A 57671-nucleotide genomic window follows, 5' to 3' on the forward strand; every position below is an offset into this window, starting at 1 on the left:
TAGGAGTGATTATATGGGATTTATATTAATGATTATAGTAGGTGGCCTAATAGGATGGCTAGCTGGAGCAATTTTAGGTAAAGACATTCCTGGCGGGATCATCGGTAACATTATTGCTGGTTTAATTGGTTCTGCAATTGGAAGTAAACTATTAGGCACATGGGGACCAGTTTTAGGCGGTGTACCAATTCTGCCTGCGTTGATCGGGGCAATTGTTTTAATCTTAATTGTTTCAATTGTAATGAAAGCTATTCGAAAATAAAACGTTTGTGGGGCAGGCACTTTATGTGTCTTTCTTTCTATTTATATGATATACTTTTTTTAGTTTCTGATTATAGAAACTTCCTTTAAGAAGGCAGTCGTCAATTCGGCTGTCTTTTTTGCTTATTAACATTTTAATTGGGTATTTATTAAATAGAATCTCCTTAATAGTATTCATATTGTTGTATGATTATTTTGCTAATAGTTGATGCCATCCAGCTACCTACTGGATGGCTGTTTTATGTATTTAAAAATTTCCTCTTTATTTTTATTGTTCAAGACTGTAATATTAAGAGTAATAAGTTAATTAAAATTAGTAAATTAAAAAATGATGAAATTCATTAAAAATTTTGCAGAGGAGTAACTAATCCACAAAAAGGATTGATTAATACATATAAATATCTAAGGATAAAAAGAGGGAATATGGAAGAAAAAGAAGAATATTACAATATATTGAAAAAGTTTTTTGAAGCTGTAAGCTCTTTAGATAAAAATGGAAAAGAGTCATTAACTTCTAGGGATTTATTTATGCTAATGAAGGATAAAGATACTATAAAATCAGATGAAGATATAGTAGAATTTATAATTGATTATTTGAGGTGTGAAGATGGTAATGAAGACTATAATGAAGGTCAAAGAAAAAGATTATCGGAAATCAAAGAAATAATTGAAAAAAATAGCAAAATGAATTATATATATAAAAATATAATATCAGACGGAAAGAAATATAAAACAAAAGACCCATATGTGAAATTTCTAATACATAACTGTAACAATAGAAATGAAAAAATAATGCAACAAATTAAGTTATTAAAGAATAATCAAATAAAAAATTTAGTTAGCCTTTTCGAAAGCTTGATTTCTAGTATCTTATCTTATTTTTATAGATTTACACAAAATTCAAACGATTTAGCTAACCAAAAAATAAAATTTTCGGATTTAGAACATATTGAAAAAATTGAAGAGATTAAAGATTTAGTTGTTGATCAAAAAGTTACAAGCATTATGCATTGTGGTTTTTCAGATTGGATTAAAAAATTTGTAGATGAATGTACAAAAAAAGGATATAAGTCTATAGCTAGTAAATATCAAGAAAGATTAAATGAATTAATAGAACTTTTTGAAAGGAGACATTTACTTACACATAATAATGGAATAATGAACCATCTTTATTTATCGAAAATAAAAGGAATCTCTACTAATTCATTTAAAGTGGGCGATGAAATAAAATTCAGTGATGAATATTTACATGCTTCTATAAGAAATGTTTTATATATGGGAACAGTGTTGTTTATAAATACATTAGATAAAAGAGGGCTAAGTAGAGACGGCGTTTTTCTCGGAGATTTAAATAATTTGGGGTTAGATTATTTGCATAACGGGTATTATAAAGAAGCAAAAATTATTTTCAATTATATTTATGAAAACACTAATAAAAAAGAACTTTATAAATATAATTTTTGGCTTTCAAATTTACTTGAAGATAAAAATACAGATACTACTGAAATAGAAGAACACTTTGAAAATAAAGACTCTTTAAATGAACATGATTTATTGGCTAAAAGTATATTATTACGTGAAGATAATTATATTGAGATATTAGAATCTTTTCTACAAGATGTAACTTATGAAAGAGTTATAACAATTCTAAATTGGCCTATCTTTGAGTTGATAAAAAAAGAAGAACAATTTATTGAGTTTAAAGATAAGTATCTGTATAATAATTTTAAAGGAGTATGATATTTATGATGGACAAAGAATTAATGGAAGTAGAAGAAGTGAAAGATACAATTAAATTAAAATAATATATAAAATTAACACTCACTTAACTAGTGGGTGTTTTTATTTTGTATAAAATATATTCACATGTACAAGAGCATTTAAGTTAATGAGCAACCTGTTTTATTTTTTCATATATTTTAGTTAACTACCCAAACATGTCACTGGGTGGTTTTTTATAATTTTATACGTAAGATAGGACGAAACGTTAAAAAATGACAAAAAAGTGCCTTACATGCTATAATGAAATCCCTACTACTGTCTTCTAAAAATTAAAAAAGGAGACTTAATATGATAAATATTATTTCAGCAATTGGATCACTAGGAACTTTTATTATGGCGTTATTTTATTTTGTATCGGTATCAGTTCAACTTTATCAAATGAAAATTAGTTTTATACCAGCTCTAGGGTTTAATCAAATACTTTTAGAAAAAGATGAAAATAAAAATTTAAATTTAAGAAATACGACTTCAAATTCTGAAGAAAACGAAGATTATTTAAAGTTATATAACCTTGGTGGAGGAGCTGCTAAAAATATAACTGTCGAAGTTATATTAGGTAAAGATAACGTAATTCAAAAGAAATATATAAATATGTTACCTAGCAAAGAAAGCTATATGTTACCTATTAATAAAACTGTATTTGATGAATTGGATGATACTATTCAAAATAATGGTTACGAATCAGATATGAATATTAGGCTAACATATTATCACAATGTGAGTAGAAAGAAACAAGAAGTAGTATTAAAAGGTCATATTGATAGTTTTAATACTTATGAAAATAAAGAGATATATGAACTACAATTTATATAACTTTTTCACCTATAATTTGTTTCCAATAAGAAAATTGGGGTATTTAATTATTAAGCGACGTGGAACGCTTAACAAAATGTTATAAATTAGCCTATCTGATTAGATAGGCTGTTTTTTATTTATTTAAAAACTCATTGAGTATTGGATTATTATTTTCTTTTTCAACAACCACTGATAGATCCTCGGTTACATCTTCTTTTACATCTATTACTTTTTCTTCGATTAAACTTTCGACTCGATTAGCTACTTCTTTTGTATTCCAACCTATTTTTTCAATTTCTTTTTTGTAATCCATATGTATTCTCCTTGATTGTCTGAATTTATCTAACGATTAATTATAATTGATTATAAGAAAAAAAGATATTAAATTGATTTATGTGAACGTTTATTCTATATTATTCATGAGGTGATTAAAATTGGAACTAAATTTAGACTGGAGTAAAGATTTTCAAGAATTTCAGGATATTTTGAATTCTGGAATACATCCCGAATGGCTATATAACGCTAAAGCGAATATGGTTTTAAACCCAGCTTATACTGGTGAGGGGAAGCAATTTTTCTTTACTAAGGACATTATAAAAGCTAGTAAAAATATTCCATTTTTTTGAGATGATAATATGAAAGTAATAAATCCAGATGCACCAGATGAATATAAATACGGGAATGACATTGATTATTTTTATAACATTATTATATATTTTATGTTTGGAAACTAATATAAGTAGAATGTTACAAAAACACTATCTAATGTTTTTCTTATTCAAATTCACCTGTCCTTCTATTACTTTAGGTTTGTCTTTTGATAAGAGGGGGGTCCTTTATCAAGGAGGTGTTAAATTATCATTTATGTGATTATGGGTTTAATTATTGGCTTCCTTTGTTATTTGGTTAGTTATATAAAGCGTAATAATGATACACTTAGAAAGGCTTTTATAACCTTTGGTACTATTATTACTTTTCCCAGCTTATTTATTGGTCTTTGTTATTTACTGATAATTTTATTTTAATATTTTCGTTATATTTAAAGGTTTAAAAATGTAATAATGGGCTATACTATAACTATACTCTTGAATCTTATTCTCATTCAAACTTCTACACCCTCTTTGTTACTTTAGGTTCCTCAACTTTAATAATAATAGTGGGTGTTTTTGGTGTGTGTGAATAAACAGTTTATACGAAGAAATTTGAAAGATATCGTGGAGATAAAATAAACCCACCTAAATGAATAGATGGGTCGGTTTATCGGTGACATTTGATTACGTAGTGACAAGCAATCCGTCAGTTAAAGAGTCTAACCATGACATTTTTGTTCTACGCCAACACTACGCCTACTAATTGGCTTAAACGCTAGTGTTATGAGGTTTGTAAAATCCCTCACTCTCCGTTAATTACATAACTTGAGCTTTCTTGAGACACCGTAATCCTTGATATAATAGGGTTTCGGTGTTTTTTGCTTTTATGAACTAATGAATAATATAAGAATACACAATACTACACAGAAAAAATAGATTTTTGGACTGAAAATCAATAAGATGATCAGTTTTTTACTTAATTCAACAGGTTAGTTATTAAGCGTTTACAACTTTAATATGAAGAGCAGATTTTAAAATATGGCTAACCCAAAGAAAATACTAATAACAGGTGCTACTAGAGGAATGGGAAAAGAAATTTCAAAAGTATTAGCGGAGAAAGGCTATCATGTTATCTTAGGTGCAAGAAGTTTACAAGATGGTCAATCTATTGTGAAAGAATTAGAGTCAAAAGGTTTGTCTGTATCTGCAGTTCAACTAGATGTTACTGATATAAATTCTGTGCAGAATGCAGTGCAAGAAATAAACGCTTTAGATATTTTAATTAATAATGCAGGTATAGATTTAGAAGCTTCTAGCCCCTCTAAACTTGATGTTACTAAAGTGAAAAATGAGTTTGATGTTAATGTTTTTGGTGTTATTAATGTAACTTCAGCAATATTACCACTACTCCAAAAAGAAAAAGAAGCAAAAATCATTAATATATCTAGTATGATGGGATTTCTTAATTCAGCTTTAGATAAAGATTCAATTGTATATGGTGCAAGTGTTGCCGGTTATCAATCTTCAAAAGCTGCTTTAAATATGTATTCTATACAATTATCAAAAGAATTAGAAAAAGAAGGTTATAATATCAGTATAGATTTAGTTGATCCTGGAATGGTAGCCACTGAATTTGGAGGTTTAGATCCAGAAACAGCTAAAAAAATGGGAGCACGTTCAGTTGATGAAGGTATAAAAAGAGTTATTGAGTTAGTGGAACAAGATAAAATAAATAAAAATATAACTTTTACAAACAATGATGGAGTTGTACCTTGGTAATTTAAAACGCTTAAAAATTTAGCACTTACCTCAATTATTTAGGGATAGAAAAACATTACATTAAATCTACCTATACGAATAGTTGGGTTTTTTAATAATTGTATAATCTAAAATATCTATCCAATATTATCTATTGCCTAGTTAACTACATTTTATATTGATAAAATTTTTCTGATTGAATATATAATAATTTACGATAGTTTCGAGCGTTTACTTAAAGATGAAGTTGAACTTACGAAAGACGGATTGGCATTTAAAAATCAAGTTGCGATTTATTATAAAGATAAAGATTGTAATTTTGTTAAGTAGATTTTATTTGCTTTTCAAGACAAGTTAACTCATTAAAATATATTTTAAAACAGAAGTAATCTAATTAAAAAAATAAACAATGAAATAAATATACACTCTATAAGGTTACGGGGATAAACTTAATTTAGATAAGCGATTTTACTTATAAAAACTTAAAAATAAAGGACCTTTAGCTAAATAAATAGGTAAGGGATGTTATATTCCAACAAAATTTCATTCAAAAAAACTTAATTTATGGAATTATAAACTAAGTGAAAGGAGATAAAATATGAAATTATCAAAAATAGAACTTCAAGAAAAAGATTACCCAAAAGCACTAGAAATATGGGAAAAATCTGTAATTGCAACTCATGAGTTTTTGAAAGAAAAGGATCGATTAGAATTAAAGGCTGAAATTCCTACATATTTTAAATTTGTCGAAGCTGATTTGTGGTTTAATGCCTACGAAGCAATTGGTTTCTCAGGTACAAACGAACTAAATTTAGAAATGCTTTTTATAGATCCAAAATATTTTAATAAAGGATATGGTACTAAAATACTACAGTATCTAATTCAAGAAAATAAAGTTCAATATGTTGATGTAAATAAAGATAACTATAATGCTGTAAATTTTTATATCAAAAATGGATTTAAAAAGTATAAAGAATCTCAAAAGGATCAACAAGGAAGACATTATCCGATATTACATCTTAAACTGTAATGATTACTTAATGAAATGCTTTTGAGTAAATCATTTATATAGTTAGTTGAGCCTATTTTTGTGAAGAAACATATAGAAATTTCTTTTTTAAAGCTGATTCATTTGAAGACATTTTTTAATAATACCAATGTCGAAAAATAGACAAAATATAAATAATAATTATATTGTTTCCTCTATTTAAATTTGATAAAATTTTTAAAATTATGTCATTTTGACGTGTAGAGGAGAATTTAAAATGAAAGAAAAATTATCATTTACTCAAATTATTTATGCTACTATCATTGGTGGGCTATTATCGGGAATAGTGAAATTAGGATGGGAAGTTATGCTACCGCCTAGAACCCCAGAGCGTAATGCAACTAATCCACCACAAGAATTATTACAAAAGTTTGGTTTTAGTTCAGATTTTACACATATGAGTTATCAATTTTCAGAACAATCAATGCCTTGGGTAAGTTTTATTGTTCATTTTAGTTTTTCAATAGCATTTGCGTTCATTTATATTATGCTAGTCAAACATTTTTCAAAAGTAGCAATTGGCTATGGTTCTATTTTTGGTCTAGTTGTTTGGATAGTCTTTCATTTAATTATAATGCCAATAATGAGTGTCGTTCCAAATGCTTTAGAGCAACCATTCCACGAACATGTATCTGAATTGTTTGGTCATGTTGTGTGGATGATGGTTATAGAATTTGTTCGTAGATATTTTGTATATAAAAATGGGTTGAAGGTAAATAAATATTAATTCAAACATATTTTCAAATGAAAGGGATGTACTTTTATATAAGTGCATCCTTTTTTAGGTTCTGATACATAAATAAGTGTTAGTTCTGTAAGTTCTATATTAAATAAATTTGAATTAAAAAATCACGAAGAAAACAATTCGCTTCATTAAAAAAGTAAGTTTTTTTAATTTTTTTAGTCAGACATTTTACGCTTTGGTACATAATTCACCCGTTATTTTGTTTGTCAAAAAGGGTAACAAACAAATAATAAATTTATTCAATTTTTTATTATATAAAAAATAAAGATGTGATTTCAAATGAAAAATTACAAAAAAGTTATAGTAGTTTCTTTGATAGCTAGCAGTGTGGCTTTTACGTCTGTAATTAATTCTCAAGTAAATGCATCAGCTATGAATCATAATTTATTTAAAGTAGGGGCAGACAGAGGAGATTATCAAGAGATTGCGGGACCACATTTAATCGTGGCAATATCTGCATATGATAAACAAAAGAAACATAGTTTTGAACCTCGTTATGTAGAGTTTCCATTAAAACCCGGAAATGTACTCACAAAGAAAGATGTTATAAATTATATTGAGTGGACGCTAGATGCACACGATTATAAAAAATATCGTGTTGTAGAATTAGATCCAGAGTCTAAAGTCCAAGTTTCATATTTTAGTAAAATAGAAAAACAAGTAGTAACAGAATATTTTCCCGTAACAGAAAAAGGATTTATTATTCCTGATTTGTTTGAACATGTACACAATCCAGGATTTATTATAGTAACAAACGTAGTTGTTGAAGTAAGAAATCCTAAGTAATTTCAAATAGACTGTTTTAAAATTTTTATGATATTTATACATGAAGAATTAAGGTCAATGGTTTGATTTGTGTCTTTAATTATTATCTTAATAGATCAGTCATACATAGATGACAATATTAAAAATGTTATTCAACTTCATAAAAATTTTGCTATAAAAAACCACTATTCAATTTAATGAGTTAGTGGCTTTTATGCAAAGCGTTTAATTATAGTTATGTATATCCTGTTTAGAACAGAACAAACTTTGTTGATATATTCATGTTTATTGAAACATAATTTTAATAAACATGAATAGAAATTTTCAGATTATAAGAGAAGCATTACTAGCCTCGAGACATTTAACTAGTTTATTTATATTAGGTAAAATAGCATATTCAATACAGAATATACATTATTTAAAAGTTGCTCGTTAGAGTTAGTATTATGAATTTTATTTCTAGATTGTGCTTCATTTATAGTATTACAGCTAATATGTTTATTTAGATACATTACTGTGTGGCTTTTTTATTTATGTAGCCTACCCACTTATTTTTGGAATCATATAAAGAATAAAATTCTTCATTATTACCAAGTACGTAACTATATTTGACATTTAAAGTTTTACCATAGAAGTTTTTGCTTAGACCTTTTTTGTTATCGAAATAAAAAGAATCCCAGATTACATAATTGTTTTTATTTATTTTGACTTTTTTATTCAGTAGCGTTCCTTTTAAATCAGAAACATCTCTTTTATTAAAATAACCTATCCATTTATTTTTATTATCATATAGAGATAAATAAGTTTGTCCATTATTATGTTTGTATATATATTTCGCTTTATAAACATTTCTGAGTTTAATATGAGTCAGTGGTTTCTTAATATGAAATTGAAAATCGTTCCAAACCGAAATATTACTTTTGGATACAGTGACATCTTTGTTGTAGACATGGCCAACTGGGATGTTCGTCCATTTTTTTATTAATTTCAAATTTGTATCATTTATTTTGGTGGCAAAGTTTAGCGGGCTAGAACCATAAGTATGTACTCCAATAATTTTCTTGTCTCTATTCCATACTGGACTGCCACTTTGTCCACCATAAGTATCTATATCGTAATAAACATTAAAATTAGTGATTTTTTTTAATAGACTGTTTCCTTTATATAATGTCCAACCGCCTTTATCAGCAGGGTATCCAGCTGTTTCTATAGGTTCGCTTAATTTCATTTTGTTAGTTATTCCTAAAGTACCTGTTTGTTCTCCAAGAGAGGTTTTTAACTTAATAACTGCTAAATCATGTTGAGAAGATTGAGAATTGATCCATTCTGGTAATAGATATTTTTTATCTACTTTTGCTTTACCTATAGTAGCTTTGTTAGCTCTTGCTCCAGCATAAGCTGTTATTTCAGTAGCCCAACCACCAAGTCTTGAATCGTAAACGTTATGCGCTGCTGTAAGTATTGTATCAGGAGCAATCACAGTACCTGTACCAATATAAGTTATATTGTTAAATGTCATGTTTAAAAGTACTATAGTTTTATAGGGATAAGAGGTATAATTTTTTACTAATATACGGTCATCTTTGCCTAAAATTCTTTCTATATCACTTCCAGTTGCTTCTTCTATAGGTCTAAGGTTTTCTTGCGGTATCTCATACTCAACAGGTGTAGCATCTTTTATAGGTTTTGTGGGTTCAGTAATATATGTATCATCATTGTTTAGTGATGATGCATCAACACTTTTTTCTTTTAAAACATAAGAGATGAGCAATAGAATCGATATTATTAAAAGAAATCTCCTAATTAAATTTCTCATTATTTAAAATTCTCCTAAAAACAAAATTGTAAAAGTAATTTTCCTAAATTAATTAATCGTTGTATGTCACATAGATTAGTTTGTCATTGGTAAAATCGAATTCTACTTTCAAGTTATTAAAGTCTGCTTTCGTATCTAAGTTTTCTATTCTTGCAATTTTATAATCGTTCATAATTAACCAAGGTATATCATATTTTTGGATTTTTAAGGTTATATTTTCATAATTTGCATATATCCATTCAATTTTGTTCTTATTATTTTTTATATCTATGACATTTAATTCAAGCTTTTTTGTATCATTATAGTTGTAATCATACACTTTAGTTATTCTCCTTTAATGAATTTATCTGCTGCCATAACAGCTAACAAATTATTTTGTCTTATGGCTTCTAATTTCATATTGAAAATTTGTGTAACGTACTGATCGGCGCTTCTAGGAACGCTATTAAGTGTTTTTGAAAAATACTTCAACCATTCAATTTTATCTTCATATTTCATTTTACTAATTGCAAAATTTTTCTTTTGCCCGTGTCTAAATAACCGCGTAGTAAATTTTCCAGCAAATTGGTCCCGTGTTTTTGGATCTTTGTAAATAGGGCTTTTGTAAATGGTGTTATAAATTTCGTTGATTGTTGCAAAGTATTGTTTCCCAGAACTTTTCTGATGTGATAAATGTGTACCATTATCAAAATTATTGACTACGACGTAGTATTCGTAATCTGTTTTTATAGCATAATTCCTAGAGTTCATTAGAAATTCTATAGTGAATAGTTGATCTTCACCAGTTTGTGAAAATGTTTTAAATCTTAACTTATTTTTATCTATAATTGCTTTTTTAAACATTTTGAGTACAGATAAAGCATAGAACATACTATTTTCAATAATATTAGCTTTCGGAACATTTCCATTTTCAAATATAGCTTTAGGTACGCTTCTACCTTTACCTTTAACGCCGTATTTTCCAATAATCAAATCACTTTTATGTTTAATTCCATAATTATATAAGTCTTCTAAAGCACGCGGGTGTAAAAAATCGTCAGAATCTAAAAAGAAAATATACTGACCACTACTCATTTCAATACCTTTATTTCTTGGTTTGCTAGCACTACCACTGTTGAATTTTAGTCGTTTGAATTTAATTAACTTACTGTATTTTTTTGTATAGGATTTAATAATATTTAATGTATTCGAGTTAGTTGAATGATCGTCTACAATTATTAGCTCATAATTGGTTTTCTCCATTGTTTGATTAATAACAGAATCGATTGTACGAGAAAGAGAACAATCGTTATTGTATGTTGGCATAACTATGCTGACTTTTTTAATTTTAAACGCCTCCTTTTTTACAAAGTTAGCAAAGAAGGCATTATTAGTATATGTAGTTAGTCGGTTTTTAAAATAAGTACAAGCAAAAATAATAAAAAAATAAGTTAGATTAACGAAAGTTATATGCAGTAATGAAATATTAGATAGTAATAAGATTTATTTTAATTATTCAATAATGTTAGTGGGTTAATAATATAAGAGGGATGTAAATTAAAGGAGGTATTATACGATTAGTATAATATACATTAAAATAGAAATTGACTATTTGGTAACATATTTAGGCATTAATAATTGATATAAAGTCGGTGACTAAAGTGGGTATTATGTAGAGCGCTAATCAACTTAAGTAATTAGTAAGCCGATTTTTAAAAGAACCACTTCTCTAAAGAAGTGGTTCTTGATTTATGAAGTTAATGGAAATGATAACTTTCGATCTAGTCATCTTAGTCAAAGAAGGGCGATAAATTCCTTTTAGATGAAATAGGGAATGTGTTTTAAGAGAAATTGACTTTGACGTATTGACAATAATTAAATGTTTACCTAGATATATGCTTAATTATCTTGTTCGTTATTTAACACTTTACCATTCTTAGCATCAATCGTTATTTCATGTTTTTCTTTGTCGTTTTTAAGGTCTAAATCGTAAACAAGTTTCCCATCGTCTTTTGATAGTGACCATTCTTTGATTTTTCCATCAAATTCTTTTTGCCCTTTTTTAATAGCGTCTTTATAATCGATGGCTTCATTATATTTAAAAGCCTCGTCATTGTTAATTGAGTTTTCGTTTTCTTGTTCTTTATTTAAAATTTTTTTATTTTTATCAGAGATAATAACTTCGGATTCTTTGTTATCACCTTGTTGTTCAATTTTATATGCCCACTCACCATTGCTTTTTTCATATGATATGCCTTTTAAATCTTGGTTATTATAAGTTTCTTGGGCTTTTTTAATGGCGTCATCAGGACTTGTTTTGATTTTATTGATAGAGATAACTTGGTTATCGGATGTTGTATCTTTTTTATTTTCAGATTTTGAATCACTGTCAGATGAACCATTGCCACAACTAGCTAATAATAGACTAGATAACAAAATTGCTGATAAACTTTTAAACTTCATCTGTTTCACTCCTTTATCTTTTTTAAAATAGATAATTACCCAATATTTGCTATGAGCAAAACATTAAAGGTGAAAAATTGATTTTTAACCAGTTGAATAATTTATTTAAACTAAATCAAAAATAAAAGTAACCTCTATATTATAAGGTGACCAAAAATGATTATAAATAGTTGAAATATTAAAAAATATTACGTCTTGTGCATGAACCCTGTTAAATAAATATAAACACGTTATAATAAATATAATTGAGATGGAGGAATGACAGATTGGATTTTTGGTTAAAAGCGCAAGCTGAACAAAATAGTAAAGGGATATTTATCGATGATGGCGTGAATCAAATTACATTTGGGAAGATGTATGATAGCGCTAAAAGGCTGGCCTATAGTCTGAAACAGTTAGAATTAAATAGAATAGGTTTATATATTAATAATACAATTGAATCCATAGTACTTATAAATGCTGCATGGGTAGCAGGCATAGAAATAGCTATGGTAAATACGAGATTAACTAAAAAAGAAATGATTGCTCAAATGAAATCTATAGATGTAAGTACAATTATATCGATGGAACAGCTTCATTTAAGAGATATTGAAGTGATAGATTTTCAAACATTACAGACTCAGGAAGGATATGAATTTGAAGCGCCGTTCTCAAATGATCGTATCGCATCGATTATGTTTACTTCTGGTACTACAGGACCTCAGAAAGCAGTGCCACAAACCTTTTACAACCATTATGCAAGTGCATTAGGTTGTAAAGAGAGTCTTGGATTTAGTCAATCTACAAAATGGTTATCGGTATTGCCGATTTATCACATTTCTGGTTTAAGCGTAGTGTTACGAGCCTTAATTGAAGGTTTTACATTACGACTTGAAGCGAAATTTGATGCTGATAAAATGATGAAGATAATAAGAGAGGAAACACCTACACATATATCATTAGTACCACAGACTTTGAAATGGTTAATGGACAAGGGGTGGCATCAACCATTCTCGATTGAAAAAATATTGCTTGGTGGAGCTAAACTAACTACATCTTTAATAAATAGAGCGTTAGAATATAATTTACCGATATATAATTCTTTTGGGATGACTGAGACGTGTTCGCAATTCTTAACAGCAACACCAGAAATGTTAAAACTAAGACCAGACACGGTTGGAAAACCGAGTGACAATGTTGAAGTGAAAATTTCTCAACCAAATGTTAATGGTCATGGAGAATTATTAATTAAAGGTGACAATGTTATGAATGGGTATCTTTTTCCAATGAATAAAAAAGATACCTTTGTAGATGGTTATTTTAAAACGGGTGATATAGCAGAAATAGATGAAGAAGGTTATGTTATGGTATATGACCGTAGAAAAGATTTAATTATAAGTGGTGGAGAAAATATATATCCTTATCAAATAGAAACAGTTGCTAAAAAACATGAATCTATCGAAGATGCAATGTGTGTAGGTATTGAAGATGATACATGGGGGGAAGTACCTTATTTATATTATATTGCTTCAGAAGCTATAACTAATAAACATTTAGTAGCATTCTTTGAAAATCATTTAGCAAAGTATAAAGTGCCAAAACAATTTAAGCGTGTTACTTCGTTACCTTATACATCAACAGGTAAATTGCAAAGGAATCATTTATAAAAAGTAATAAGGAGTCTATATGAAAATAGTTGATATGCATCTATACGTTTACGACGAACGTTTTAATACCCCAATTATTACACCTAAAATAAAACTTGAAACACGTAAAGCGTTGTTTGTAGCTTTAGTTACGGATAATAATTCATATTACTATGGAGAGTGTAATGCGTTTGAAACTGATTGGTATGCAAATGAAACGATTGATGATGCACAAAACCAAGTGAAAGAGTGGTTCGAAAGTATTAAAAATATAGCGTTTTATACTTTCGATGAAATGTTGTGTAGTTTAAATCATTTAACTAAATATCCAGCAACTAGAAGTATGATTGTAATGGCTTGTTATCAAATGTTTTTCAAATTAACAGATTTTAGCGTAGCCTATGGTGCAACAATTAGTGGTTTAGCCGAAGAAAATATTTTGCAATTATCCCAAACACAACCTCAACGTGTTAAAGTAAAATGGTCTTATTCAATTTTAAATGATATAAAAAAAATTAAACAATTACCATTTAAACCAGATGTTGTTATAGATGCTAATGAATCTATAACCAATTCAGAGATAGCTAAGTTAACAACAATTGGGTATGATCAATTATTGTATATAGAGGAGCCGTTTAAATCTTTAAATATGCTAAATCAGTTTGATGCATACGAATTACCACCAGTTGCTATAGATGAAAAGGCAGACACAGTAGGTAACATTCTAGAGATTCTAGATAATTACGCTATAGATGTTGTTGTATTGAAACCTTTTAGGTTGGGTGGGATTGATAAAGTGATGGATATCATTAAAATGCTTAATGATAAAAATGTAAAAATAGTTATAGGTGGCATGTATGAGTATGGATTAAGTAGATATTTTACTGCGATGCTAGCGCAATTTTCTAATTATCCAAGTGATATTACACCAGAAGGTTATTATTTTGAGAATGATATGGTTGACCGCGCAGGTATATTAAAAAGAGGCTCAATTTATTTTGAGCCTCCAAAGGTTAAAAGTACAAGATTAACAAGAATTTATTAATCTTTGTTGTCATCTTTTTTCTTTAAGGGTACTGGGTCAAAACCGCCTTTATGAAGCGGATGGCATTTTGAAATCCGTTTAATACCTAACCACGTACCTTTGAATGCACCATATACTTGAATTGCTTCTCTTGTATATTCAGAACAAGTAGGGTAAAAACGGCAAGTTGCGGGCGTTAATGGTGATATAAATCGTTGATATATATGAATGAGTCCAAGAAATATAGTTTTCATAAATTTTGCCTCCAACAAATAACTTAGCTTTAGCATAGTTAGTTTAACATAATAAGGGGAAGAGTGATGTATATGAAGTTTAAAGATAAAGATAATGACAACGTATATTTATCATATAAAGATAAAGAAGATATTGCTGACGGAAATCATGTTCTCATTATTCCGAAATATAAAGATCAGTTGCTATTTACAAACCACAAATTACGTGGCATTGAATTCCCCGGCGGTAAAAAAGAAGACGGAGAAACAAGTGAAGCAGCTGCTGCGCGAGAGTTGTTTGAAGAAACAGGAGCAACGATAGCGCAATGTGAGTATATTGCACAATATGAAGTACAACGTACGAATGGTTTATGTTTTACAAAAGATGTATTTATGGTAAATGTATCAGAGATAAGTCATCAAGTGGATTATTTAGAAACAAATGGCCCGTTATTTTATAAGGATATAGCTGACATTCCAGAGAGTAACAAAAGTTATTTGCTGAAGGACGATGCGATTTTACACTGTTTAGAGAGAGTGATATCACTTGGATTTTATAAATAGAAAATGTATGCCAATTGAATCAATGCATCATAAATTTGATGAAGTCACATATCGTGTCGATAATTTAAAAGTTCGAGGCTTAATAATGACGCCGAAAAAAAATGTAAAAAGAATTGTGATTTATCTACGTGGTGGCAAAGGTCAGGTAGGTAAAGTGAGGGCAGCTAGAATGATGCAGTTTGCAGATACAAGCACTTTAGTCTTTGGTCCGTATTATAGAGGGAATAATGGCAGTGAGGGTAAAGATGAATTTTATGGGGCGGATCTAAATGATGTCACGGTCGCTATACGTATATTGCATCAAAAATACCCTAATGCGGACATTCATATGATTGGATTTTCAAGAGGTGGACTTCAAGGTTTACTCACATTTCAAGAATTACCAATCTCAAGTTATATTATCTGGGGTGGAGTATCTGATATATACTTAATGTATGAAGAACGCGTCGACTTAAGAGGCATGCTGAAACGCATGATTGGTCATCCTAAAAAGCAAGCTGCTGCCTATCAGCAACGAGATGCATTAGCTCAAATTACTAAGTCAAGCCCGCCCATATTTATTGTTCATGGTGGAAAAGATAAACAAGTAGGTATTCATCATGCCTATTATTTAGCACAGCAATTAGAGGAAAAGGGAACAACTTATCGTACGTTTTATCAAATGTCGGAAGGTCATGTACCTAGACCGTTCGCTCTAAAACAAACGCTTTATGAAATTAAACAGTGGATGAAAGATGTCGAAGAGAATAAAATATAATAAATAAAGAGGATTGGGCGTTAACGCCCAATCCTCTTTACTATATAATATAATTTAACAAATATTATTTAAACCCACCACGTGTTGCTAAATCATCAACTTCTACTCCAAATTTTTCAAAGTTGTGATTGAAACGGTTAATTAAATCTTGAGCTTGTTCTCTATACGCTTCTGGCTTACTCCAAGCATTAATAGGATTCAATAGTGTTTGAGGGACATCCTCAACTTCGACTGGAATATCTAAACCGAACATATCATCTTTAATATATTCAGCATCTCTTAATTGCCCTGTAATTGCTTGATTTACCATTTGTCTTGTGTAACTTAGGCTTATACGACGTCCTACGCCATATTTACCACCAGTCCAACCAGTGTTTACAAGATAAACATCTACATCATGTTGATCGATTAGGTTACCTAATAAATCAGCATAAACTTTAGCGTTTAGAGGTAAGAAAGGTGAACCGAAACATGTAGAGAATGAAGGTTCTGGCTCAGTTACGCCACGTTCTGTACCGGCTAATTTAGCAGTGAATCCACTCAAGAAATGATACATTGCTTGATCTTTGGACAGTTTTGAAATAGGTGGTAAAACACCGAAAGCATCTGCAGTTAAGAAAATAATTGTATTAGGATGAGCCGCTTTAGATGGGGTTACAATATTTTCAATATGGTCTATTGGATATGCTGCTCTAGTGTTTTCAGTGTATTGATTATCATCGAAGTCAATGTCACCATCTTCATCTACAACAACATTTTCTAAAATAGTACCATATTTAATAGCGTCATAAATTTGAGGTTCTTTTTTATAAGAAAGGTTAATTGCTTTTGCATAACAACCACCTTCTATGTTAAAAATACCATTTTCATTCCAACCATGTTCATCATCGCCAATTAGCTTACGTGTTGGATCCGCTGATAGTGTTGTTTTACCAGTGCCAGAAAGACCAAAGAATAAAGCAACGTCACCTTTGTCTCCAACGTTAGCTGAACAGTGCATGCTCATAATGTTATCTTTAGGTAGTAAATAGTTCATTACGGAGAAAATACCTTTTTTCATTTCACCAGCGTATTCAGTCCCGCCAATGAGGATGACTTTATGTTTGAAAGATGTGATGATAAATGTTTCTGAGTTTGTGCCGTCAATCTCTGGATCGGCTTTAAAATGAGGTGCTGAAATAATTGTGAAGTTTGGTTTGATTTCTTGCGCTTCTTCTTTTGAGCTAGGGCGTATAAACATATTTTGAGCAAATAGATTATGCCAAGCTAATTCATTTACAACAGTTAATTTTAATTGTGAGTCGTGATCACTACCGGCATAACCGTTGAATACATATAGTTCATCTTTTTTGTCTAAATAGTTTAGTACCTTATCATATAAATTTAAAAATGTTTCTTCTTCAATCGGTTGGTTAACGTTGCCCCAGTCAATATCATCTCTATAAGATGGCTCATTTACAATAAACTTATCCTTTGGTGAACGACCTGTATATTTACCTGTTCTAGCGTTAATTGCACCTAATTCGGTGAGTTCTCCTTCATCATTATCTAAAATCTTGTTATACAACTGTGTTGTAGATAATTGAAATAATGAAGATTTTTTGTCTAAAATGCTTTCAATTTTGTTTGTATAAGTGTATGTATCTACAGCCATACTAATCCCTCCAACGCTATTTAGTTATTGTAAGCCTTTACAATTACAGAGTATAACACATATATATTAATAGTCCATACCAATTTAAAAGGAATTTTAAATAACCATTAATAAATGTAAAATTGACATTATATCGTTGATTCTGTACTATAGGACTTAACGGATTCTCTTATCCTGAGTGGCGGAGGGACATGGACCCAATGAAGCCCAGCAACCTCTTCTTAATAGGAAGAAAGGTGCCAAACCGTTTGCAGACAAATATCGTCTGAACGATAAGAGCGAATGGACGTATAAGGCCTTCTCTCTATTTATTGATAGTGTAGAAGGCTTTTTTAATGAGCTCAACAGAGAGAGAATTTTCGTAATTTAAAAACTAAAGGAGCAAATTATGACTTACAATAGAAGATTATTCACTTCAGAATCGGTAACAGAAGGACATCCAGATAAAATAGCGGATCAAGTATCTGATGCTATATTGGATGAAATATTGAAAGATGACCCAAATGCACGTGTTGCTTGTGAGACGACAGTAACTACTGGCATGGCGCTTATTTCAGGAGAAATATCAACAACAACATATGTTGATATTCCAAAAGTGGTTAGAGAAACAATTAAAGAGATAGGTTACACACGTGCTAAATACGGTTACGATAGCCAGACAATGGCAGTGTTGACGGCAATTGACGAACAGTCACCAGATATCGCTCAAGGTGTCGATACAGCTTTAGAGTATCGTGAAGATGCATCAGAAGAGGAAATTGAAGCTACTGGAGCGGGTGACCAAGGTTTGATGTTCGGTTATGCTACAAACGAAACGGATACTTACATGCCGTTACCAATTTTCTTATCACATCAACTTGCTAAACGCTTATCAGATGTACGTAAAGATGAAATATTAAATTACTTACGTCCTGATGGTAAAGTACAAGTAACTGTTGAGTATGATGAACAAGATCAACCACATCGTATTGATACAATTGTCGTGTCAACACAACATGCCGAAGATATCGAATTAGCACAAATTCAAGACGATATTAAAAAACATGTCATTTATCCAACGGTACCCGAAACACTTTTAGATGAGAATACCAAATTTTATATCAATCCTACTGGTCGTTTCGTTATAGGTGGGCCACAAGGTGATGCTGGGCTTACTGGACGTAAAATAATTGTTGATACATATGGTGGTTATGCACGCCATGGTGGGGGATGCTTTAGTGGTAAAGATCCGACTAAAGTAGACCGTTCTGCTGCATATGCTGCACGTTATGTAGCGAAAAATATCGTTGCTGCTGAATTAGCAGACAAATGTGAGGTGCAACTTGCATATGCTATTGGTGTAGCTGAACCTGTTTCTATTTCTATAGATACATTTGGTACAGGAAAAGTTAAAGAAAATGAATTGGTTGAGGCAGTTAGACAACATTTTGATTTAAGACCAGCTGGAATTATTAAAATGTTAGACTTGAAACATCCTATTTATAAACAAACTGCTGCATACGGTCATTTTGGTCGTACAGACGTATTATTACCATGGGAAAAGTTAGATAAAATTAATTTATTAAAAGATACAGTTAAAGCTTAACTAGAGTAAAAATATTTTTAGCTTTACTATCGAATACTATATGTTTATCTATTATAATTAAGTTACTGAACACATAAAGGAGCGTTTTTTGTTATGAATTCATTTGGACCATTAGAGATTGGTTTAATTGTGGCAATTGTTGTAGCAGTAATTTGTTTCATTTTATTTATCATTGCTTTGAAAAGTAAAAAGAAAGCACAACAAAAGGTAGAGGAACAATACAAAACCAGAGAACAAAAACTAAGCGACGAGCATGAGGAAGAATTAGAAAAAGAAAGAATTGAAAATAAAAAAACAGTAACAAAGCAAAAAGAAGAATATAATGCTACAGTTAGTTCGAAAAATAGAGAAATTGATGCATTAAAATTGTTCTCTAAAAATCAAAGTGAATATGTAACTGATATGAGACTTATTGGTATTCGAGAAAGATTAGTAAATGAGAAAAGAATTCGCCCAGAAGATATGCACATTATGGCGAACATATTTTTACCTAAGAATGAATTTAATGATGTACAGCGCATTAGCCACTTAGTACTTACGCGTACTGGTTTATATATCATTGATTCTCAATTATTAAAGGGTCATGTATATAATGGTGTGAGTGCTGCACAATTTAAAGAGCAACCAACAATGGAACAAGTGTTTAACACGTTGGACCTTGATAGACAAGAACCACAAACACTTGTATTAGATCAAAATGAAGATGAAAATTCATTATCTTTTGTTAATTACACGACTCATTTAAATGATATTGAGAAACTAGCTGGTGATATTCAAATAGAATTGAATTTAAAATTCACACCAACAACAATTTTATATTTCAACCCTAAAAATGAAGGCGATGTAACAATTTCAAACTATGCGCAAAGTTCAAACACCAAAGTGTTAGTTGGTCCAGAACAATTGGATGAATTCTTTAATAAATTCGTATTCCATGGTCGCATTCAATATAACGTTGAAGATTTACAACGTGTTATGGATGAAATTGAATCATTTAACTAAAGATACAAATTTTATATTTTGATAATAAATAATGCTATTTAGTATAAACTGTCAACAAAAGCAATTAGACTTTTGTTGACAGTTTTTTTGTAGATTATAGAAATTTATAAATAATTTAACCACAAATTAATTATAAACATATAGGCATTTTTATTTATATATTTGGGAATATTGATTAGTATAATAATTAACAAAATAAAAAGGGGATTTTAACTTGGAAAATATTACATTTTATAATGGTAATGAGATGCCGATTGTTGGATTGGGCACATTTCGCGTGGAGAATAATGATGAATGTGCAGCATCAGTAAAACATGCAATTGAAAATGGCTATACACATATTGATACAGCAATGATTTATGAAAACGAAGATAAAGTAGGTCAAGGTATTGCTGAAGGATTAGCTTCAACAGGATTAAAAAGAAGTGACTTATTCATTACTTCTAAATTATGGCTTGATGACTATGGTCGACAAAATGTTGCTGATGCTTATGAGACAAGTTTAAACAAATTAGGTTTAGACTATTTAGATTTATATCTTATGCATTGGCCTGGAACTGATGAAGCATTGATGATTGATACTTGGCAGGGTATGGAAGACCTTTATAAAAATGATAAAGTGAAAAATATTGGTGTAAGTAACTTTAATATTGAACATTTGGAAGCTTTATTAGCACAAGTTTCAATTAAACCAGTAATAAATCAAGTAGAATTCCATCCATATTTATTACAATCATCTTTAAATAGATATCTTGAAGTTCAAAATATTCATATGGAGTCATGGTCGCCGTTAATGAACGCACAAATTTTGGAAGATGAAACGGTAAATGCAGTAGCTAATGAAGTGGGTAAATCACCGGCTCAAGTAATTATTAGATGGAATATTGAACATGGTGTAGTAGTAATTCCGAAGTCAGTTACTCCTTCTAGAATAGAAGAGAACATTAATGTATTTGATTTTGCTTTAACAGCTGAACAAATAGAAAAATTAGATAACCTCAATGAAGAACGTAGAATTGGACCAGATCCTGCAAAATACAGTGGTCATTAACGAACGATATACAACAATATTAATACAGACTTGATGAGACTGTCATTAACAGACATAGGTAATGTGAAGCACATAAAAAGCCACAAATACAATTTAATGATTTTGTGGCTTTATTATAATGCACTTTTTTAGGTTATTCGTTAAAGCATGTAACCTAATAAACAAGCTAAAAAGGAAACACCATATTGGAGTACTGAATAAATGATGAAATAAGTAAATTTCTTTTTAGTCATTAATAGTTGGACGAGTTCAGATGACAAAGTAGAGAAGGTAGTAAGACCGCCTAAAATACCAACGATTACAAAGGGTTCAATCCAATCTAATTTAAGTGCCGAACCTAATAGGAACCCAATGATAAAACTACCTACTATGTTAACAAAAGGCGTTGCAACTGGTAATACACTATTAAATTTGCGATTAAAAAAATTAGTGATAAAACCACGGATAACTGCACCTATGCCACCGCCTAACATGATTAATAAACAGTTAATCATGAGTAACGTACCCCCAATCTAACCCCAATATAGCATAAGAGTATTCCTAAAACATAACTACTGATTGCATAAATAGAAACAGCTAAATAAGCTTGTTGCTCAAATAAATGTATAAGCTCAAATTGAAATGTTGAAAAGGTAGTCATTGCACCTAACAGGCCTGTAGTAATACCTTTTTTAAAAAGTGGATTATTCTTGTAATATTGTAAAGTCAGTGTCCCAAGAAACCCCATTAGAAATGCGCCTAAAATATTAGCGATAAATGTGCCAATAGGAAAAGTAGAATTAACACTTATAAATGAAAACAAGTATCTGAGTAAAGCACCGACAGCGCCTCCTACAAAAATATATAAATATTGCATTGTTGGCATGCTTCCTTTCTTAAAAAAAGTGCAAGTTTTAGCAACATGACATTGCTATTAAATCTTATTTATTGTTTTTATAATATCAAATTTAATTAGAAATTTAGAATGTATTTATAATTGAATTTGTCCGATATTGCCTATACTTAAGGCTTATTTAATTAGATCAAAGAATCTTTTAACCAAAATTATAGAGGCTAAGACATCTACCGTTGTCCTAGCCTCTTAATTAGAATATTATGCCAAATGTCGATAGAGAAGCAAGAATATGAATAACAATTACGACTAAAATAACGTATGGTAATACTTTACTTGCTCTTCGTATCCAATCTGACTCTTCATGTAGATGTTTGATTGATTTATCAGCAAAAATTATGGAAATTATTAAAATAATAGCATTTATAATACTACAAACAAATATTAATTTTATCATCGAATTAAAATGCATGTTTAATAGAGGATTTCTTGTATTAAAATAAAAACTAATAATAACCAATAAAGTAGATAAATAAAAATAAAGTTTTGAACGTGCCATTTGTACCTCCTAATGCAATTCATTTAACCATAATACCATAAATTCACTAAAAACTAATGAATTTTATATTTATATAGTATATTAACATATTGAATATATGCTTATGTAGGATGAGTACTCTAATATAATAAAAGTTTAATATTACTTTAAAAATATTCTGAATTTAAGCAAAAAATTAGAATTAATACTTTATAGATGGTATAACTAAGTTGTATGGTTAATAATGGTTAATAACCGTTATCAAATAATTCTTAATTGAATTATTTAATTAAGTCAGGAGGAATAAGTAATGGCAAAATTAAATGTTGAAGTATTTGCAGATGGTGCAGATATTGAAGAAATGAAAGCAGCTTATAAAAATAAACAGGTTGATGGTTTTACTACTAACCCAAGTTTAATGGCAAAAGCAGGTGTTACAGACTATAAAGCTTTCGCTGAAGAAGCTGTTCGTGAGATTCCTGATGCTTCTATCTCATTTGAAGTATTTGCAGATGATTTAGAAACTATGGCAAAAGAAGCGGAAATTTTAAAACAATATGGTAGTAATGTATTTGTTAAAATTCCAGTTGTAAACACAAAAGGTGAATCAACTATTTCTCTAATTAAAAAATTATCAGCAGAAAATGTTCGTTTAAACGTAACTGCTGTTTATACATTAGATCAAGTTAAAGAAATTACAGATGCTGTCACTGAAGGCGTTCCAACTTATGTATCAGTATTTGCTGGTCGTATTGCTGACACAGGGGTCGACCCAATTCCTATGATGAAAGAAGCTGCTGAAATTACACATAGTAAAGACGGCGTGAAATTATTATGGGCTAGTTGTCGCGAAGTAATTAACGTTATACAAGCTGATGAAGTTGGTGCTGATATCATCACATGTCCAGCAGATGTTGTTAAAAAAGTAAACAATAATCTTGGCCGTGATATTAATGAACTATCAGTAGATACAGTTGAAGGATTTGCAAAAGATATCCAAAGTTCTGGCTTATCTATTCTTTAATTCTAAAAAGTAATTTGAGTTTATTGTAAATTTAAATATAAGTAAAAAGACCGAGACAATTAGTTATGTCTCGGTCTTTTTTTATACTTTAAAAATATAAAAATTTTGAAATATATCTGATATACTATATATTATAAATTTTCTGGCTAATTCTTTTCTTGTTCAATATTATGACGCATGTAATGATTAGTTGGGGAGGAGTGAAGTGATGAAAATACATCCACCTAAAATTAACGCCCACTTAGAAAAGAAAGAGCTGACAGATGTATTTGATGAAGTTGATGATCTCATAGAATTAGCAGAAATCTCAAATTCATCATTGGAAGAAAAAGCATTAGATAGATTATTAATCTATGGATCGACTATCAAAGATTGCAGCTTTGCTAATTCGGATTTAGGACGTGCTGATTTTACAGATGTCGTATTTGAAAACTGTGATTTTTCTAATTCTCTGATGGCTTATGGTACGATTCATAGGGTTACTTTTAAAAATTGTAGAATGACAGGAACATTACTCAAAAATATGAGATTAAGTCATATTACATTTGAAGAAGTAAAAGCAAATTTTATAAATTTGATAGAATCGAAAATCGATGTATTTAGAATCAATACAAGTGATCTAGAAAATGCTGAATTTCATAATACTACGCTTAAAAACGTGGAATTTTTTAAATCTGAACTGAATCATATGTCAATCTATCAAACGTCGTTAAAAAGTTGTGATATAAGTCAATCATTTTTTGAACATATCATTGTTGGAAAAGATGATTTAATAGGATGCAAAGTATCGAGTGAACAAGCTATCCAAATTGCCAAATTAATTGGTATCGTTGTCGTTGACTAAATATAAAGAAATAAGGCAGTCGTAATACATATTTATTTTGAAAACCCTCAATTTTAATTGAATCACTGTGATAATTGATTTATTATTTAAGTGAGTAACTGAAGTGATGTGAACGTAATAAAGGAGAACATTTCAAATGAAAGCAAATATCTTTAAGCAAAAAGTAAAAAAGCAGTTGTGGTTTTTAAACAAAAAAGAGAAAAACAAATTAGATGAAGTGTTGTCTAAAGCAGTTGATTCAAATGAAAGTGAACAATTAAAGCGTCCAGTTGCTTTCTCAAATCAATTTTTAAAGGAATATATTTTTAAAGAAAAAGTCGTTTCAAGTACCCAATTATTCTTACTATTATTAGGTATTTTAGGTACGTATATCGTACTTATTGGTTTGTTCTTGTTTGGTTTTCTGACAAGTTTGACTTCAGTACAATATTTCATTAAGCCGGAAGTAGAGCTATCGACAGTTACTGTTCTGCTAACCTTGGTTGGAGCATTGTTATTACTTATAGTCAGTCTATATATGATAAAAGTAGTAACTGGGTATTTTACGAAAAAACTATTGGAATATAAACACAATAAAACTTTATAGTAATGAAACTAGCTTAAAAGGTGAGAAAGTGTTAAACTTTCTTGCCATTTTTTATATATAAAAATATACGGGGCATCTACAGTGATAAATGTACCATTATCAAAATAAATTATTGTGGATGAACCTTTGGATTTTAATCCGTTAATAGTACAAGCGTTTATATAATATTGTATGGGGGAACGTTGGGGTTTTACAGGGAATATTGTTGTTTGATAATCGATATAAATAGGTACTAACTTCTTAATTTTTAATATTCGTTTAGACTGTCCAAGTTGTACTTTATGTGAACGTTGATGCTTTTCTAAAATGTAGTTAATAGTTTGATTGATTGGAGATGGATATATAAATTGATGTGTAGTGTATTGGCATATTGTAAGTATCTCTGATCCTATTGCTGTTTTGAAATATAATATTTTAGTTAGATTAGACATGAATGTTTCACCTCATTTATTAAGATAATAGTTTTTATACTTGATTTTGACTCTGTTTTGATAATTTTTTAATGTGGAAATTGAACAATTTAACTCTTTAGCTAACTCTTTTTGTTTATAGCCTGCTAATTTTAATCGGAGCCAAAGTTGTTCTTTTTCCGATAAATAGGAAAGAAAATTATTATACAAGATTCGAGCATCATCGAAGGGGTAATTAATATTAGGAAGGTTATCTAATTCAAATATGTTATATGTCTGAATAGTGTGTTGCGAACGAAAAAGGTCGATAATAAAGTAATTGAGACGAGTATATAAAAATGAATTCAAAGAAGATTTTTGAGGGGTATATACTTTTGATAATTCCCACATTTTTATCATGAGTAATTGTACATATTCATCATTATTGTACTTAATATTATATTTTTTGAGAAGAAAATATATTATGTGCTTGAAATTTTTATACAATTCATTATAGTTCATTGTTAGACTCCATTGTTGTATATACAACATAAATTTCCGGATAGATTTAGTTTATTGTAAAAAATAATAAATTTCATTTGCTAAATAGTTACATAAGGTGTTAAATAGAAGTCATAAGGTAGATAAATTTAAGTTTTATAACATTAACGCGTATTCAACTTAAAGATATAGCATTTAGAGATAAATATTATCTTCGGACAATTATCAGGAGGTTTGTATGGATTACGCACATTTAAATTTAGAACATTTTTTTGCGAAACATAATGATTTAGATATAATTAAAGATAAATCAGACTTTGTTATGATTAATAACATGACAAATGAAATGATGTATCGAGATGGTGAAATAGAAGGCGCAATAGATTTGAACCGTTATTATTATAAAAATAGATCTCAAGCAGCAAGTTTTATCATAATGGAATATCGTAAAAGTCAAGAGTAATGAAATTAAAATTTCATTACTTTTTTTATGAATATATGACAACAATCAGATTAAATTGTACGATTAAGTATTTAGTGTTAAACTTTATTATCAGATAGTCTCAATAGTAGTAGTACATAGATTAAAGAGGCTCCATTCCTAATTATTACCTAAGAGGTGTGAACATGACGAAGCATAAAAAGGGCTCTATATTATCAATTATTGGTTTGTTGATAATCTTAGGTGTAGCTGCTGTTATTGTTTTTACAATGATATCAGATCAAATCTTTTTTAAAGATGTAAATGAACAAGAAAAAGTTGAAAATCTAAAAGTTACTTTAGATAAAGCATCTAAAAAGCAAATTGATAACTACACAAGCCAACAAGTCTCAAGTAAAGATAATAAAAGTTGGAGAGATGCATCATCTACTGAGATAAAAGCCGCAATGAATAGTAGTGAGTTTATAGATAGTGATACTCAAAAATACCAATTTTTAGAGTTGGATAAATACCAAGGAATTGATGAAAACAGAATTAAACGTATGTTAATTGACAATCCAATATTATTAAAGCATTCAGATGACTTTTTAAATGCAGCAAAAAATAAACATGTAAATGAAGTTTATTTAATATCCCATGCTTTACTAGAAACAGGTTCGGCAAAGAGTGAACTTGCAAGTGGTGTAGAAATTGATGGGAAAAAATATTACAACTTTTTTGGGGTCGGCGCATTAGATGAAGATCCAATCAAAACTGGATCAGAATATGCCAAGAAACATGGTTGGGATACACCTGAAAAAGCTATAAGTGGTGGCGCAAACTTTATTCATGATCACTTTTTATCAAATAAAGATCAAAACACTCTTTATAGCATGAGATGGAATCCTAAAAACCCTGGTGAACACCAATACGCTACCGACATTAAATGGGCTGAAAGTAATGCAAGTTTAATGGCTAATTTCTATAAAGATATGAAAACAGAAGGTAAGTATTACAAATACTTTGTTTATAAAGATGATGAAAAGCATAAAACACAATAAATAACCATGTGCTAAGCGTATGGTTATATCCTGCCAACGAGGTTGTTAACTTTGTTGGCATTTTTTAATTTTTATAGATGTTTTTATAATTTATTGATTTGTAAAAATACTATTATATTGCTTTGTTTATAATAAGTTTAGCATTGTATAGATAATATAGATTAGTTGATTATTTGAAAAAGGCTATGTTCAATTTCAATTAAAAAAATCATAATAAAAAGCCAAGTGTCAACTGACGTTTGGCTTTTTATTATGATAACGGTTATTAGGAATTTTCGGCTTTATTTAGCTTTGTTTTTTTGACTAATAAGAATAAATAACATAAGTGTAGAGATAAATACTTTTAAAATGAATTTCATAGTGTCACTTCCTACTTAAGGTTTTTTTAATTAATTGAGACTAAAAAACGTTTTAATATTGAACTATTTTTCATCAAAATAATTATGTTTTTTTAAGAATGTTTCAGCTACAACTGCTGGTTCTTTTCCATTCCCATCAGCTTCATAATTTAATTTTTGCATTTGTTCTGTGCTGATTTTATCATCAAGTTTCGATATTGACTTTTTGATTTGTGGATGCTCTTTGAGTAACTTATTTGGAGCAACTGCACTTGCATCATAAGGTGGAAAGAAATTTTGGTCATCTTTTAATACAACTAAATCATATGCAGCTATTCTTCCATCTGTGGTATAACCTAATGCCACATCTAATTTATTATTTTTTAACGCATCATATACAAGACCAATTTGCATAGGTTTAAGTGAATTAAAACCGAATCCATAGTGTTTTTGGAAAGGGGCGTACCCATCTCCACCACGTTTGATCCAAGTAGTATCTGTTCCTACATTGACTTTATCTTTAATTTTTTTTAAATCAGAGACAGTTTGTAAATTATATTTTTTTGCGGTTTCTTTTGTGACCATAAATGCGAATGTGTTTTCAAAGCCATAAGAATTAAAAAATGTTTGATTAAACTTTTGGTTAAATAATTTTTTAGTAATCGTCATTGCTTTATTTGTATCTGTAATAGGTTCTTGTTCAAGTACACCAACTAAGTCTGTGCCAGTATACCGCGTGCTTGATATATCAGCATCACCATTCATTAATGCATTGTGCTGTATAGTTGCAGACCCTAAATTGTTAATTATAGTGCCGGATGTTTCGCCATTTGTATCATGCTCAATAAGTTCTTTTAACATATAGGCCATAATTTGTGATTCACTAGTAGCTAAAGCTGATATTTTAACAGTGTTTTTTGATTGGCCACCACCTAAACCTGGCAAATCGCAACTAGCTAGTAAAAAGGTACTTGTTAAAATGAAAAATAAAAATCTTTTTAAATGTTTCATTGTTGAACTCCTTATATGTATTAAAAAACTATTATTAGAATATATTAAGATTAACACACTTAGCAAAACATTATAATACTGCTTAAAAAATAGTAGCAGACCATTAATGTGTAATATACATTAAAGGACTGGTATAATAGCCATAAATAATCTTAGTAAGGAAGTGTACTATGAGAATTGCCATCATTGGAATGGGCACTGCAGGTGTCACGCTTTTAAAAGAATTAGTGAAAAGTGATTCTTTTTCTAAAATGAATATTGATGTATATGATAATCCTATAAATATGGGGCAAGGTGTCCCTTTTCAAAATGACAGTGCAGAATTACTAATAAATTTACCGGCAGCACAGATGTCTTTGAATTTAGATAACCATAGAGAGTTTTATGAATGGTATGAAAAGCAATCTACATTTAAATTTTCAAACCCGGAATACTTGCCAAGATTTATATTTGGACATTATATGAAAGATTATTTACAGAAATTTAATCATAAGTACGGCAACATAAATATAATCAAAGAAGAGGTTAATGAAGTATTTATAGAGTCAGAAATAGGGAAGACCAAAGTGACATATTGTGTTTGTACTTCTAAAGAAATAGAAAAATGTAAAAAGTATGACGTCGTATTCTTAACTATTGGTACTCTATCATATCATGATCCATATGGTTTGAAGGGGATACGTGGTTATATTAAAACGCCATATCCGACTTATAATACATTAGATGATGTACAGGATTCCGACGAAATTGCTATTATTGGTACGGGATTAGCAAGTTTAGATGTTATTCGCTATGTAACTTCGCATCACCCTAAACTACCAATAACTGTTGCTAGTCGAAAAGGGCGATTGCCAAGTGTAAGAGGTGAGATGCCTGATATCGATTTTAAATATATAACTCCAGAAAAATTTAACGAGATAAAGCGCAAGCATTTTGGGAATGTACCTCTGGATGAAGTAATAAAATTATTCTTGAAAGATTGTGCATTGCATAATATTGATGTCGAAACGTTAGTGCATCGTAGTCAAGATGATCCAATTAAGGATTTAACTTATGACCTAGAACATGCTGATGAATTAGGGAAATTACAAAGTATACTTGAATTAACGAAAGAAAATTTAAATTGGATTTGGAATAGTTTAAGTAGAGAGGACCAAAAACGATTTTTAACTAATTATCAGCCTATATTAAAAGAAAATTCAAACCCGATGCCGCCTCAAACAGCACGATTATTGATTGATCACATTAACCATGGCACGATTAAAATCAAAAGTGAATTAGAAGATGTTCGATATAATAATAATAAGTTCAACTTTAAATATAAAGATGCGTCAGTAGAACAGTTTGATATTGTAATTAATGCTACTGGATCAAAGACACAACTTGCAGATTTAGATGGTGATGACCAACTCGTATTAAATCTCGAGAACAGACAGGTTGTACAAGCGCATCCACTTGGTGGAATTCAAATTGTTGCTGAAACTAATCAAATTATAAGTCCTCGCTATGGAACGCTGAAACATATGTATGCGCTCGGCCAATTAACAAATGGAATTAATCAATCACGTAATGGCGTTATGATGATTGTAAAACAAGCTGTTAATGTGGTTGACCATCTATTAAGTACAAAATAAGATATTTATAATTTATAGATGAATTACACAACGACAAATTAACTGAATAAGTTGTGAGTTATCTGTGACGACTATTCATAATTTAATAGTCGTCAGTGGGTATTAACTAATTTGTTTGTGCTTTAAGTTGAAAAAATGTAATGAAATATCAAAAAAACAAAGCCGACTTAGATAATAAGAATTGTCATTTTGTCAAAAGTGTAGTACCATTATTTTGTAACTTATTCAAAGTTACCTGACTCAATCATCGAATACAATTTCATAAATATTCTTTCGGGGCAGGGTGAAATTCCCAACCGGCAGTAAATTAAGCCTGCGACCTGCATTTGTTGAATCAAATGTGGCTGATCTAGTGAAATTCTAGAGCCGACAGTAAAGTCTGGATGGGAGAAAGAATGAAGTATAACTTGAAAATAGCACTTTTTAAGTGTTTATTTAGCATACACTTTTATTTGAATATGTATAAGTGTATATTTTACGATTGCTAAAAATGTTATATCGATATATATCCCACACCTGAAATGTTAAGTTCAGGTGTTTTTTTATTTTTTAGAGGTGATAAAATGAGTCATTATTTGAATTACGCTATTCAATTAGCAAAAATGGTAGAAGGCCAAACGGGTTTGAACCCACCAGTTGGATCTGTAGTAGTAAATGATGGGCGCATTGTTGGCATGGGAGCCCATTTACAAAAAGGTGGCAAGCATGCTGAAGTACAAGCTTTAGATATGGCTCAAGACAATGCTAGAGGCGGAACTATATATATTTCGCTTGAACCATGTACGCATTATGGTTCAACACCACCATGTGTAAATAAAATCATTGAAGCGGGTATTAAAAAGGTTGTCTATGCGGTTAAAGACACAACATTACCTTCTGAAGGCGATGATATATTAGAACAGGCAGGCATCGAAGTGATATTCCGCCCTCAATCAGATGCAGAATCATTATACAGAGATTTCTTTATGGCTAAGAACGAATCCATTCCAGAAGTTACAGTTAAAGTTTCATGTAGTCTTGATGGCAAACAAGCCACTGACAAAGGCGAAAGTAAATGGATTACTAATAAAGCCGTGAAAAATGATGTGTTTCATCTACGTCATAAACATGATGCTGTCTTGACTGGTAGAGGAACGATATATGCAGATAACCCACAATATACTACACGTATTGAAGAAGGTAAGCATCCTATAAAAGTCATTTTATCTAAAACTGGTGAAATTGATTTTAATTTAGATATTTTTCAATTAAGAAATGAACCAATATGGATTTATACTCAAAACAAAAATTTAAAAACAAATATTGAACATGTTGAAATCATAGAATTAACTGATTGTTCAATTAAAAATATATTAAAAGATTTATATCAAAGGGGAATTGGAAGTGTACTAGTTGAGGCAGGGCCCACAGTAACTTCTGAATTTCTACAATCTAAATTTACGAACGAACTAATCTTATATTATGCCCCGAAAATAATAGGTGGTTCTGGTAATTATCAATTTTTCCAAAGTGAAAGCATTTTTAATCTATTAGAAGTACCACAGTTTGAAATTGTAAATTCACAAATGCTTGAGCAAAATATTAAACTAGAGTTACGAAAGAAGTGATCGTCCATGTTTACAGGAATTGTTGAAGAAATAGGAACAATAAAGAAAGTATCCACGCAACAGTCTGTAGTTAACTTAAAGATTGAGTGCCGAACGATTTTATCAGATATGCATATCGGGGATTCAATCAGTGTTAACGGCGCATGTTTAACGGTGGTGGAATTTGATCATCAAAGTTTTTCAGTTCAAGTTATTAAAGGTACAGAAAATAAAACTTATTTAAACCAATTAACTCAATCTGCTGAAGTGAATTTAGAAAGAGCAATGAGTGGTCAAGGACGTTTTGGTGGTCACTTTGTTTTAGGTCATGTAGATGAAGTTGCTAAAATCACACGCATACAAGCATCTGACAACTCTAAAATCGTTACTATTAAACCAACAACTAAACTGATAAAACAAATGGTTAGTCAAGGGTCAATTACAGTAGATGGTGTGAGTTTAACTATTTTCCAACTAAAAGAAGCTGAGTTTGATATTCACCTTATACCAGAAACAAGAAAATCAACTATTTTAAATCAGAAACGTGTTGGCGATCCAGTCCATATAGAAACTGATATGCTATTCAAATATGTTGAACGGATAATCAATTCTAACGAATCGGAATTGAGCCCAGAGAAACTTAGAGCATTTGGATTTTAGGAGGGGTAATATGCAATTAGATAGTATAGACAAAGCTTTAACAGCCTTAAAAAACGGTGACAGTATTATCGTTGTAGATGATGAAAATAGAGAAAATGAAGGCGACTTAGTAGCTGTAACAGAATGGATGCATAATGATACTGTTAACTTTATGGCCACATATGGTAGAGGGTTGATTTGTGCACCTATCAGTAGTGATATAGCTAAAAAATTGGATTTAAACCCAATGGTTAGTAATAATTCTGATGTTTATGGCACACAATTCACAGTTAGCATTGACCATGTCGATACAACTACAGGTATAAGTGCTGATGAGAGAATGTTGACAGCAAGAGCTTTAATAGATGATCGTGTAAGTGCGGCTGATTTTAATAAACCAGGTCACTTATTTCCATTAATAGCACAAGATAATGGTGTGTTGACAAGACGTGGACATACCGAAGCATCAGTCGATTTAGCTAAATTAACAGGCGCTAAACCTGCCGCATTAATTTGTGAAATTATGAATGATGATGGTACTATGGCAAAAGGTGAGTCTTTAGAAATGTTTAAAGAAACTCATGGTTTAGTAATGATTTCGATAGAAGATTTAGAAAAATACCGTAAGTCGGCTATTTCCAAATTAGAAGCAAAAGCAAAGGTTAAAATGCCAACGGAGTATGGCGTATTCGATATGTACGGTTTTACAACTTCTGATAGCGACGAAGAAATAGTGGCTATCGTCAATGGCGATATTAAGCAAACTGAAAATGTACGTATACACTCAGCATGTTTAACAGGAGATATATTCCATAGTCAAAGATGTGATTGTGGTGAGCAACTAGAAGCGTCAATGAAATATATAAATGAACACGGTGGAATTATTTTATATTTACCTCAAGAAGGTAGAGGTATTGGATTAATCAATAAATTAAAAGCATATGAACTGATTGAACAAGGTTATGATACTGTAACAGCAAATATTGCTTTGGGCTTTGAAGAAGACTTAAGAAATTATGAAAATGCTGCTCGAATTTTAAAATACTTTGGTGTTGAAAGTGTTAATTTATTGAGTAATAATCCTAAGAAATTTGAAAGCTTAGAGAACTATGGTATTGATATTACTAAACGTATTGAACTTGTCGTACCAACTAATAAATATAATCAAGATTATATGGATACAAAAAAAGAAAAAATGGGTCACTTAATATAAGGAGGAAATTAGAATGAATTTTGAAGGTAAATTAATAGGTTCTGATTTAAAAGTTGCTATAGTAGTAAGTAGGTTTAATGATTTTATAACAAATCGTTTATTAGATGGAGCGAAAGATACTTTAATTAGACATGAGGTGCCAGAAGAAAACATCGATGTTGCTTATGTACCTGGTGCATTTGAAATTCCTTTAGTGGCTAAAAAATTAGCTGAAAAAAGTGATTACGATGCTGTTATCACGCTAGGTTGTGTGATTAGAGGTTCGACTTCACATTACGATTATGTATGTAATGAAGTAGCCAAAGGTATTTCTAAAGCAAATGATGTGACTGATACACCGGTGATTTTTGGAATTTTAACAACTGAAAATATCGAACAAGCTGTTGAAAGAGCTGGTACTAAAGCTGGTAATAAAGGTTCGGAAGCAGCTGTTAGTGCCATTGAAATGGCAAATTTATTAAAAGAAATATAAAAATCCTCAAGCATTTAAACGAGGATTGCGGTTAATAGTAATTAAATTATACGCTTAAAAAGTGAAATATATGAACATTGCATGATGACTAGAAAACTAAATTACTTGTATTAAGTTATATAGCAATCTAGCCAACAGTGGCAAAGCGGGTATGTAATATCAATTTATTAAATTTGGTGTTACATACCCGTTATTTTTTATTTCTTAAAAATACGGTATAAAAATGTTGTTGCGAGTGCAAATGATGCTATAGCACCACTAACTATACCGACTTTCTTAAGAATATCTGGTTTCATAAATTCTTTAAACATTAAGTTTAAATTTTGTGGTCTCTCTGCTAGCCTACGCATAAAGTAACTAAACCAATCATCTCCATAAGGTACGTAGATGCAGAAATTATTACCTTCACCAGCAATTTTTTCTGCTAAATCTGTACGGAACCCATATAACATTTGGAATTCGTATTGGCTTCTTTCAATATTATTATCTTTAATAAATTGTTTCATGTGTCTGATGATTTCATCATCATGTGTAGCAATTGAAGTTACATTTTTTGAATTTAAAAGCCTTTTTTCCATCAAACGAATATAGTTTTTATCTATCTCTTCTTTTGTTTGATAGGCTATAGTATCGCTTTCTTTATAAGCACCTTTTACCATGCGTAGTCTTAATTCTGGATATTTATCAATAAGTGCGTCAGCTTTATATAAATATGCCTGAATTACAGTACCTACATTTTTAAATTCACCTTTTAAGCGATCTAAAACTTGGGTGATATCGAATAGACTATCATACTTTTCAGTATCTATATTAATATGCATATTATCAAATTCATTGGCTTTCAATAATATTTCACGTAAATTGCGATAAGCAAGATCTGTATCAAACTCTGAACCTAGCTGGCTCAATTTAATAGACATGTGACCATCTAAGTTATGATTGTAAATTGCATACATCACTTCTATGATTTGGTCTTTTGCTTGGATTGCTTCACCTTCAGTTAGAACAAACTCACCAAGACAATCAACTGTAACAGTGATTCCCTTGTTATTTAAACGTTCAATTGTGTCCACCAAGGCAGTAATAGTATTACCTGCAACTACTTTATTTGCCCCGAGCATTGGCCCGATCTCCTTGGCAGTCTTATTCAAAAGCGGATTATTTGATAATCCGATAAAAAAATTCTTCACAATTGGCATATTAATTCCTCCTATTCCGCTTATAGCTATGTTTCATTAATAGTGTAGCATGAATCAAATAGTAATGAAATCGTTTACAATAAAATATATTACACTTTAAATTATTAAATGCACTCATGAGTTCCATATTGAAGAGAGTTATAAATTTAGTTGTAGGAAATAAACTCATTTTTAGAGTTGTATTGTTATGTTTAAAATGGAAAAACTACATGATATTTTGATACAATACAGTTAATGAATTTAAAGTAGAAGGGGAAGTATGGAAAATGTGGAAATGGGAAACCGAAAATGAAGCCAAAGGTATTGTGGTGATTGCACACAACATGCTTGAACATACAGGTAGATACGCATATGTAATTACAATGCTTCGCCGTAATGGGTATCATGTGATTATGGGAGATTTGCCAGGACAGGGGCAAACCTCACGTTCAAACAAAGGGCAAATTGATAATTTTGATGTATATCATGAGCATATACTTGAATGGATTCGAATCGCGAACGAATATAAATTGCCAACTTATGTCTTGGGCGTAGGATTGGGTGGTTTAATTGTTTTAAACATGCTTGAAAAAGTGGAGGTACCTATAGAAGGGTTGATGTTACTTTCACCATTACTTGAGTTTAAAAAAAGTAATAAAACTAGAAAAGATAAGATTATTTCTAATATAGGTAAAATTGCCAAAGATACGAGATTTAAAGTTGGTATTACGGTTGAAGATTTAACCAGAAATTCTGAAGTAATCGATGAAACAAATAATGATCAACTTATGCTACAAAAAGTCACATACCACTGGTATAAACAAATTATTGAGATAATGAAGGAAACGGTAAATCACTTAAAAGATGTAAAATCGTTACCATTACTTTTAATGTATGGCACAGAAGATAAAGTAGCCGATGTCACGGCGATGGATTTAATAAAAGAAAAAATCATTACTGAAGAATTATATTTCAAGGCTTGGGATGGATTATACCATGAAATACATAATGAACCTGAGAGAGATGAAGTCATGAGATATATTTTAGCTTTCTTGAATAATAGTTCAAGTAATAATGGTTTCATAGTACATGATGAAAATGAAGTCTCATAACAATCAAAAAGTCTAATTAAAGGTTTGCTGCATATATATGCTAAGAAGAAATCGTACTAAGGTGTACGGTTTCTTTTTTTATTTATAGCTTCAAATATAAAGAAATATTTAATTTGTGAAATAAATCACAAAAACATTGCAATTTTTTATAGACCCTGTTATATTTAATTTGTGAAATAAATCACATAAAAGTTCATATACGTAAGGAGAGTCTTATTATGGAATATATTAAAAGTAATAAAGTAGTTTTAATTGGAGATGGCGCTGTAGGCTCTAGTTATGCATTTGCATTAGTTGCTCAAGGGGTAGCGGATGAATTAGTGATTATTGATTTAGCAGAAGAAAAAGTTAAAGGTGACGTGATGGATTTGAACCACGCTGCACCTTATGGTGGGTCACCTATAAAGATAAAAGCGGGTAGCTATAAAGATTGTGATAACGCAGACATAGTTGTAATTACTGCTGGCGCTGCTCAAAAACCAGGAGAAACAAGATTAGATTTAATTGAAAAAAACACAAAAATATTTAAAAATATAGTGTCTGAAGTTATGAATTCAGGATTTGATGGTATTTTCCTTGTAGCTACAAATCCTGTAGATGTTTTGACTTATGTAACAAGAGAAGTTTCAGGTTTACCAAAAGAAAAAGTCATTGGTTCTGGAACGATATTAGATACTGCAAGATTTAAATACGAATTAGCAGAAGAATTTGGCGTTTCAGATAGAAGTGTTCACGGACAAATTATAGGCGAGCACGGAGATTCAGAATTGGCAGTTTGGTCACAAGCAAATATTGCTGGTCAACCATTATATCAATTACTTAAAGATGATCCTGAAAGACAACACAGAATTGAAGAAATTTTTGTGAATACGCGTGATGCGGCGTATGATATTATTCAAGCTAAAGGGGCGACATACTACGGTATCGCTATGGGATTGGTTCATATTACAAAAGCTATATTAAACAATCAAAATCTCGTCTTAACAGTTTCTAGTTATTTAGAAGGAGAATATGACCAAAAAGGTGTCTATGTTGGTGTACCTACAAAAATTAATCGACAAGGGGCAGTGAAAGTATTTGAAATACCTTTAAGCGAGGAAGAAGAGAAATTATTCAACAATTCTGTCAACATTTTGAAAGAAATGCAAAATAAAATATCTCATTTAATTGCATAATTCATAGTTTGAATTTAAACTGTATATAAGATTAATTTTATTAAAAATTCTAATATTTATTCAGTGAAGAATTTATATCACAATGAATGGTGATTTTTATGAATTAATTTTACATGTTTAAACTTTATTCTATGATTGGGGGATTATTATATGGGGAAGACATTTGCTGATAAAGTTGATGGCGTATTGCAATTGGAATCGGTATTAAAAGAAATTGATGATATTTTTGCCAAAGTACAAAAGCAATATAAAATGTCAAAAGAAGAAATATTGATTCTTCTTACACTTTGGAAAGAAGGTTCAATGACTTTAAAGGAAATGGATGATTTTGTTCATATTAAGTCTTATAAACGTACAAGAACGTATAATGATTTAGTTGAAAAAACTTGGATCATTAAAGAAAGACCGCAGAATGATGAACGTACAGTTATCATACATTTCAATGAAGATTTAAAAGATCAACGGGAAAGACTTTTAAACTTCTTTAAAGAAGAAATTGATGGCAAATCAACTAGTATTCAAAACAGTCTTAAATCTATCATTAATCTATAGGGAATAGTAAAGCCACAGTGCCTAAGCACTGTGGCTTTATTTTTATAAAAAATAAGTACTGCATATATTATATTGTATCTAGATGTGTCTTGTTACTATCTTTTTTCGATTGCACAAATAAATGGTGGGTCATTTTGCTGATTGATAAATTGATATTGTAAAATGTGAGCTTTATTTTGATCAAAGTTTTTCAAATAATTTATTACAGCATCGCGTTCGATTTTTCCTTCTTCATGGCCTGGATAAATTACCAAGATAATGATACCTTCTGCTGATAAAATATCAAATATTGCTTCGATAGCTGCAATAGTGCTATTCGGCAGTGTAACAACCGATTTATCTCCTTTAGGAAGGTAACCTAAATTAAATATTGCAGCATCTACCGTTCCATGTGATTCAGTAGGAATATATTTCTTCACTTCGGAATGACTGGCATGATGAAGGGTTACATTATCAAAATCTTTCGTTTTTTGCTGTGTATTTAGAATTGCAGCTTCCTGTATATCAAAAGCATGCACATGACCGCTTGTAACGTGTTGTGCTAGAAATAACGTATCATTTCCATTTCCGCAGGTAGCATCGATTACGGTGCTCTCTTCATGTGTGTGTTGTTTGATAAGTGACTTGGCAAAAGGGAGAATACGTTCTAATTTCATGATTTTACAGTGCTTTCGAAAAATTTACCTTGATAAGATGCTCTACGTGCTAGTTCGTTATCAATTTCATTCAATACTTCCCATTTATTGACACTCCACATTGGGCCAACCATTAAGTCAATCGGACCATCGCCAGTAATGCGGTGAACAATCATTTCTTTTGGAATGATTTCTAATTGGTCACAAACTAAGTTTGTATATTCCTCTTGCGACATAAATTCAAGCATACCTTTGTCATACTGTTTGACCATTGGTGTGCCTTTAAGTAAATGAAGTAAGTGAATCTTGATACCTTGTACATCCATTTGTGCTACTTCTTTAGCTGTTTCCATCATCATATTATAATCTTCACCAGGTAAACCATTAATGATATGTGTACAGATATTAATATTATGCTTACGTAATTTAGCTATACCTTCATAATAAGTTTCCATATCATGTGCACGATTAATTAGATCTGAAGTTTCTTGATGAATTGTTTGTAAACCTAATTCTACCCATAAATATGTACGTTCATTAAGTTCTGCTAAATACTCAACTACGTCATCTGGTAAGCAATCAGGACGTGTACCTATAGATAGACCAACAACGCCTGGTTCTTTTAGTGCAGTTTCATATTTTTCGCGTAATACTTCAACAGGTGCGTGAGTATTAGTGAATGCTTGGAAATATGCGATATATTGTCCGTCATGCCACTTTTCATGCATTCTATCTTTAATTTGTCTAAATTGTACTTCGATAGGATCCACACGATTTCCTGCAAAATCACCACTGCCTGCTGCTGAACAGAATGTACAACCGCCATGTGCGACAGTACCATCTCTATTTGGACAATCGAAGCCACCATCAATTGCAACTTTGAATATCTTTTGTCCAAATTTATTTTTCAAGTGATAATTCCATGTGTGATATCTCTTATTCTCGAATGCGTAAGGGAAAAATTGTCCCATATAACATTTTCCTTTCTAAATTCATTCTAGTTAAAGATTTTAACATATTTTAGTGATATAGTGTTTAGAGTAAAATGAGAAATTTAATTTTAGAAGGGAGCTTACTGTTATGAATATGCCTAAATCAGTATGGTGGTTAGTTATTGGTATGGCATTAAATATCACAGGCTCAAGTTTTTTATGGCCGTTAAATACAATTTATATGAATGAACAATTAGATAAAAGTTTGACGATGGCTGGATTAGTGTTAATGATTAACTCTTTTGGTATGGTCATAGGTAATTTATTAGGTGGTAATTTATTTGATAAATTAGGTGGTTATAGGACGATTATGATAGGCACTGTCATCTGTTTGATGAGTACAACGTTACTAAATTTTTATCATGGTTGGCCATGGTATGCAGTGTGGTTAGTAGCTTTGGGATTTGGTGGCGGCATGATAATACCAGCAATTTATGCATTAGCAGGTGCGGTATGGCCTAAAGGTGGTCGACAAACGTTTAATGCGATTTATTTGGCGCAAAACCTTGGTGTCGCCATTGGTGCTGCTTCAGGTGGTTTTGTCGCAGAGTTAAGTTTTAATTATATATTTATTGCTAATTTATTGATGTATGTAGCTTTTGCAATTGTTGCAGTTACTCAATTTAACATTAAATTAGATGTGAAAGTAAAATCGAATGATGCGATGAGTTTGTTATCGAAAGCATATCGACCACAATTTATAGCGTTATCGTTGCTGTGTGTCATGTTTAGCATATGTTGGGTAGCATATATTCAATGGGAAAGTACTATTGCATCATTTACACAAGAAATAAATGTTTCTATGAGTCAATACAGTCTACTGTGGACAGTAAATGGTATTATGATTTTGGTGGCTCAACCATTGATTTCACCTGTTGTTAGGTTGTTAAAAGGTAATTTGAAATATCAAATGCTTGTAGGGATAATAATATTTATACTGTCATTCTTTGTTACAAGCTTTGCGGAACAATTTTCTGTATTCATGGTAGGTATGATTATACTTACGTTGGGTGAAATGTTTGTATGGCCAGCGGTGCCGACTATTGCTAACCAACTTGCGCCAAGTGGTAAAGAGGGATCATTCCAAGGTTATGTTAATTCTGCTGCTACGGTAGGTAAAGCATTTGGACCATTAATCGGCGGTGTAGTGGTTGATACGTTTAATATGCAGGCTATGTTTTTAAGTATGATTTTCTTACTTGTGATAGCACTAATATTTTTAATGATATATGATAAAAAATTATCAAAAGAAATATAAATGTAAGTATAATATAAAATTTACTAATTGTTATTATGATATTTTAAATAAAATTAATTGTAATTAGGGTCCGAGCCAGAAATAAATGGCTCGGACTTTGTGCGTTTATTTAATATTACAAAGTGGAACACCTGAGCTAAGGTTCATGTGTATGGGCCACTAATTAAACAAGTATAAGAAGCGGATCTTTAAATAAGTGCTTCTTTAAACTAGCTATTTATATAAAGAAGTAGTTCTTTAGTTTTACTCTTGAAATAAAAGTATTTTTCAAATATGATTAGTAATGTATATGGAGTAGTAGCTTCAAGGTTTATCTACAGAGAGCTAGGGTTGGTGGAACCTAGCGTTAAACTACAAGTGAACTTACCAGGACTTATAGATAAATGATGACATCTCTTACTATTTTATTAAAATGAGTGCACAGTTCATGTGAAGTTGGGTGGTACCGCGGTGAAAATCGTCCCTATGTAATTCAATAATAGTTTGAGGTGTCTTTTTATTAATTAGGAGGAGAAGTAGTGAATTACAATCATAATGAAATCGAGAAAAAATGGCAGGATTACTGGGAAGAATATAAAACATTTAAAACAAGCGATAATTTAGGCCAAAAGAAATTTTACGCTTTAGATATGTTCCCTTATCCTTCTGGGGCAGGATTACATGTAGGACACCCTGAAGGTTATACAGCAACAGACATTATCTCTCGTTATAAACGTATGCAAGGTTATAACGTCTTACACCCGATGGGGTGGGATGCATTTGGTTTACCTGCAGAACAATATGCCCTAGATACCGGTAATGATCCTCGAGAATTTACTAAAGAAAATATTCAAACTTTTAAACGTCAAATCAAAGAATTAGGTTTTAGTTATGATTGGGATAGAGAAGTAAATACAACAGATCCAGAATATTACAAATGGACACAATGGATTTTTATTCAACTTTATAATAAAGGATTAGCATATGTAGATGAAGTGGCAGTAAATTGGTGCCCCGCTTTAGGTACAGTTCTTTCAAATGAAGAAATAGTAGATGGCGTGTCTGAACGAGGTGGCCATCCAGTTTATAGAAGACCTATGAAGCAATGGGTATTAAAAATCACTGAATATGCCGATAGATTATTAGAAGATTTAGATGACTTAGACTGGCCAGAATCACTTAAAGATATGCAACGTAATTGGATTGGTCGTTCTGAAGGTGCGTCGGTTACATTTGAAGTTGCTAACTTGAATGAAGAAATAGAAGTCTTTACAACACGTGCAGATACAATTTATGGTGCATCGTTCTTAGTTTTAAGCCCAGAACATGAGCTTGTAAATAAAATTACAACTGAAGATAAACGTGAAGCTATAGAGGCTTATCAAAAAGAAGCAGCTAAAAAATCTGACTTAGAACGTACTGGTTTATCCAAAGAAAAATCAGGTGTATTTACAGGTGCATACGCAATCAATCCATTGTCTGGAGAAGAAGTTCCTGTTTGGATAGCTGACTACGTGTTGTCTACTTATGGCACGGGTGCCGTAATGGCAGTTCCAAGTGGCGACCAACGAGATTATGAGTTTGCGAAAGCTTTTGATTTACCTATAATTGAAGTCATTGAAGGTGGGGACATGACTCAAGAAGCATTTACAGGCGATGGTCCTCATATCAACTCTGGGGAGTTAAATGGCTTATATAATGAAGCTGCAATTGAAAAAGCAGTTGAATTATTAGAAAATAAAAATGCTGGTAGTAGAAAGGTAAATTACAAACTTAGAGACTGGTTATTTAGTCGTCAAAGGTACTGGGGTGAGCCGATACCAGTTATCCATTGGGAAGATGGTTCAATGACAACTGTTCCAGAAGATGAATTACCATTGTTACTACCTGAAACAGATGAAATTAAGCCTTCAGGAACTGGAGAATCACCACTTGCTAACATTGATGAATTTGTAAATGTTGTCGATGAAGCTACAGCTATGAAAGGTCGTCGTGAAACAAATACAATGCCACAATGGGCTGGTAGTTGTTGGTATTACTTAAGATATATCGATCCAAATAATGATAAAATGCTTGCCGATCCTGAAAAATTAAAACATTGGCTACCAGTAGATTTATATATTGGTGGAGTAGAGCACGCAGTGCTTCATTTATTATATGCTAGATTTTGGCATAAAGTATTATTTGATTTAGGCGTTGTACCGACGAAAGAGCCATTCCAAAAATTATATAACCAAGGTATGATTTTAGGTGAAGGAAATGAAAAAATGAGCAAGTCTAAAGGTAACGTAATTAATCCAGATGATATTGTTCAATCACATGGCGCAGATACATTACGTTTATATGAAATGTTCATGGGTCCACTTGATGCGGCGATTGCATGGAGTGAAAATGGCTTAGACGGTTCAAGACGTTTCTTAGATAGAATTTGGCGTTTACTAGTTACTGAAAATGATTTAATTTCTAGCAAAGTGGTAAATACTAATAGTAAAGCATTAGATAAGAGTTATCATCAAACTGTGAAAAAAGTTACAGAAGATTATAATTCTTTAAACTTTAACACTGCGATTAGTCAATTGATGGTATTTATCAACGATTGTTATAAAGCTGAAGAGATTTATAAACCTTATATTGAAGGCTTTATTAAAATGTTGGCACCAATTGCACCACATATTTCAGAAGAATTATGGGCTCGTTTAGGACATGAAGAAACAATCACTTATCAACCTTGGCCGTCTTATGATGAATCATTATTAGTTGATGATGAAATTGAGATTGTAATTCAGGTTAATGGAAAAGTGCGTGCTAAGGTTAATATGCCTAAAGATATCTCCAAAGAGGCGATGGAAGAAGTCGCTCTAAGCAATGAAAATGTTAAATCTGAAATTGCTGGTAAAGATATTAAGAAGGTTATCGCAGTTCCTAAAAAGCTTGTTAATATCGTAGCTAAATAATTAATTGGAGGAATTAATAATGGAATCTATTACAATTGATGAATTAAAAAGTGAAATTTTAGATGCTAATCCTGTTAATATCGTTGACGTTAGAACTGATGAAGAAACGGCGATGGGAATTATTCCCGGTGCAAAAACAATTCCAATGAATAAAATACCAGAAAACCTTAACCAATTTAATGAAAATGATACTTATTATATTATATGTAAAGTTGGTGGCAGAAGTGCGCAAGTCGTTCAATATCTTGAACAAAACGGCGTTAATGCAGTGAACGTTGAAGGCGGTATGGATGCTTGGGGAGACGAAGGTTTAGAACTGAAAAGTGTCTAATTTTTGCAAGAAAAAATGAATAATCGTACATATATCATTGTAAAGTAGTGATATGTGTATTCTGGTTTAATTTATAAGTGCTTCGAGGTAGCCACTTTATTCAAGTGTCTACTTTGAAGTGCTTTTTTATTGTGGTTTTTGAAGAGATTCTATTTTTGAAAGATTGAGATAGAATATTTTAGAAATTGTGGGTGAATTAAACTGCATATAACAAAAAAACAGCCCAAAACATAAATTATATGTAAAGTGAGCTGTTTAAGTATTTATAAAAATTGTAGATTATATAATTTGAGGATGATTAATACGGTATATGATTGCGAATGTAATATTGTTTTCAATATTTAAATCTAAAGCGTTTGAGTTGTAGAGACAAATTCACTTGCATTAGTGCCGGCAACATGCCCTGTAACTAAGGCACTAGTAATATTATAACCGCCAGTATAACCGTGAATGTCTAACACTTCACCACATAAAAATAAGCCAGGGATAATTTTTGACATCATTGTTTTAGGCTGTATTTCTTTTAGTGAAACCCCGCCGCCGGTTACAAATGCTTTCTCAATGGATAATGTGCCGTTGACATAAAAAGTAAACCCTTTTAATAACGCTACAATATTATTGATTTGTGCGTTGGAAATGTGATGTGCAGTTAAATCATCAGGGATGTCTGCCTGTTCGATAATAAATAATAAATAGCGCTCTTCAATTAAACCATGTAAACTGTTCTTGATGTACTTGTCTGGCGTGTCTTCAAGTAAACTGCGGATTTTTAGTTCTAATTCATTTTGAGTTAATTCTGGAAAAGCATCGATTTGCATTTGTATCTCTTGTCGTTTTTGGTTTTTTTGTTCTTTATAAACGAATTGGCTACATCTTAATGCAGCAGGACCACTGATACCAAAATGTGTGAACAACATGTCCATTTGATGTGTGATTCTTGTTTTTCCATTCTTTTTTAAAACAGAAAGTGCTACATCTTTTAAACTCAATCCTTTTAGCCGTTTATTCTTAATGAAAGGTTCAGCAGAAGTAATTGGTACTTCAGTAGGAAATAATTCAGTGATGGAATGACCTAATTGTTCTGCAAATTTATAACCATCCCCAGTAGAACCTGTTTGTGGCACACTTGTACCACCAGTTGCAATAACTAAACTTTGACTTTCAAAAGACTGTTGATCATTAAGCGACACTTGGAAAGTTTGATTATCAGTGTATGAAATTGAAGCAACAGTGGCTTCTTCTTTAACTTCTACTTTATTTTGTTGCAAAGTGTGAATAAGCGCATCCACAACATCTTGAGCTTTATTAGAAACTGGGAACATACGTCCGTGATCTTCTTCTTTTAAAGATACGCCTCTTGATTCAAAGAAATGAATGATGGATTCATTATCAAAAACTGAGAAAGGGCTATATAAAAATTTTCCATTACCTGGAATATTTTTTATAATTTCATCATAAGGAAGACGATTGGTTACATTGCAACGACCACCACCAGAAATTTTTAATTTGCGGCCTAGTCCTTTTTTCTTTTCAATCAATAAAACGCTATTGCTTGATTGACTTGCAGCAGCTGCTGCCATAAGTCCACTTGGACCACCGCCTATAATAATTGTTTGATACATTTCATTGCCTCCCTTTACTAAATAGTGTTATTTTATAGTTTATAGTAATATAGTTTTGAAAAAAAGTGGTTATAACGTTATTATTGAAGTTATGAGTGTAAAAATTTAATTTGAGATAGGAAGATCTGAATGAGTGAAAGTAAAGAATTAGTTAGGGGTACCTTTTTAATCACCCTTAGTATATTGATTACTAAAGTTCTGGGTGTAATATATATTATTCCATTCTACTCCATTATTGGCGGGGAAGAAAAATTGGCACCTTTTAACTATGCATATACGCCATATAATATTGCAATTGCAATTGCAACTGCTGGTGTGCCGTTAGCGGCGTCTAAATATGTATCTAAGTATAATGCTTTAGGTGCATATAAAGTAAGTGAAAAGTTATATAAATCTAGTTTTATCGTAATGACCATTACTGGATTTATAGGATTTTTCATTTTATATTTATTAGCTCCAAGTATAGCAAGCATCACATTGGCTCATGAATCAGGAGCTAAGGGTGGCTGGTCAGTTGATGACATTACCTGGATTATTAGAATTATCAGTATGGTCGTCATATTTATTCCGTTACTCGCTACATGGCGTGGTGTGTTCCAAGGTTATAAATCAATGGGACCGACAGCAGTATCAGAAGTTATAGAACAAATTGCACGTATCTTATTTATTCTAATTGGAAGTTATCTAGTACTTAATGTCTTTAATGGAAGTGTATTACAAGCTAATGGTGTTGCAACGTTTGCTGCAGCAATAGGTGCTGTAGCTGGTATCTTTACATTGTGGTACTACTGGCGAAAAAGAAAACCTAATATTGAAAAAATGGTTGCAACAGATGTTTCCGGTATAAGTGTTTCATATGGAAAAATGTATAAAGAAATTATTTCGTATAGTATTCCATTTGTTATTGTTAGTTTGAATTTTCCGTTGTTTAATTTAGTTGACCAATTTACACATAATGGTGCTTTAGATTTAGCAGGTGTACCGAGCCGATTACATGACTATTTCTTTACTATTTTAAATATGACTACAAATAAAATAGTGATGATTCCAACGTCACTATCAGCTGGTTTTGCAGTAAGTTTAATTCCATTTATTACAAAAACATACGAATCTGGCGAGTTAAGTGAAATGCATAGACAAATTAGAACTTCTTTAGGTGTATTAATGTATATCACAGTACCAGCAAGTTTAGGAATTATGGCTTTAGCATTACCATTATATACTGTGTTCTATAGTTATAATGTTGATGGAAGTCAGCTACTATTCTATTATGCACCAGTTGCTATTTTAATTGGATTGTTAAGTGTGACAGCATCTATGCTACAAGGTATAGACAAGCAAAAATTGACAGTATTTGTAATTTTATCAGCGGTTGTTTTAAAAGTTATACTTAACACACCACTAATTATGGCTTTCCATACAGCTGGCGCAATTTTAAGTACAGCGATTGCATTATTGTTTGCTGTTTTATGTAATTTTTATATACTTAAAAAATATGCGAAATTTGATTTCTCAGAAACATGGTTACACTTTGGTAAAATATTCCTATATGGTTTAATCATGATGATTGTTGTTGAATTATCATCATTCATATTACAAATGATGATTTCACCAGAATCTAAAATAGGTTCATTAGCTATTTTAATTATAAGTGTAGTAATTGGTATGATCATTTATGGAAGTATCACTATGAAGACAAAGTTAGCCGATCAATTTTTAGGAGAAATGCCAAATAAACTTAGACGTAAATTAGGGATTATTAAATGAGATTAGATAAGTTTTTAGCAAATATGGGTGTAGGTACACGTACCGAAGTTAAGCAATTATTAAAAAAGAAACAAGTAACTGTGAATGATAATATAGAAACCTCACCCAAAAGGCAATTAAACCCAGATGTTGATGTTGTAACAGTAAATGATACGCGCATCCAATATATTGATAAAGTATATTTAATGCTAAACAAACCTAAGGGCTATATTTCAGCAACTGAAGATGACAAACAACAGACTGTCATTGATTTGGTCGATGAATATAAATATTTGAATGTTTTTCCGGTGGGACGTTTGGATAAAGATACAGAAGGTTTATTACTAATTACTAACGATGGGCAATTCAACCACGACTTAATGAGTCCAACGAAGCATGTTCCTAAAACATATGAAGTGGTTTCTGAAAAAAATATTACAAAAAATGATATAAATGCATTTAAAGTGGGTATTGAATTAAATGAGGGATTGGCAAAACCAGCGGAATTAGTGAAAAGTGATGAAATGTATAAATCATTTGTTACGATTCATGAAGGACGTTATCATCAAGTTAAGCGTATGTTTCATGCGATAAATAATGAAGTTATAGAATTGAAACGTATTAGCATTGGAGATCTTCATCTTGATTTAACATTGGCACCAGGAGAATATCGTCATTTAAATCAACAAGATTTTAAAAGCTTAGGATTAAAATAAAGAAGAGGTGTAGTTATTATGTCAAAATTATTTAAAGCAATTGTAGGCATCGGTGGAGCAGCTGCAGCCGTTGTTCTCTCTAAAAAAGAAAATAGAGATAGATTGAAAGATGAATACAGTAAATATAAATCTAACCCAGAATCTTATAAACAAAATGCCAAAGACATCGCAAGTCAAATAAGTTCTAAAGCTGGTGAAACATATAATGAAGTAAAACAAGATCCGAAGGGTTATGCTTCAAAAGTTAAGCAAGATCCTAAAGGATTTATCAATGAACAAAAAGATCGCTTTAAAAATGCTAGTGAAAATGAAGAAGAGCATATTGAAGAAGCGAGATTTACTGATGAAGGTGCTGCTGATCCGTCAAACAACCTACGCGTTGTAACAGAAGAAGAATTGAAAAATAACAGTAATAAACGTGATGAAAAATAAATTAGTCATATTAGCTATTACTTAGCTTAATGCATTTATTACATGTTAATTAAACGTATAGTAAGCCATAGGGGCGAGAATAAGAAATCGAATTTTGATTTCTAACTCGCTCCTTTTTCTATATTAATACAGGTATTTTATATAGTAATATATAGCCTTTAAACTGTTTTAATACAAATCATAACAGTTAATTTTTGAATTATTAGACACATCTCACTGTAGTTTCTTCTCTTGTTCATGTAAAATATTAAATATATTAGTTATAAGAAGGAAGTTGATTGCAAATGTGGAGAGATAAAGTAAAAGCGTATGAAGGTCAAATTGTTGAGGACTTGAAAGGACTTTTATCTATCGAAAGTGTAAGAGAAGATGATAAGGCATCTTCAGAGAACCCTGTTGGACCAGGACCACGTAAAGCCCTAGATTACATGTACCAACTTGCAGAACGTGATGGCTTTGGCGTACATGATGTTGATCATATTGCTGGACGAATTGAAGCGGGTGAAGGTGAAGATCTTTTTGGTATCTTATGCCACGTAGATGTTGTTCCCGCTGGTGATGGATGGGATTCAGATCCATTCAATCCATTAGTTACTGAAGACAAAATTGTAGCTCGCGGTACTTTGGATGACAAAGGCCCAACAATTGCGGCTTATTATGCAGTCAAAATTTTAAATGAAATGAATGTAAATTGGAAGAAACGTATACATATCATCATTGGTACGGATGAAGAGTCAGATTGGAAATGTACAGACCGTTATTTCGAAACAGAAGAAATGCCAGTGTTAGGTTTCGCTCCGGATGCTGAATTCCCAGCTATCCATGGAGAAAAAGGTATAAGTACATTTGATGTAATTCAAAATGACAAAGCTGAAGATCAAGATGAACCTGAATACGAATTACGTTCATTTAAATCTGGTGAAAGATATAACATGGTTCCAGATGAAGCAGTAGCACATGTTGCGGTTAAAGAAAATATGACGGACGTCATTCAAAATTTTGAACAATACTTAAATGACAATCAAATTGATGGAGAAAGTGTTGTTGATAGTGGTGTATTAGTTCTTAAAGTATATGGTAAAGCAGTCCATGGCATGGATCCATCGATTGGTGTAAATGCAGGGCTATATTTACTTAATTTCTTATCTAGCTTGGATTTAGATAAGACAGCAGCTAATTTTGTTGAATTCAGTAATAAATATTTATTTGAGTCTCATTTTGGAGAAAAAATGGGTATGAAATTCCATACAGAAGTAATGGGAGATGTTACTACTAATATCGGTGTAATAACTTATGATAATCAAAAAGGTGGCTCATTTGGTATCAATTTAAGATATCCAGAAGGATTTGAATTTGAAGAAGCATTGACTAGATTTAAGAGCGAAATAAATCCATTAGGGTTTTCAATTGAACTAGGTAAGAACCAAACACCACATTATGTGGAAAAAGACGATCCATTTGTACAAAGTTTAGTAGAAGCCTATAGAAACCAGACTGGTGACCAAACTGAACCTTTTACAATAGGTGGCGGTACTTATGCGCGTAATCTAGATAAAGGTGTTGCATTTGGTGCTATGTTCAGCGATTCTGAAGACTTAATGCATCAAAAAAACGAGTATATTACTAAAAAACAATTATTTAATGCGACAAGCATTTACTTGGAGTCATTATATAAATTGTGTGTGGAGGAATAAATATGACAAAAGTACTAATAAATGAAAAACTTGTGGACGAGCAAGATGCAAATGTACCGTATAACGATAGAGGTTATGTCTTTGGCGATGGCATTTATGAATATATAAGAGTTTATGATAACAATGTTTTTACAGCTAAAGAACATTTTGAAAGATTACTACGTAGTGCTAAAGAAATCGGTCTAGAATTAAAATATAATGTAGATGAATTGACGGAATTAGTTCAAGAATTGTTATCTACAAATGGTATCGTTAATGGTGGTGTTTATATCCAGGTAACTCGTGGTGCTGCGCCACGTGATCATGCTTTCCCTACTCCATCAGTAGAGGCGAATATAATGGCATTTACGAAGTCTTATGATCGTCCATACAAATTGCTTGAAGAAGGTATTAATGCTATTACAACAGAAGATATTCGTTGGCTAAGATGTGATATTAAAAGTTTGAATTTATTAGGAAATGTATTAGCTAAAGAATACGCAACAAAATATAATGCTCAAGAAGCAATTCAACACCGTGGTGATATCGTTACAGAAGGTTCTTCTAGTAATGTGTATGCAATTAAAAACGGTGAGATATACACACATCCAGTAAATAATTATATATTAAATGGTATAACACGTATGGTTATCAAATCAGTTGCTGAAGAAAAGGATATACCTTTTAATGAAGAAGTATTCACATTGGATTTCTTAAAAAATGCAGACGAAATCATTGTGTCTAGTACATCAATAGAAGTCATGCCTGTTGTTAAATTGAATGGAGAAAACGTAGGTAATGGTGAAGTAGGTAGTATTACGAAATCATTGCAAGAAGGATTTAACAGATACATTGACACACATAGTTAATATTTTCCATAAATGGATATAAAATGTCACATAAATTACGGTGAAATTATGTTATAATGCTAACTGAGCCGTTTAAGAGATTTCAATATAAAATTGAAAGTAAAATGTATCTTTTTGTTTCTCATTTTTGGTTGAAATTCAGTCTCAAACATTATAAAATCTTTTATGAGTCTTGAAATTGACCGTAATAAATTTATGAAAAAAAAGATATAGAAAATATTAAAATAGTACTTTGTTTGAGTTTGATTTATGGTATGATGTAAAAGTTGCTATAATTTTGAAACTTAGTACTGTTATTAAATAACTTAACTTGAACCACATGGGACATTGTGTCAGTCATAAAACTTGAGGCGACATAAATTTGGGTTGAAGTTTAAAATATTGTAATAGAAAATGATTATATATGGCTCTCGAAATCTGTTTTCTTGAGCCATTTTCTAATTGAAAGTGAGGTGAACGTGTTGGAGCAGTTTTATCAATTGGGATGGACGCTTGATTCAGCAGGCGGTGCATCTGGTGAGGCATATATGGCTGAGCAGGATGGGCAAAAGTTATTCCTAAAAAGAAATTCAAATCCATTTATTGCGGCATTATCAGCCGAAGGTATTGTGCCAAAATTAGTGTGGACGAAACGCATAGAAACTGGTGAAGTGGTAACGGCGCAACATTGGAAAAATGGTAGAGAACTTACTTTCAACGAAATGCATGAACAACGGGTAGCTAATTTATTGAAAAAGATTCATAGTTCTAAAACATTACTTAATATGTTAAAACGTATGGAAATGGAGCCAATCACTCCTGATATTCTATTAAACAAGATTAACGCTTCTTTATCACGAGAAGTTTTAACGCATCATGTTGTTCGAAAAGCCTTAACTTATCTTGAAGACCATATGCCGAACTTGGATCCTCGTTTCTTTACAGTAGTCCATGGCGATGTTAATCATAACAACTGGCTATTGTCTGATCATGATGAATTATACCTTGTTGATTGGGAAGGTGCGATGATTGCTGATCCAGCGATTGATTTAGGTATGCTGCTTTACAATTACGTTCCAGAAAAGAAATGGCCTCAGTGGTTAAATGTTTATGGTACGAAAGATTCAATGGATTTACAAAAACGTATGAAATGGTACACAGTGGTACAATCTATTGGTATGGTACAGTGGTATGAAGAACAAAAACGTTATAAAGATATGAATATGTGGCTTAAATTTTTAAATGAAGTCATGAATAACAATGCATTTATATAAGGAGTTATCAAAATGAGAATGCGCTACAAGCCTTGGGCTGAAGACTACTTAAAAAAAGAACCGAATATAGTGGATATCGATGGTAGTCATGCAGGGCAAATCAGTGATTGGTTTGATAATGATCAACCGATTTACATTGAAATAGGTTCAGGAATGGGACAGTTTATAACTACGCTTGCTGCACAAAACCCTGATATCAATTTTATTTCGATGGAGCGGGAAAAAAGTGTAATGGTTAAAGTTCTAGATAAAGTATTAGATCAAGGTTTAACTAATATTAAACTTATATGTAATGATGCGATAGAACTTAATGAATATTTTAAAGATGAAGAAATTTCACGCATCTATTTAAATTTTTCAGATCCATGGCCAAAGAAAAGGCATACTAAACGTCGATTAACTTATCATACTTATTTAACTTTGTATAAACAAGTATTAAAAAAAGATGGAGAACTTCATTTTAAAACTGATAATCGAGGACTATTTGCATATAGTTTAGAGAGTATGTCGCAATTTGGTATGTATTTCACTAAAATTAATTTGAATTTACATCAAGAAGACGTTGAAACTAACATTGAGACGGAATACGAAAGAAAATTTTCTGATAAAGGTTCTAGAATTTATCGTATGGAAGCAAAATTCCATTAATTTAATAAAAATTATTTCAATTGATAAGGTAAAGCCTTATCAATTTTTTTTGCATTTGTGACATATTATTGCATTATAAATGAGAGAAAAGTACTGTATGTAATCGGTGGTGCATTATTTTACGTAATAGTTTGTTTGTATTAATATAAAAGATAATGAGTAACTAAGGTTTATTGGATACTGAGGAGGAATTAATTATATGAAATTAGGAGATTTTAGCGTACATTACTTAAACGGTGGCATTACAAATATTGATGGAGGAGCAATGTTTGGTGTAGTACCGCGGGCTTTGTGGACGAGAAAATATGAAGTGAATGATAAAAATCAAATTCCTTTACCTACGCACCCAATATTAATACAAACAGGCGATAAAAACGTCATTATAGATACTGGTATTGGTTTTGGTAAATTGACAGAAAAAGAACGTAGAAATTTTGGTGCAGAATATGAAAGTCATATTAAAGAAGATTTAGAAGTTTTAGATATGACAACAAAGGATATTGATTATGTATTAATGACGCATATGCATTTTGACCACGCAGCAGGTTTGACTGATGATAAAGGTCATGCGATTTTTGAAAATGCTATCCATATCATTCAACAAGATGAGTGGCACGAATTTCAAAGTCCAAACTTAAGGAGTAAATCAACTTATTGGACGAAAAATAACGGTGATTTCCAACAGAAACTATTATTATTTGATAAAGAAATGGAAGTTTTACCAGGAATTAACATCATGCACACTGGGGGGCATAGCTTTGGTCACTCTATTATTACAATAGAGAGCAATGGTGAGAAAGCTATTCATATGGGAGACATATTCCCGACAATTGCACATAGAAACCCTTTATGGGTAACAGCTTATGATGATTATCCTATGCAATCAATAAGAGAGAAAGAACGCTTGATTCCGAATTATATTTTAAATGATTACTGGTTCTTGTATTATCATGATGTGAATTATTTTGCAGTGAAGTTTGATAAACAGAGTATGACAGAAATTGAAACATTTATTTCCAGAGACTAAAAAAGGTTAAAGTTATGAATTTAAGACTCGGAGTTAAAACATGATTTAAGAAAGTATACGTGCATATTTCTTGAGCATAATCCGTTTTAAATCTTCGACTTCAATAATGTATATAGTTTTTGTGATATGAAGCAATTTCAGCTCACATCTATTAGATGTCTCGAATGGCTTCTAATATATACATTTTACAATCATAACTTTAACCTTCTATCATTCACATTCAATAATATTAATGATTTCTCCACTATTTGCATCGACAAAAAAATCATATGAAGTAAGTGACCCATTGTTTTGGGTAGTAATACCTCCTTGGAAAACAAGCTTAGCATCACTAGTATTTTTATAAGTAATTGGTTCATGCAATATGTATGAGCCTATAACATTCATAAAATAAGTTCTAACTTCAGAAATAATTTTTTCTGGATCTTGATATTGTTGATGCTTGCGGCGAGTATAAAAATAAATAGATCCGACAATAGTTGTCAGCATAATAAATAAGATGATGAACCTATTTTTTTTATTCAACATAACACAATCTACCCCCAATAAAGTCATATTTATAGTTTACCATAATGAAGATGATATAATAAATCTTAAGGAGTGAGACACGTTGGATATAAACAAGAATAAAACATTAACAAGAATGAAAATATTAACAGAATTACATGGTGCACCTGGCTTTGAAGATGATGTGAAATCGTATATGGAATCAGAAATGGAGCCTTTTGTCGATGAATTTATTTACAATAGAATGGGTGGCTTTTACGGAGTGAAACGCTCGAAAAAACCTAATGCTAAACGTATAATGGTTGCCGCTCACATGGATGAAATTGGTTTTATGGTGACGAATATAACTAGTAATGGTATGTTACAGTTTACCAACTTAGGTGGTGTTGCCAATGATATATGGCAAGGCCAAAGACTTAAAGTAAAGTCACGTCAAGGTGAAGAAATCAGTGGTGTTGTTGCAAATATACCTAAGCACTTTAGGTCAGGTAATGAAGGTGCTCCTAAAATTGAAGATTTGTTATTAGACATTGGTTCTGAGAATAGTGATGAAGTAGCACAACGTGGTATTGAGATTGGGGATAGTATTGTTCCTGATACTACTTTTACGCAATTATCTGAGTTCCGATACGCTAGTAAAGCTTGGGATAATCGTTATGGCTGTTTAATTGGTATCGAATTATTAGAATTACTAAAAGATGTTGAATTGGATTTTGATTTGTATGTAGGTGCTAATGTACAAGAAGAAGTAGGACTACGAGGTGCAAAAGCTTCTGCTGAACTCATTGATCCTGATTTAGCCTTTGTAGTTGATTGTTCTCCAGCTAACGACATGAAAGGCAAGCAAAACTTGTCAGGTGAATTAGGGGAGGGCACTTTAATTAGAATTAAAGATGGCACAATGATACTCAAACCAACATTTAGAGATTATCTACTTTCACTTGCTAAAGAGTTTGGCATAGCTCACCAATACTATATTTCACCAGGTGGAACAGATGGCGGCGAAATTCATAAAGCAAAAATCGGTATTCCTACTGCAGTCATTGGCGTTTGTGCACGCTACATCCATAGTACAAATGCAGTGTTTGATATTAGAGATTATGAAGCTGCAAGAAAATTATTATTAGAGAGTATAACACACTTAAACCAAGAAAAAGTTGAAATGTTACAATATAAATAATATAGGAGTGGTATGATGAAACATTTAGAAACTGAACAACAATTTGAACAACTAAAAAATGAAAAAACTGTATTTTTATTTACTGCAGACTGGTGCCCTGATTGTAAAGTCATTGAACCAGACCTCCCTAAAATAGAAGAAAAATTCACTGAATATAATTTTATATCAGTAGATAGAGACAAATTTATTGATTTATGTGTTGAGCATGGCATCATGGGTATACCAAGTTTTCTAGTGTTTAGTGCTGGACAACAAATTGGTAGTTATATTGGTAAGGAGCGTAAATCAATTGAACAAATTGATGCATTTTTATCTTCATTATAAGTCGAGCCATTTTGTAAAGTAATCAAGATCAATTTATAAAAATATATACCCTTAGAACTTACATTTTTTCTGTTCCTAAGGGTGCTTTTATTGTAAACTAGAAAAAGGCACGTTAATAGGAGTGTTAAACATGAATGTCTTTCAAATGAGAGATAAGTTAAAAGATCGATTGAACCATCTAGACGTTAAATTTAGTTTTAATCGTGATGAAGAAACCTTACGTATATCTAGGGTAGATAATGATAAAGGTGTGACTGTTAAACTCTCTCCGATTGTAGCTAAATATAAATCGCAAAAAGAAAAAATAGTTGATGAAATTGTCTATTATGTGGAAGAAGCTGTAGCACAAATGAATGACGCAGCATTATCTAATACTGATGATATTAAAGTAATGCCAGTATTAAGATCGCCAAGTTTTGATAAGAAAGACAAAAGTGGAAATGCATTTGTTATAGATGAACATACTGCAGAAACTAATATATACTATGCGATGGATTTAGGTAAGTCCTATCGTCTAATTGATGAAAAAACTCTAGAACAAATGAACCTAACTAAACAGCAATTAAAAGAAATGGCGTTATTTAACGTAAGAAAGTTAGAAAATAAATATACGACCGATGAAGTAAAAGGTAATATATTCTATTTTGTTAATACCAATGATGGTTATGATGCTAGTAGAGTATTAAACACTTCATTCTTAAATAATATACAAGAACAATGTGAAGGCGAAATGTTAGTAGCGGTGCCACACCAAGATGTATTAATCATAGCTGATATAAGAAATAAAACAGGTTATGACGTGATGGCACACTTAACTATGGAGTTTTTTACAAATGGTTTAGTGCCAATTACTTCACTATCTTTAGGATATGATAAAGGCCACTTTGAACCTATTTTTATTTTAGGTAAAAATAATAAACAA

Annotated in this window: 60 protein-coding genes and 2 riboswitches (1 of these 62 cut by a window edge); of the genes, 42 read left to right on the top strand and 18 right to left on the bottom strand. The window is 31.1% G+C overall.

Annotation, left to right across the window (positions count from 1 at the left end):
* The first annotated feature begins 13 nt into the window (after nucleotides 1-13).
* The 3 genes from ACM591_RS06410 (at nucleotide 14) to ACM591_RS06420 (ending at nucleotide 2856) form a co-directional block, all read left to right on the top strand.
* Nucleotides 14-262: a GlsB/YeaQ/YmgE family stress response membrane protein gene (locus ACM591_RS06410; RefSeq protein ID WP_047172186.1), complete on the top strand. Its 249-nt coding sequence runs from the start codon at nucleotides 14-16 to the stop codon at nucleotides 260-262.
* Nucleotides 263-684: 422 nt separating this feature from the next.
* A complete protein-coding gene (locus tag ACM591_RS06415; protein ID WP_216715226.1) occupies nucleotides 685-2001 on the top strand; it encodes a hypothetical protein in 1317 nt (438 codons plus the stop codon).
* Nucleotides 2002-2331: 330 nt separating this feature from the next.
* Nucleotides 2332-2856, top strand: a complete 525-nt coding sequence (locus ACM591_RS06420; RefSeq protein ID WP_326026775.1) for a hypothetical protein — start codon at nucleotides 2332-2334, stop codon at nucleotides 2854-2856.
* A gap of 115 nt (nucleotides 2857-2971) precedes the next feature.
* Here ACM591_RS06420 and ACM591_RS06425 read toward each other — a convergent pair whose 3' ends face one another.
* Nucleotides 2972-3151, bottom strand: a complete 180-nt coding sequence (locus ACM591_RS06425; protein ID WP_047172192.1) for a hypothetical protein — start codon at nucleotides 3149-3151, stop codon at nucleotides 2972-2974.
* A 121-nt stretch (nucleotides 3152-3272) separates the two neighbouring features.
* On the opposite strand from ACM591_RS06425, the gene ACM591_RS06430 reads away from it, so the two are divergent.
* The 5 genes from ACM591_RS06430 (at nucleotide 3273) to ACM591_RS06450 (ending at nucleotide 7765) form a co-directional block, all read left to right on the top strand.
* A complete protein-coding gene (locus ACM591_RS06430) occupies nucleotides 3273-3464 on the top strand; it encodes a hypothetical protein (RefSeq protein WP_047172193.1) in 192 nt (63 codons plus the stop codon).
* A 1002-nt stretch (nucleotides 3465-4466) separates the two neighbouring features.
* On the top strand, nucleotides 4467-5207 hold the full coding sequence (locus ACM591_RS06435; protein WP_326025844.1) for an SDR family NAD(P)-dependent oxidoreductase: 741 nt from the start codon (nucleotides 4467-4469) through the stop codon (nucleotides 5205-5207).
* 577 nt (nucleotides 5208-5784) lie between these two features.
* Nucleotides 5785-6216 (top strand): GNAT family N-acetyltransferase, encoded by a 432-nt coding sequence (locus tag ACM591_RS06440; RefSeq protein WP_186335589.1) that lies wholly within the window; start codon nucleotides 5785-5787, stop codon nucleotides 6214-6216.
* Between the two features lie 235 nt (nucleotides 6217-6451).
* Nucleotides 6452-6961, top strand: a complete 510-nt coding sequence (locus tag ACM591_RS06445; protein WP_217971327.1) for a YagU family protein — start codon at nucleotides 6452-6454, stop codon at nucleotides 6959-6961.
* A 297-nt stretch (nucleotides 6962-7258) separates the two neighbouring features.
* Nucleotides 7259-7765 carry a staphylokinase domain-containing protein gene (locus tag ACM591_RS06450; RefSeq protein WP_216715221.1) on the top strand — a complete coding sequence of 169 codons (507 nt, stop codon included), beginning with the start codon at nucleotides 7259-7261 and terminating at the stop codon, nucleotides 7763-7765.
* A gap of 490 nt (nucleotides 7766-8255) precedes the next feature.
* Here the strand turns inward: ACM591_RS06450 and ACM591_RS06455 are convergent, their stop codons facing one another.
* The 4 genes from ACM591_RS06455 to ACM591_RS06470 form a co-directional block, all read right to left on the bottom strand.
* Nucleotides 8256-9560, bottom strand: a complete 1305-nt coding sequence (locus ACM591_RS06455; RefSeq protein WP_418354310.1) for a trypsin-like serine peptidase — start codon at nucleotides 9558-9560, stop codon at nucleotides 8256-8258.
* Nucleotides 9561-9612: 52 nt separating this feature from the next.
* A complete protein-coding gene (locus ACM591_RS06460; RefSeq protein ID WP_029376973.1) occupies nucleotides 9613-9879 on the bottom strand; it encodes a hypothetical protein in 267 nt (88 codons plus the stop codon).
* A gap of 5 nt (nucleotides 9880-9884) precedes the next feature.
* The gene (locus tag ACM591_RS06465; protein ID WP_029376974.1) at nucleotides 9885-10886 is read right to left on the bottom strand and encodes a glycosyltransferase family 2 protein; all 1002 of its coding nucleotides are present in this window, start codon (nucleotides 10884-10886) and stop codon (nucleotides 9885-9887) included.
* A 552-nt stretch (nucleotides 10887-11438) separates the two neighbouring features.
* Nucleotides 11439-12002, bottom strand: a complete 564-nt coding sequence (locus ACM591_RS06470; protein WP_058625537.1) for a PepSY domain-containing protein — start codon at nucleotides 12000-12002, stop codon at nucleotides 11439-11441.
* 266 nt (nucleotides 12003-12268) lie between these two features.
* On the opposite strand from ACM591_RS06470, the gene menE reads away from it, so the two are divergent.
* Both menE and menC read left to right on the top strand, forming a co-directional pair.
* Nucleotides 12269-13648 (top strand): o-succinylbenzoate--CoA ligase, encoded by a 1380-nt coding sequence (gene menE, locus ACM591_RS06475; protein WP_029376976.1) that lies wholly within the window; start codon nucleotides 12269-12271, stop codon nucleotides 13646-13648.
* Nucleotides 13649-13667: 19 nt separating this feature from the next.
* Entirely contained in the window at nucleotides 13668-14672 is a 1005-nt protein-coding gene (gene menC, locus ACM591_RS06480; protein WP_326025840.1) for an o-succinylbenzoate synthase, read from the top strand.
* Here the strand turns inward: menC and yidD are convergent.
* Nucleotides 14669-14905 (bottom strand): membrane protein insertion efficiency factor YidD, encoded by a 237-nt coding sequence (yidD, locus tag ACM591_RS06485; protein WP_029376978.1) that lies wholly within the window; start codon nucleotides 14903-14905, stop codon nucleotides 14669-14671. The two genes, menC and yidD, sit on opposite strands and share 4 nt — an antisense overlap.
* A 66-nt stretch (nucleotides 14906-14971) precedes the next feature.
* On the opposite strand from yidD, the gene ytkD reads away from it, so the two are divergent.
* Together ytkD and ACM591_RS06495 are read left to right on the top strand one after the other, a co-directional pair.
* Nucleotides 14972-15448, top strand: a complete 477-nt coding sequence (ytkD, locus tag ACM591_RS06490; protein ID WP_037556911.1) for an RNA deprotection pyrophosphohydrolase — start codon at nucleotides 14972-14974, stop codon at nucleotides 15446-15448.
* Nucleotides 15432-16205: an alpha/beta hydrolase family protein gene (locus ACM591_RS06495; protein ID WP_029376980.1), complete on the top strand. Its 774-nt coding sequence runs from the start codon at nucleotides 15432-15434 to the stop codon at nucleotides 16203-16205. The genes ytkD and ACM591_RS06495 overlap by 17 nt, the downstream gene beginning before the upstream one ends.
* A gap of 64 nt (nucleotides 16206-16269) precedes the next feature.
* Here the strand turns inward: ACM591_RS06495 and pckA are convergent, their stop codons facing one another.
* Complete coding sequence (gene pckA, locus ACM591_RS06500; protein ID WP_029376981.1) at nucleotides 16270-17859, bottom strand: phosphoenolpyruvate carboxykinase (ATP); 1590 nt, start codon at nucleotides 17857-17859, stop codon at nucleotides 16270-16272.
* Nucleotides 17860-18025: 166 nt separating this feature from the next.
* A riboswitch (SAM riboswitch) is annotated at nucleotides 18026-18138 on the top strand.
* A 109-nt stretch (nucleotides 18139-18247) separates the two neighbouring features.
* Between pckA and metK the strand changes: the two genes are divergently transcribed.
* The 3 genes from metK to ACM591_RS06515 all read left to right on the top strand — a co-directional run bounded on the left by metK (nucleotide 18248) and on the right by ACM591_RS06515 (nucleotide 21497).
* Nucleotides 18248-19444, top strand: a complete 1197-nt coding sequence (gene metK / locus ACM591_RS06505) for a methionine adenosyltransferase (protein WP_029376983.1) — start codon at nucleotides 18248-18250, stop codon at nucleotides 19442-19444.
* 93 nt (nucleotides 19445-19537) lie between these two features.
* Nucleotides 19538-20446, top strand: coding sequence for a nuclease-related domain-containing protein (locus ACM591_RS06510; protein WP_418354311.1), 909 nt, complete (start codon nucleotides 19538-19540; stop codon nucleotides 20444-20446).
* Nucleotides 20447-20660: 214 nt separating this feature from the next.
* Nucleotides 20661-21497, top strand: coding sequence for an aldo/keto reductase (locus ACM591_RS06515; RefSeq protein WP_029376985.1), 837 nt, complete (start codon nucleotides 20661-20663; stop codon nucleotides 21495-21497).
* Between the two features lie 140 nt (nucleotides 21498-21637).
* Here the strand turns inward: ACM591_RS06515 and ACM591_RS06520 are convergent, their stop codons facing one another.
* The 3 genes from ACM591_RS06520 to ACM591_RS06530 form a co-directional block, all read right to left on the bottom strand.
* Entirely contained in the window at nucleotides 21638-21991 is a 354-nt protein-coding gene (locus ACM591_RS06520; RefSeq protein ID WP_029376986.1) for a fluoride efflux transporter FluC, read from the bottom strand.
* Nucleotides 21988-22353 carry a fluoride efflux transporter CrcB gene (gene crcB, locus ACM591_RS06525; RefSeq protein ID WP_042362468.1) on the bottom strand — a complete coding sequence of 122 codons (366 nt, stop codon included), beginning with the start codon at nucleotides 22351-22353 and terminating at the stop codon, nucleotides 21988-21990. The genes ACM591_RS06520 and crcB overlap by 4 nt, the downstream gene beginning before the upstream one ends.
* Nucleotides 22354-22582: 229 nt before the next feature.
* On the bottom strand, nucleotides 22583-22888 hold the full coding sequence (locus ACM591_RS06530) for a hypothetical protein (RefSeq protein WP_029376988.1): 306 nt from the start codon (nucleotides 22886-22888) through the stop codon (nucleotides 22583-22585).
* 289 nt (nucleotides 22889-23177) lie between these two features.
* On the opposite strand from ACM591_RS06530, the gene ACM591_RS06535 reads away from it, so the two are divergent.
* From ACM591_RS06535 to ACM591_RS06545, 3 genes are all read left to right on the top strand, one after another.
* Nucleotides 23178-23891: a transaldolase gene (locus tag ACM591_RS06535; protein WP_029376989.1), complete on the top strand. Its 714-nt coding sequence runs from the start codon at nucleotides 23178-23180 to the stop codon at nucleotides 23889-23891.
* Between the two features lie 190 nt (nucleotides 23892-24081).
* On the top strand, nucleotides 24082-24735 hold the full coding sequence (locus ACM591_RS06540) for a pentapeptide repeat-containing protein (protein WP_231291664.1): 654 nt from the start codon (nucleotides 24082-24084) through the stop codon (nucleotides 24733-24735).
* A 136-nt stretch (nucleotides 24736-24871) separates the two neighbouring features.
* On the top strand, nucleotides 24872-25321 hold the full coding sequence (locus ACM591_RS06545; protein WP_326025839.1) for a hypothetical protein: 450 nt from the start codon (nucleotides 24872-24874) through the stop codon (nucleotides 25319-25321).
* Between the two features lie 8 nt (nucleotides 25322-25329).
* On the opposite strand, the gene ACM591_RS06550 is transcribed toward ACM591_RS06545, so the two are convergent.
* Together ACM591_RS06550 and ACM591_RS06555 are read right to left on the bottom strand one after the other, a co-directional pair.
* The gene (locus ACM591_RS06550) at nucleotides 25330-25752 is read right to left on the bottom strand and encodes a competence protein ComK (RefSeq protein ID WP_326025838.1); all 423 of its coding nucleotides are present in this window, start codon (nucleotides 25750-25752) and stop codon (nucleotides 25330-25332) included.
* Between the two features lie 12 nt (nucleotides 25753-25764).
* On the bottom strand, nucleotides 25765-26262 hold the full coding sequence (locus ACM591_RS06555; RefSeq protein ID WP_307726008.1) for a sigma-70 family RNA polymerase sigma factor: 498 nt from the start codon (nucleotides 26260-26262) through the stop codon (nucleotides 25765-25767).
* Between the two features lie 187 nt (nucleotides 26263-26449).
* On the opposite strand from ACM591_RS06555, the gene ACM591_RS06560 reads away from it, so the two are divergent.
* Together ACM591_RS06560 and ACM591_RS06565 are read left to right on the top strand one after the other, a co-directional pair.
* Nucleotides 26450-26674 (top strand): hypothetical protein, encoded by a 225-nt coding sequence (locus ACM591_RS06560; RefSeq protein WP_017722196.1) that lies wholly within the window; start codon nucleotides 26450-26452, stop codon nucleotides 26672-26674.
* Nucleotides 26675-26838: 164 nt separating this feature from the next.
* Nucleotides 26839-27693: an N-acetylglucosaminidase gene (locus tag ACM591_RS06565; protein ID WP_029376994.1), complete on the top strand. Its 855-nt coding sequence runs from the start codon at nucleotides 26839-26841 to the stop codon at nucleotides 27691-27693.
* 422 nt (nucleotides 27694-28115) lie between these two features.
* Here the strand turns inward: ACM591_RS06565 and ACM591_RS06570 are convergent, their stop codons facing one another.
* Nucleotides 28116-29042 carry an osmoprotectant ABC transporter substrate-binding protein gene (locus ACM591_RS06570; RefSeq protein ID WP_186335595.1) on the bottom strand — a complete coding sequence of 309 codons (927 nt, stop codon included), beginning with the start codon at nucleotides 29040-29042 and terminating at the stop codon, nucleotides 28116-28118.
* A 170-nt stretch (nucleotides 29043-29212) separates the two neighbouring features.
* Between ACM591_RS06570 and ACM591_RS06575 the strand changes: the two genes are divergently transcribed.
* The 5 genes from ACM591_RS06575 (at nucleotide 29213) to ribE (ACM591_RS06595) (ending at nucleotide 34586) form a co-directional block, all read left to right on the top strand.
* A complete protein-coding gene (locus ACM591_RS06575) occupies nucleotides 29213-30676 on the top strand; it encodes an FAD/NAD(P)-binding protein (protein WP_029376996.1) in 1464 nt (487 codons plus the stop codon).
* A gap of 265 nt (nucleotides 30677-30941) precedes the next feature.
* Nucleotides 30942-31075: riboswitch (FMN riboswitch) on the top strand.
* A gap of 164 nt (nucleotides 31076-31239) precedes the next feature.
* Nucleotides 31240-32283 (top strand): bifunctional diaminohydroxyphosphoribosylaminopyrimidine deaminase/5-amino-6-(5-phosphoribosylamino)uracil reductase RibD, encoded by a 1044-nt coding sequence (ribD, locus tag ACM591_RS06580; RefSeq protein ID WP_326026773.1) that lies wholly within the window; start codon nucleotides 31240-31242, stop codon nucleotides 32281-32283.
* A 6-nt stretch (nucleotides 32284-32289) separates the two neighbouring features.
* Complete coding sequence (gene ribE, locus ACM591_RS06585) at nucleotides 32290-32922, top strand: riboflavin synthase (RefSeq protein WP_029376998.1); 633 nt, start codon at nucleotides 32290-32292, stop codon at nucleotides 32920-32922.
* 10 nt (nucleotides 32923-32932) lie between these two features.
* Nucleotides 32933-34114: a bifunctional 3,4-dihydroxy-2-butanone-4-phosphate synthase/GTP cyclohydrolase II gene (locus tag ACM591_RS06590; protein ID WP_029376999.1), complete on the top strand. Its 1182-nt coding sequence runs from the start codon at nucleotides 32933-32935 to the stop codon at nucleotides 34112-34114.
* 13 nt (nucleotides 34115-34127) lie between these two features.
* Entirely contained in the window at nucleotides 34128-34586 is a 459-nt protein-coding gene (ribE, locus tag ACM591_RS06595) for a 6,7-dimethyl-8-ribityllumazine synthase (RefSeq protein ID WP_029377000.1), read from the top strand.
* Nucleotides 34587-34783: 197 nt separating this feature from the next.
* On the opposite strand, the gene ACM591_RS06600 is transcribed toward ribE (ACM591_RS06595), so the two are convergent.
* On the bottom strand, nucleotides 34784-35785 hold the full coding sequence (locus ACM591_RS06600; protein ID WP_029377001.1) for a proline dehydrogenase family protein: 1002 nt from the start codon (nucleotides 35783-35785) through the stop codon (nucleotides 34784-34786).
* Between the two features lie 266 nt (nucleotides 35786-36051).
* On the opposite strand from ACM591_RS06600, the gene ACM591_RS06605 reads away from it, so the two are divergent.
* From ACM591_RS06605 to ACM591_RS06615, 3 genes are all read left to right on the top strand, one after another.
* Nucleotides 36052-36876, top strand: a complete 825-nt coding sequence (locus ACM591_RS06605; RefSeq protein ID WP_029377002.1) for an alpha/beta fold hydrolase — start codon at nucleotides 36052-36054, stop codon at nucleotides 36874-36876.
* 218 nt (nucleotides 36877-37094) lie between these two features.
* Nucleotides 37095-38051: an L-lactate dehydrogenase gene (locus tag ACM591_RS06610; RefSeq protein WP_029377003.1), complete on the top strand. Its 957-nt coding sequence runs from the start codon at nucleotides 37095-37097 to the stop codon at nucleotides 38049-38051.
* 150 nt (nucleotides 38052-38201) lie between these two features.
* Complete coding sequence (locus tag ACM591_RS06615) at nucleotides 38202-38603, top strand: transcriptional regulator, SarA/Rot family (protein ID WP_326026772.1); 402 nt, start codon at nucleotides 38202-38204, stop codon at nucleotides 38601-38603.
* 95 nt (nucleotides 38604-38698) lie between these two features.
* On the opposite strand, the gene ACM591_RS06620 is transcribed toward ACM591_RS06615, so the two are convergent.
* Nucleotides 38699-39259: a class I SAM-dependent methyltransferase gene (locus ACM591_RS06620; protein ID WP_029377005.1), complete on the bottom strand. Its 561-nt coding sequence runs from the start codon at nucleotides 39257-39259 to the stop codon at nucleotides 38699-38701.
* The gene (locus ACM591_RS06625; RefSeq protein WP_017722183.1) at nucleotides 39256-40209 is read right to left on the bottom strand and encodes a TIGR01212 family radical SAM protein; all 954 of its coding nucleotides are present in this window, start codon (nucleotides 40207-40209) and stop codon (nucleotides 39256-39258) included. The genes ACM591_RS06620 and ACM591_RS06625 overlap by 4 nt, the downstream gene beginning before the upstream one ends.
* Before the next feature lie 109 nt (nucleotides 40210-40318).
* Here ACM591_RS06625 and ACM591_RS06630 point away from each other — a divergent pair, with 109 nt between their 5' ends.
* From ACM591_RS06630 to ACM591_RS06640, 3 genes are all read left to right on the top strand, one after another.
* Nucleotides 40319-41488: an MDR family MFS transporter gene (locus ACM591_RS06630; protein WP_038678744.1), complete on the top strand. Its 1170-nt coding sequence runs from the start codon at nucleotides 40319-40321 to the stop codon at nucleotides 41486-41488.
* Between the two features lie 518 nt (nucleotides 41489-42006).
* The gene (gene leuS, locus ACM591_RS06635) at nucleotides 42007-44421 is read left to right on the top strand and encodes a leucine--tRNA ligase (RefSeq protein WP_326026771.1); all 2415 of its coding nucleotides are present in this window, start codon (nucleotides 42007-42009) and stop codon (nucleotides 44419-44421) included.
* Nucleotides 44422-44440: 19 nt separating this feature from the next.
* Nucleotides 44441-44752, top strand: a complete 312-nt coding sequence (locus ACM591_RS06640; protein WP_029377008.1) for a rhodanese-like domain-containing protein — start codon at nucleotides 44441-44443, stop codon at nucleotides 44750-44752.
* A 347-nt stretch (nucleotides 44753-45099) separates the two neighbouring features.
* Here the strand turns inward: ACM591_RS06640 and ACM591_RS06645 are convergent, their stop codons facing one another.
* Entirely contained in the window at nucleotides 45100-46374 is a 1275-nt protein-coding gene (locus ACM591_RS06645; protein ID WP_029377009.1) for an NAD(P)/FAD-dependent oxidoreductase, read from the bottom strand.
* A 129-nt stretch (nucleotides 46375-46503) separates the two neighbouring features.
* On the opposite strand from ACM591_RS06645, the gene ACM591_RS06650 reads away from it, so the two are divergent.
* The 8 genes from ACM591_RS06650 to ACM591_RS06685 all read left to right on the top strand — a co-directional run bounded on the left by ACM591_RS06650 (nucleotide 46504) and on the right by ACM591_RS06685 (nucleotide 54738).
* Nucleotides 46504-48141 (top strand): putative polysaccharide biosynthesis protein, encoded by a 1638-nt coding sequence (locus ACM591_RS06650; protein ID WP_029377010.1) that lies wholly within the window; start codon nucleotides 46504-46506, stop codon nucleotides 48139-48141.
* The gene (locus ACM591_RS06655) at nucleotides 48138-48836 is read left to right on the top strand and encodes a pseudouridine synthase (RefSeq protein ID WP_217971358.1); all 699 of its coding nucleotides are present in this window, start codon (nucleotides 48138-48140) and stop codon (nucleotides 48834-48836) included. Before ACM591_RS06650 ends, ACM591_RS06655 begins: the two co-directional genes overlap by 4 nt.
* Nucleotides 48837-48854: 18 nt before the next feature.
* Nucleotides 48855-49268, top strand: a complete 414-nt coding sequence (locus ACM591_RS06660) for a YtxH domain-containing protein (RefSeq protein WP_326026770.1) — start codon at nucleotides 48855-48857, stop codon at nucleotides 49266-49268.
* A 284-nt stretch (nucleotides 49269-49552) separates the two neighbouring features.
* Nucleotides 49553-50962, top strand: coding sequence for a dipeptidase PepV (pepV, locus tag ACM591_RS06665; RefSeq protein WP_029377013.1), 1410 nt, complete (start codon nucleotides 49553-49555; stop codon nucleotides 50960-50962).
* A gap of 2 nt (nucleotides 50963-50964) precedes the next feature.
* A complete protein-coding gene (gene dat / locus ACM591_RS06670; RefSeq protein WP_029377014.1) occupies nucleotides 50965-51810 on the top strand; it encodes a D-amino-acid transaminase in 846 nt (281 codons plus the stop codon).
* 461 nt (nucleotides 51811-52271) lie between these two features.
* Nucleotides 52272-53063 (top strand): phosphotransferase family protein, encoded by a 792-nt coding sequence (locus tag ACM591_RS06675; protein ID WP_029377015.1) that lies wholly within the window; start codon nucleotides 52272-52274, stop codon nucleotides 53061-53063.
* A gap of 12 nt (nucleotides 53064-53075) precedes the next feature.
* Complete coding sequence (trmB, locus tag ACM591_RS06680; RefSeq protein ID WP_029377016.1) at nucleotides 53076-53711, top strand: tRNA (guanosine(46)-N7)-methyltransferase TrmB; 636 nt, start codon at nucleotides 53076-53078, stop codon at nucleotides 53709-53711.
* Between the two features lie 199 nt (nucleotides 53712-53910).
* Nucleotides 53911-54738 (top strand): YtnP family quorum-quenching lactonase, encoded by an 828-nt coding sequence (locus ACM591_RS06685; protein ID WP_029377017.1) that lies wholly within the window; start codon nucleotides 53911-53913, stop codon nucleotides 54736-54738.
* Nucleotides 54739-54948: 210 nt separating this feature from the next.
* Here the strand turns inward: ACM591_RS06685 and ACM591_RS06690 are convergent, their stop codons facing one another.
* On the bottom strand, nucleotides 54949-55266 hold the full coding sequence (locus ACM591_RS06690; RefSeq protein ID WP_029377018.1) for a PepSY domain-containing protein: 318 nt from the start codon (nucleotides 55264-55266) through the stop codon (nucleotides 54949-54951).
* Between the two features lie 82 nt (nucleotides 55267-55348).
* On the opposite strand from ACM591_RS06690, the gene ACM591_RS06695 reads away from it, so the two are divergent.
* From ACM591_RS06695 to ACM591_RS06705, 3 genes are all read left to right on the top strand, one after another.
* On the top strand, nucleotides 55349-56425 hold the full coding sequence (locus ACM591_RS06695) for a M42 family metallopeptidase (protein WP_029377019.1): 1077 nt from the start codon (nucleotides 55349-55351) through the stop codon (nucleotides 56423-56425).
* A 15-nt stretch (nucleotides 56426-56440) separates the two neighbouring features.
* Entirely contained in the window at nucleotides 56441-56749 is a 309-nt protein-coding gene (locus ACM591_RS06700) for a thioredoxin family protein (RefSeq protein ID WP_029377020.1), read from the top strand.
* A 130-nt stretch (nucleotides 56750-56879) separates the two neighbouring features.
* A protein-coding gene (locus tag ACM591_RS06705) for a DUF1444 domain-containing protein (protein ID WP_029377021.1) crosses the window boundary here: on the top strand, nucleotides 56880-57671 show its 5' portion. It continues 72 nt past the right edge of the window; the window shows 792 of its 864 coding nt (coding positions 1-792); it begins with the start codon at nucleotides 56880-56882; its stop codon lies off the right edge, out of view.

Origin of the sequence: Staphylococcus sp. Ze2 (genome assembly GCF_048568365.1) — a bacterium.
Classification (GTDB): domain Bacteria; phylum Bacillota; class Bacilli; order Staphylococcales; family Staphylococcaceae; genus Staphylococcus; species Staphylococcus xylosus.

What these genes read in the sequence shown, in the direction of transcription:
- ACM591_RS06410 (WP_047172186.1), top strand. Translation starts at nt 14, where the DNA reads ATGGGATTTATATTAATGATTATAGTAGGTGGCCTAATAGGATGGCTA.
- ACM591_RS06415 (WP_216715226.1), top strand. Translation starts at nt 685, where the DNA reads ATGGAAGAAAAAGAAGAATATTACAATATATTGAAAAAGTTTTTTGAA.
- ACM591_RS06420 (WP_326026775.1), top strand. Translation starts at nt 2,332, where the DNA reads ATGATAAATATTATTTCAGCAATTGGATCACTAGGAACTTTTATTATG.
- ACM591_RS06425 (WP_047172192.1), bottom strand. Translation starts at nt 3,151, where the DNA reads ATGGATTACAAAAAAGAAATTGAAAAAATAGGTTGGAATACAAAAGAA.
- ACM591_RS06435 (WP_326025844.1), top strand. Translation starts at nt 4,467, where the DNA reads ATGGCTAACCCAAAGAAAATACTAATAACAGGTGCTACTAGAGGAATG.
- ACM591_RS06440 (WP_186335589.1), top strand. Translation starts at nt 5,785, where the DNA reads ATGAAATTATCAAAAATAGAACTTCAAGAAAAAGATTACCCAAAAGCA.
- ACM591_RS06445 (WP_217971327.1), top strand. Translation starts at nt 6,452, where the DNA reads ATGAAAGAAAAATTATCATTTACTCAAATTATTTATGCTACTATCATT.
- ACM591_RS06450 (WP_216715221.1), top strand. Translation starts at nt 7,259, where the DNA reads ATGAAAAATTACAAAAAAGTTATAGTAGTTTCTTTGATAGCTAGCAGT.
- ACM591_RS06455 (WP_418354310.1), bottom strand. Translation starts at nt 9,560, where the DNA reads ATGAGAAATTTAATTAGGAGATTTCTTTTAATAATATCGATTCTATTG.
- ACM591_RS06470 (WP_058625537.1), bottom strand. Translation starts at nt 12,002, where the DNA reads ATGAAGTTTAAAAGTTTATCAGCAATTTTGTTATCTAGTCTATTATTA.
- menC (WP_326025840.1), top strand. Translation starts at nt 13,668, where the DNA reads ATGAAAATAGTTGATATGCATCTATACGTTTACGACGAACGTTTTAAT.
- yidD (WP_029376978.1), bottom strand. Translation starts at nt 14,905, where the DNA reads ATGAAAACTATATTTCTTGGACTCATTCATATATATCAACGATTTATA.
- ytkD (WP_037556911.1), top strand. Translation starts at nt 14,972, where the DNA reads ATGTATATGAAGTTTAAAGATAAAGATAATGACAACGTATATTTATCA.
- pckA (WP_029376981.1), bottom strand. Translation starts at nt 17,859, where the DNA reads ATGGCTGTAGATACATACACTTATACAAACAAAATTGAAAGCATTTTA.
- metK (WP_029376983.1), top strand. Translation starts at nt 18,248, where the DNA reads ATGACTTACAATAGAAGATTATTCACTTCAGAATCGGTAACAGAAGGA.
- ACM591_RS06510 (WP_418354311.1), top strand. Translation starts at nt 19,538, where the DNA reads ATGAATTCATTTGGACCATTAGAGATTGGTTTAATTGTGGCAATTGTT.
- ACM591_RS06520 (WP_029376986.1), bottom strand. Translation starts at nt 21,991, where the DNA reads ATGATTAACTGTTTATTAATCATGTTAGGCGGTGGCATAGGTGCAGTT.
- crcB (WP_042362468.1), bottom strand. Translation starts at nt 22,353, where the DNA reads ATGCAATATTTATATATTTTTGTAGGAGGCGCTGTCGGTGCTTTACTC.
- ACM591_RS06530 (WP_029376988.1), bottom strand. Translation starts at nt 22,888, where the DNA reads ATGGCACGTTCAAAACTTTATTTTTATTTATCTACTTTATTGGTTATT.
- ACM591_RS06535 (WP_029376989.1), top strand. Translation starts at nt 23,178, where the DNA reads ATGGCAAAATTAAATGTTGAAGTATTTGCAGATGGTGCAGATATTGAA.
- ACM591_RS06545 (WP_326025839.1), top strand. Translation starts at nt 24,872, where the DNA reads ATGAAAGCAAATATCTTTAAGCAAAAAGTAAAAAAGCAGTTGTGGTTT.
- ACM591_RS06550 (WP_326025838.1), bottom strand. Translation starts at nt 25,752, where the DNA reads ATGTCTAATCTAACTAAAATATTATATTTCAAAACAGCAATAGGATCA.
- ACM591_RS06555 (WP_307726008.1), bottom strand. Translation starts at nt 26,262, where the DNA reads ATGTTGTATATACAACAATGGAGTCTAACAATGAACTATAATGAATTG.
- ACM591_RS06560 (WP_017722196.1), top strand. Translation starts at nt 26,450, where the DNA reads ATGGATTACGCACATTTAAATTTAGAACATTTTTTTGCGAAACATAAT.
- ACM591_RS06565 (WP_029376994.1), top strand. Translation starts at nt 26,839, where the DNA reads ATGACGAAGCATAAAAAGGGCTCTATATTATCAATTATTGGTTTGTTG.
- ACM591_RS06570 (WP_186335595.1), bottom strand. Translation starts at nt 29,042, where the DNA reads ATGAAACATTTAAAAAGATTTTTATTTTTCATTTTAACAAGTACCTTT.
- ACM591_RS06575 (WP_029376996.1), top strand. Translation starts at nt 29,213, where the DNA reads ATGAGAATTGCCATCATTGGAATGGGCACTGCAGGTGTCACGCTTTTA.
- ribD (WP_326026773.1), top strand. Translation starts at nt 31,240, where the DNA reads ATGAGTCATTATTTGAATTACGCTATTCAATTAGCAAAAATGGTAGAA.
- ribE (WP_029376998.1), top strand. Translation starts at nt 32,290, where the DNA reads ATGTTTACAGGAATTGTTGAAGAAATAGGAACAATAAAGAAAGTATCC.
- ACM591_RS06590 (WP_029376999.1), top strand. Translation starts at nt 32,933, where the DNA reads ATGCAATTAGATAGTATAGACAAAGCTTTAACAGCCTTAAAAAACGGT.
- ribE (WP_029377000.1), top strand. Translation starts at nt 34,128, where the DNA reads ATGAATTTTGAAGGTAAATTAATAGGTTCTGATTTAAAAGTTGCTATA.
- ACM591_RS06600 (WP_029377001.1), bottom strand. Translation starts at nt 35,785, where the DNA reads ATGCCAATTGTGAAGAATTTTTTTATCGGATTATCAAATAATCCGCTT.
- ACM591_RS06605 (WP_029377002.1), top strand. Translation starts at nt 36,052, where the DNA reads ATGTGGAAATGGGAAACCGAAAATGAAGCCAAAGGTATTGTGGTGATT.
- ACM591_RS06610 (WP_029377003.1), top strand. Translation starts at nt 37,095, where the DNA reads ATGGAATATATTAAAAGTAATAAAGTAGTTTTAATTGGAGATGGCGCT.
- ACM591_RS06615 (WP_326026772.1), top strand. Translation starts at nt 38,202, where the DNA reads ATGGGGAAGACATTTGCTGATAAAGTTGATGGCGTATTGCAATTGGAA.
- ACM591_RS06620 (WP_029377005.1), bottom strand. Translation starts at nt 39,259, where the DNA reads ATGAAATTAGAACGTATTCTCCCTTTTGCCAAGTCACTTATCAAACAA.
- ACM591_RS06625 (WP_017722183.1), bottom strand. Translation starts at nt 40,209, where the DNA reads ATGGGACAATTTTTCCCTTACGCATTCGAGAATAAGAGATATCACACA.
- ACM591_RS06630 (WP_038678744.1), top strand. Translation starts at nt 40,319, where the DNA reads ATGAATATGCCTAAATCAGTATGGTGGTTAGTTATTGGTATGGCATTA.
- ACM591_RS06640 (WP_029377008.1), top strand. Translation starts at nt 44,441, where the DNA reads ATGGAATCTATTACAATTGATGAATTAAAAAGTGAAATTTTAGATGCT.
- ACM591_RS06645 (WP_029377009.1), bottom strand. Translation starts at nt 46,374, where the DNA reads ATGTATCAAACAATTATTATAGGCGGTGGTCCAAGTGGACTTATGGCA.
- ACM591_RS06650 (WP_029377010.1), top strand. Translation starts at nt 46,504, where the DNA reads ATGAGTGAAAGTAAAGAATTAGTTAGGGGTACCTTTTTAATCACCCTT.
- ACM591_RS06655 (WP_217971358.1), top strand. Translation starts at nt 48,138, where the DNA reads ATGAGATTAGATAAGTTTTTAGCAAATATGGGTGTAGGTACACGTACC.
- ACM591_RS06660 (WP_326026770.1), top strand. Translation starts at nt 48,855, where the DNA reads ATGTCAAAATTATTTAAAGCAATTGTAGGCATCGGTGGAGCAGCTGCA.
- pepV (WP_029377013.1), top strand. Translation starts at nt 49,553, where the DNA reads ATGTGGAGAGATAAAGTAAAAGCGTATGAAGGTCAAATTGTTGAGGAC.
- dat (WP_029377014.1), top strand. Translation starts at nt 50,965, where the DNA reads ATGACAAAAGTACTAATAAATGAAAAACTTGTGGACGAGCAAGATGCA.
- trmB (WP_029377016.1), top strand. Translation starts at nt 53,076, where the DNA reads ATGAGAATGCGCTACAAGCCTTGGGCTGAAGACTACTTAAAAAAAGAA.
- ACM591_RS06685 (WP_029377017.1), top strand. Translation starts at nt 53,911, where the DNA reads ATGAAATTAGGAGATTTTAGCGTACATTACTTAAACGGTGGCATTACA.
- ACM591_RS06690 (WP_029377018.1), bottom strand. Translation starts at nt 55,266, where the DNA reads ATGTTGAATAAAAAAAATAGGTTCATCATCTTATTTATTATGCTGACA.
- ACM591_RS06700 (WP_029377020.1), top strand. Translation starts at nt 56,441, where the DNA reads ATGAAACATTTAGAAACTGAACAACAATTTGAACAACTAAAAAATGAA.